55 protein-coding genes, 1 tRNA gene and 1 pseudogene (1 of these 57 cut by a window edge) are annotated in these 56602 nt (G+C 67.3%); 22 read left to right on the top strand and 35 right to left on the bottom strand.

Features of this window, described 5'->3' with window-relative positions:
- The 3 genes from BM199_RS22000 to BM199_RS33940 all read right to left on the bottom strand — a co-directional run.
- Window positions 1-1097 carry the 5' portion of an APC family permease gene (locus tag BM199_RS22000; protein ID WP_091675198.1) on the bottom strand. It extends 364 nt beyond the left edge of the window, so 1097 of the gene's 1461 nt are visible here — the first part of the coding sequence; it begins with the start codon at window positions 1095-1097; its stop codon lies off the left edge, out of view.
- Window positions 1098-1132: 35 nt separating this feature from the next.
- Entirely contained in the window at window positions 1133-2281 is a 1149-nt protein-coding gene (locus tag BM199_RS21995) for a DmpA family aminopeptidase (RefSeq protein ID WP_091675197.1), read from the bottom strand.
- Between the two features lie 914 nt (window positions 2282-3195).
- A tRNA-OTHER gene (locus BM199_RS33940) sits at window positions 3196-3277 on the bottom strand.
- Between the two features lie 369 nt (window positions 3278-3646).
- On the opposite strand from BM199_RS33940, the gene BM199_RS21990 reads away from it, so the two are divergent.
- The 3 genes from BM199_RS21990 to BM199_RS35105 all read left to right on the top strand — a co-directional run bounded on the left by BM199_RS21990 (window position 3647) and on the right by BM199_RS35105 (window position 6283).
- On the top strand, window positions 3647-4447 hold the full coding sequence (locus BM199_RS21990; RefSeq protein WP_091675196.1) for a hypothetical protein: 801 nt from the start codon (window positions 3647-3649) through the stop codon (window positions 4445-4447).
- Between the two features lie 901 nt (window positions 4448-5348).
- On the top strand, window positions 5349-5708 hold the full coding sequence (locus tag BM199_RS21980) for a helix-turn-helix domain containing protein (protein WP_091675194.1): 360 nt from the start codon (window positions 5349-5351) through the stop codon (window positions 5706-5708).
- Window positions 5705-6283 (top strand): hypothetical protein, encoded by a 579-nt coding sequence (locus BM199_RS35105; protein WP_342741724.1) that lies wholly within the window; start codon window positions 5705-5707, stop codon window positions 6281-6283. Before BM199_RS21980 ends, BM199_RS35105 begins: the two co-directional genes overlap by 4 nt.
- Window positions 6284-6368: 85 nt before the next feature.
- On the opposite strand, the gene BM199_RS21970 is transcribed toward BM199_RS35105, so the two are convergent.
- The 4 genes from BM199_RS21970 to BM199_RS21955 all read right to left on the bottom strand — a co-directional run bounded on the left by BM199_RS21970 (window position 6369) and on the right by BM199_RS21955 (window position 14186).
- Window positions 6369-7325: a Wadjet anti-phage system protein JetD domain-containing protein gene (locus BM199_RS21970; protein WP_143101888.1), complete on the bottom strand. Its 957-nt coding sequence runs from the start codon at window positions 7323-7325 to the stop codon at window positions 6369-6371.
- A 105-nt stretch (window positions 7326-7430) separates the two neighbouring features.
- Window positions 7431-11873 (bottom strand): coiled-coil domain-containing protein, encoded by a 4443-nt coding sequence (locus BM199_RS21965; RefSeq protein WP_091675192.1) that lies wholly within the window; start codon window positions 11871-11873, stop codon window positions 7431-7433.
- Window positions 11866-12672, bottom strand: coding sequence for a hypothetical protein (locus tag BM199_RS21960; RefSeq protein ID WP_091675191.1), 807 nt, complete (start codon window positions 12670-12672; stop codon window positions 11866-11868). Before BM199_RS21960 ends, BM199_RS21965 begins: the two co-directional genes overlap by 8 nt.
- On the bottom strand, window positions 12669-14186 hold the full coding sequence (locus BM199_RS21955) for a hypothetical protein (protein WP_245788534.1): 1518 nt from the start codon (window positions 14184-14186) through the stop codon (window positions 12669-12671). Before BM199_RS21955 ends, BM199_RS21960 begins: the two co-directional genes overlap by 4 nt.
- A 413-nt stretch (window positions 14187-14599) precedes the next feature.
- Between BM199_RS21955 and BM199_RS33390 the strand changes: the two genes are divergently transcribed.
- Together BM199_RS33390 and BM199_RS21950 are read left to right on the top strand one after the other, a co-directional pair.
- On the top strand, window positions 14600-14872 hold the full coding sequence (locus tag BM199_RS33390) for a hypothetical protein (RefSeq protein ID WP_143101887.1): 273 nt from the start codon (window positions 14600-14602) through the stop codon (window positions 14870-14872).
- A 104-nt stretch (window positions 14873-14976) separates the two neighbouring features.
- Window positions 14977-15426: a helix-turn-helix domain-containing protein gene (locus BM199_RS21950; protein ID WP_091675190.1), complete on the top strand. Its 450-nt coding sequence runs from the start codon at window positions 14977-14979 to the stop codon at window positions 15424-15426.
- Between the two features lie 658 nt (window positions 15427-16084).
- Here BM199_RS21950 and BM199_RS21940 read toward each other — a convergent pair.
- From BM199_RS21940 to BM199_RS21925, 4 genes are all read right to left on the bottom strand, one after another.
- On the bottom strand, window positions 16085-16912 hold the full coding sequence (locus BM199_RS21940) for a hypothetical protein (RefSeq protein ID WP_143101886.1): 828 nt from the start codon (window positions 16910-16912) through the stop codon (window positions 16085-16087).
- Window positions 16913-16922: 10 nt separating this feature from the next.
- Window positions 16923-17144, bottom strand: a complete 222-nt coding sequence (locus BM199_RS21935; RefSeq protein WP_091675187.1) for a hypothetical protein — start codon at window positions 17142-17144, stop codon at window positions 16923-16925.
- 848 nt (window positions 17145-17992) lie between these two features.
- Entirely contained in the window at window positions 17993-18409 is a 417-nt protein-coding gene (locus BM199_RS21930; protein ID WP_091675186.1) for a hypothetical protein, read from the bottom strand.
- A 33-nt stretch (window positions 18410-18442) separates the two neighbouring features.
- Entirely contained in the window at window positions 18443-19147 is a 705-nt protein-coding gene (locus BM199_RS21925) for a toll/interleukin-1 receptor domain-containing protein (RefSeq protein WP_245788532.1), read from the bottom strand.
- A 708-nt stretch (window positions 19148-19855) separates the two neighbouring features.
- On the opposite strand from BM199_RS21925, the gene BM199_RS21920 reads away from it, so the two are divergent.
- A complete protein-coding gene (locus tag BM199_RS21920; RefSeq protein ID WP_143101885.1) occupies window positions 19856-21193 on the top strand; it encodes a hypothetical protein in 1338 nt (445 codons plus the stop codon).
- Window positions 21194-21469: 276 nt separating this feature from the next.
- Window positions 21470-22432, top strand: coding sequence for a hypothetical protein (locus BM199_RS34630; protein WP_233520188.1), 963 nt, complete (start codon window positions 21470-21472; stop codon window positions 22430-22432).
- Window positions 22433-22520: 88 nt separating this feature from the next.
- Here the strand turns inward: BM199_RS34630 and BM199_RS21910 are convergent, their stop codons facing one another.
- The 13 genes from BM199_RS21910 to BM199_RS21850 all read right to left on the bottom strand — a co-directional run bounded on the left by BM199_RS21910 (window position 22521) and on the right by BM199_RS21850 (window position 30988).
- Window positions 22521-22868: a hypothetical protein gene (locus BM199_RS21910; RefSeq protein ID WP_091675183.1), complete on the bottom strand. Its 348-nt coding sequence runs from the start codon at window positions 22866-22868 to the stop codon at window positions 22521-22523.
- Between the two features lie 593 nt (window positions 22869-23461).
- Window positions 23462-23914 carry a hypothetical protein gene (locus BM199_RS21905; protein ID WP_091675182.1) on the bottom strand — a complete coding sequence of 151 codons (453 nt, stop codon included), beginning with the start codon at window positions 23912-23914 and terminating at the stop codon, window positions 23462-23464.
- Window positions 23915-23919: 5 nt separating this feature from the next.
- Complete coding sequence (locus tag BM199_RS21900) at window positions 23920-24267, bottom strand: helix-turn-helix transcriptional regulator (RefSeq protein WP_091675181.1); 348 nt, start codon at window positions 24265-24267, stop codon at window positions 23920-23922.
- A gap of 32 nt (window positions 24268-24299) precedes the next feature.
- Complete coding sequence (locus BM199_RS21895; protein ID WP_113642918.1) at window positions 24300-25292, bottom strand: aminoglycoside phosphotransferase family protein; 993 nt, start codon at window positions 25290-25292, stop codon at window positions 24300-24302.
- Window positions 25289-26116 (bottom strand): inositol monophosphatase family protein, encoded by an 828-nt coding sequence (locus tag BM199_RS21890; protein WP_091675180.1) that lies wholly within the window; start codon window positions 26114-26116, stop codon window positions 25289-25291. Before BM199_RS21890 ends, BM199_RS21895 begins: the two co-directional genes overlap by 4 nt.
- Before the next feature lie 82 nt (window positions 26117-26198).
- Window positions 26199-26540, bottom strand: coding sequence for a hypothetical protein (locus BM199_RS21885; RefSeq protein WP_091675179.1), 342 nt, complete (start codon window positions 26538-26540; stop codon window positions 26199-26201).
- A gap of 64 nt (window positions 26541-26604) precedes the next feature.
- The gene (locus BM199_RS21880; protein WP_091675326.1) at window positions 26605-27039 is read right to left on the bottom strand and encodes an NUDIX domain-containing protein; all 435 of its coding nucleotides are present in this window, start codon (window positions 27037-27039) and stop codon (window positions 26605-26607) included.
- 85 nt (window positions 27040-27124) lie between these two features.
- Window positions 27125-27847 carry a 7-carboxy-7-deazaguanine synthase QueE gene (locus BM199_RS21875; protein WP_091675178.1) on the bottom strand — a complete coding sequence of 241 codons (723 nt, stop codon included), beginning with the start codon at window positions 27845-27847 and terminating at the stop codon, window positions 27125-27127.
- Entirely contained in the window at window positions 27844-28407 is a 564-nt protein-coding gene (locus BM199_RS21870; protein ID WP_091675177.1) for a 6-pyruvoyl trahydropterin synthase family protein, read from the bottom strand. Before BM199_RS21870 ends, BM199_RS21875 begins: the two co-directional genes overlap by 4 nt.
- A 293-nt stretch (window positions 28408-28700) precedes the next feature.
- Window positions 28701-29108 carry an RNA polymerase-binding protein RbpA gene (locus BM199_RS21865; protein WP_091675176.1) on the bottom strand — a complete coding sequence of 136 codons (408 nt, stop codon included), beginning with the start codon at window positions 29106-29108 and terminating at the stop codon, window positions 28701-28703.
- Window positions 29109-29363, bottom strand: a complete 255-nt coding sequence (locus BM199_RS34625) for a helix-turn-helix domain-containing protein (RefSeq protein WP_233520192.1) — start codon at window positions 29361-29363, stop codon at window positions 29109-29111. It abuts the gene before it with no gap.
- A gap of 27 nt (window positions 29364-29390) precedes the next feature.
- Window positions 29391-29639 (bottom strand): hypothetical protein, encoded by a 249-nt coding sequence (locus BM199_RS21855; RefSeq protein WP_091675174.1) that lies wholly within the window; start codon window positions 29637-29639, stop codon window positions 29391-29393.
- 2 nt (window positions 29640-29641) lie between these two features.
- The gene (locus tag BM199_RS21850; RefSeq protein ID WP_091675173.1) at window positions 29642-30988 is read right to left on the bottom strand and encodes a hypothetical protein; all 1347 of its coding nucleotides are present in this window, start codon (window positions 30986-30988) and stop codon (window positions 29642-29644) included.
- A gap of 361 nt (window positions 30989-31349) precedes the next feature.
- Between BM199_RS21850 and BM199_RS34620 the strand changes: the two are divergent.
- Together BM199_RS34620 and BM199_RS21845 are read left to right on the top strand one after the other, a co-directional pair.
- A pseudogene (locus BM199_RS34620) lies at window positions 31350-31535 on the top strand (helix-turn-helix transcriptional regulator); the annotation flags it as partial.
- A gap of 135 nt (window positions 31536-31670) precedes the next feature.
- A complete protein-coding gene (locus BM199_RS21845; RefSeq protein ID WP_245788562.1) occupies window positions 31671-32648 on the top strand; it encodes a hypothetical protein in 978 nt (325 codons plus the stop codon).
- A gap of 11 nt (window positions 32649-32659) precedes the next feature.
- On the opposite strand, the gene BM199_RS21840 is transcribed toward BM199_RS21845, so the two are convergent.
- Complete coding sequence (locus BM199_RS21840; RefSeq protein WP_091675171.1) at window positions 32660-33304, bottom strand: HAD family hydrolase; 645 nt, start codon at window positions 33302-33304, stop codon at window positions 32660-32662.
- 171 nt (window positions 33305-33475) lie between these two features.
- On the opposite strand from BM199_RS21840, the gene BM199_RS21835 reads away from it, so the two are divergent.
- Window positions 33476-34090, top strand: a complete 615-nt coding sequence (locus tag BM199_RS21835; RefSeq protein WP_218160399.1) for an NYN domain-containing protein — start codon at window positions 33476-33478, stop codon at window positions 34088-34090.
- Here BM199_RS21835 and BM199_RS21830 read toward each other — a convergent pair.
- The gene (locus BM199_RS21830) at window positions 34071-34730 is read right to left on the bottom strand and encodes a TetR/AcrR family transcriptional regulator (RefSeq protein ID WP_091675170.1); all 660 of its coding nucleotides are present in this window, start codon (window positions 34728-34730) and stop codon (window positions 34071-34073) included. The genes BM199_RS21835 and BM199_RS21830 overlap by 20 nt on opposite strands.
- Before the next feature lie 89 nt (window positions 34731-34819).
- On the opposite strand from BM199_RS21830, the gene BM199_RS21825 reads away from it, so the two are divergent.
- The 3 genes from BM199_RS21825 to BM199_RS21815 all read left to right on the top strand — a co-directional run bounded on the left by BM199_RS21825 (window position 34820) and on the right by BM199_RS21815 (window position 37466).
- A complete protein-coding gene (locus tag BM199_RS21825) occupies window positions 34820-35995 on the top strand; it encodes a cytochrome P450 (RefSeq protein ID WP_091675324.1) in 1176 nt (391 codons plus the stop codon).
- A 108-nt stretch (window positions 35996-36103) separates the two neighbouring features.
- Complete coding sequence (locus BM199_RS21820; RefSeq protein ID WP_091675169.1) at window positions 36104-36835, top strand: TetR/AcrR family transcriptional regulator; 732 nt, start codon at window positions 36104-36106, stop codon at window positions 36833-36835.
- On the top strand, window positions 36828-37466 hold the full coding sequence (locus BM199_RS21815; RefSeq protein WP_091675168.1) for a class I SAM-dependent methyltransferase: 639 nt from the start codon (window positions 36828-36830) through the stop codon (window positions 37464-37466). Before BM199_RS21820 ends, BM199_RS21815 begins: the two co-directional genes overlap by 8 nt.
- Here the strand turns inward: BM199_RS21815 and BM199_RS21810 are convergent.
- Both BM199_RS21810 and BM199_RS21805 read right to left on the bottom strand, forming a co-directional pair.
- Window positions 37463-37711 carry a hypothetical protein gene (locus BM199_RS21810; RefSeq protein WP_091675167.1) on the bottom strand — a complete coding sequence of 83 codons (249 nt, stop codon included), beginning with the start codon at window positions 37709-37711 and terminating at the stop codon, window positions 37463-37465. The genes BM199_RS21815 and BM199_RS21810 overlap by 4 nt on opposite strands.
- A gap of 58 nt (window positions 37712-37769) precedes the next feature.
- Complete coding sequence (locus BM199_RS21805; RefSeq protein ID WP_091675166.1) at window positions 37770-38423, bottom strand: ArsR/SmtB family transcription factor; 654 nt, start codon at window positions 38421-38423, stop codon at window positions 37770-37772.
- A gap of 82 nt (window positions 38424-38505) precedes the next feature.
- Here BM199_RS21805 and BM199_RS21800 point away from each other — a divergent pair, with 82 nt between their 5' ends.
- From BM199_RS21800 to BM199_RS21785, 4 genes are read left to right on the top strand one after another with little or no spacing between them, the layout of a single operon-like run.
- Window positions 38506-39864, top strand: a complete 1359-nt coding sequence (locus BM199_RS21800) for an MBL fold metallo-hydrolase (protein WP_091675165.1) — start codon at window positions 38506-38508, stop codon at window positions 39862-39864.
- Complete coding sequence (locus BM199_RS21795) at window positions 39861-41165, top strand: MFS transporter (RefSeq protein ID WP_091675164.1); 1305 nt, start codon at window positions 39861-39863, stop codon at window positions 41163-41165. Before BM199_RS21800 ends, BM199_RS21795 begins: the two co-directional genes overlap by 4 nt.
- Window positions 41162-42325 carry a cysteine desulfurase family protein gene (locus tag BM199_RS21790; RefSeq protein WP_091675163.1) on the top strand — a complete coding sequence of 388 codons (1164 nt, stop codon included), beginning with the start codon at window positions 41162-41164 and terminating at the stop codon, window positions 42323-42325. Before BM199_RS21795 ends, BM199_RS21790 begins: the two co-directional genes overlap by 4 nt.
- Window positions 42325-43542 (top strand): trans-sulfuration enzyme family protein, encoded by a 1218-nt coding sequence (locus BM199_RS21785; protein WP_199542956.1) that lies wholly within the window; start codon window positions 42325-42327, stop codon window positions 43540-43542. The genes BM199_RS21790 and BM199_RS21785 overlap by 1 nt, the downstream gene beginning before the upstream one ends.
- Before the next feature lie 182 nt (window positions 43543-43724).
- On the opposite strand, the gene BM199_RS21780 is transcribed toward BM199_RS21785, so the two are convergent.
- The 5 genes from BM199_RS21780 to BM199_RS21765 are packed head-to-tail and all read right to left on the bottom strand — an operon-like array spanning window position 43725 to window position 50727.
- A complete protein-coding gene (locus BM199_RS21780; RefSeq protein WP_091675162.1) occupies window positions 43725-46043 on the bottom strand; it encodes a tyrosine-type recombinase/integrase in 2319 nt (772 codons plus the stop codon).
- Between the two features lie 46 nt (window positions 46044-46089).
- Entirely contained in the window at window positions 46090-47349 is a 1260-nt protein-coding gene (locus BM199_RS21775) for a hypothetical protein (protein ID WP_091675161.1), read from the bottom strand.
- Window positions 47346-49124, bottom strand: a complete 1779-nt coding sequence (locus BM199_RS21770) for a hypothetical protein (RefSeq protein ID WP_143101884.1) — start codon at window positions 49122-49124, stop codon at window positions 47346-47348. Before BM199_RS21770 ends, BM199_RS21775 begins: the two co-directional genes overlap by 4 nt.
- Window positions 49125-49132: 8 nt before the next feature.
- Window positions 49133-49453, bottom strand: a complete 321-nt coding sequence (locus BM199_RS34260; RefSeq protein WP_218160398.1) for a hypothetical protein — start codon at window positions 49451-49453, stop codon at window positions 49133-49135.
- Complete coding sequence (locus BM199_RS21765; protein ID WP_218160397.1) at window positions 49438-50727, bottom strand: site-specific integrase; 1290 nt, start codon at window positions 50725-50727, stop codon at window positions 49438-49440. The genes BM199_RS34260 and BM199_RS21765 overlap by 16 nt, the downstream gene beginning before the upstream one ends.
- Window positions 50728-50801: 74 nt before the next feature.
- Between BM199_RS21765 and BM199_RS21760 the strand changes: the two genes are divergently transcribed.
- A complete protein-coding gene (locus BM199_RS21760; protein ID WP_091675159.1) occupies window positions 50802-51398 on the top strand; it encodes a hypothetical protein in 597 nt (198 codons plus the stop codon).
- Window positions 51399-51474: 76 nt separating this feature from the next.
- Here BM199_RS21760 and BM199_RS21755 read toward each other — a convergent pair whose 3' ends face one another.
- Window positions 51475-52338 (bottom strand): hypothetical protein, encoded by an 864-nt coding sequence (locus BM199_RS21755; RefSeq protein ID WP_091675158.1) that lies wholly within the window; start codon window positions 52336-52338, stop codon window positions 51475-51477.
- Between the two features lie 172 nt (window positions 52339-52510).
- Between BM199_RS21755 and BM199_RS21750 the strand changes: the two genes are divergently transcribed.
- Window positions 52511-53155 carry an HAD family hydrolase gene (locus BM199_RS21750; RefSeq protein ID WP_091675157.1) on the top strand — a complete coding sequence of 215 codons (645 nt, stop codon included), beginning with the start codon at window positions 52511-52513 and terminating at the stop codon, window positions 53153-53155.
- 15 nt (window positions 53156-53170) lie between these two features.
- Here the strand turns inward: BM199_RS21750 and BM199_RS34615 are convergent, their stop codons facing one another.
- Window positions 53171-54451 carry a helix-turn-helix domain-containing protein gene (locus BM199_RS34615; RefSeq protein ID WP_091675156.1) on the bottom strand — a complete coding sequence of 427 codons (1281 nt, stop codon included), beginning with the start codon at window positions 54449-54451 and terminating at the stop codon, window positions 53171-53173.
- A 440-nt stretch (window positions 54452-54891) separates the two neighbouring features.
- Between BM199_RS34615 and BM199_RS21740 the strand changes: the two genes are divergently transcribed.
- From BM199_RS21740 to BM199_RS21730, 3 genes are all read left to right on the top strand, one after another.
- A complete protein-coding gene (locus BM199_RS21740) occupies window positions 54892-55377 on the top strand; it encodes a 6-pyruvoyl trahydropterin synthase family protein (RefSeq protein ID WP_091675155.1) in 486 nt (161 codons plus the stop codon).
- Window positions 55378-55467: 90 nt separating this feature from the next.
- Window positions 55468-55914, top strand: coding sequence for an NUDIX domain-containing protein (locus BM199_RS21735; protein ID WP_091675154.1), 447 nt, complete (start codon window positions 55468-55470; stop codon window positions 55912-55914).
- Window positions 55915-55976: 62 nt separating this feature from the next.
- Window positions 55977-56555, top strand: coding sequence for an inositol monophosphatase family protein (locus BM199_RS21730; protein ID WP_091675153.1), 579 nt, complete (start codon window positions 55977-55979; stop codon window positions 56553-56555).
- Window positions 56556-56602 lie beyond the last annotated feature (47 nt).

Below are 56602 nucleotides of genomic sequence, written 5' to 3'. Positions count from 1 at the left end.
GTCACCGTCTGCACCAGCGACGAGATCGACGGCGAGTCGTGACGGGCGTGCACTCGTCCGATCGACTCAGGCAACAAGCCCTTCCGAGCCAGGACGTACTTGTAGCGGGCGATCACGTTGTGGAATGACAACACGCAAGCGAAGAGGCTGGTCAGCAGCAGAATGTTGACGACATCCCGGCCCACCCGGCCGAGGTACTCGTCCGCCAGGCCGAGGAGCATGTTGCTCTCCCCTGCAAGCGTCGCCTCCGCGACGCCGACGACGTCGTCAACGCCGAAGCCGAGCACCATCGCCCAGCACGTGATCGCGTAGAACGATCCGATGACCGCGACCGCGATGTAGGTCGCCCGCGGGATCGTTCGAGCGGGGTCCCGTGCCTCGTCGCGGAAGACAGCGGTGGCCTCGAAGCCGATGAACCCGGTGAGCGCGAACAGGATCGGCACTCCGATTGATCCCGAAGTGATCGTCGAGCTGGTGAACGACTCAACGTTGATGCCCTCAGCTCCGCCGGAGCCGAAGATCAAGGCGTCCATGATGACGACGATGCCGACCTCACAGATGAGGGCCACGCCGAGCACCTTCGCGCTCAGTTCGATGTGGCGGTACCCAAGGACGGCAACGATGACCAGGGCGGCGAACGCGTACACCGGCCACGGGACGTCCGGCCCACCGTAGAACTGGACCGTGTCATTGACCGCCCAGCCGAGGTAGCCGTAGATACCGACCTGGATGGCGGTGTAGGCGATCAGCGCGACGAAGGCGATTCCCATGCCAGCGCGCTTGCCGATGCCTTCGGTCACATAGGAGAAGAAGGCGCCGGCCTCGCGCACGTGCGGAGTCATTGCGACGAACCCGATCGAGAACAGCAGGAGAACCGCTGCGGCGATGAGGAAGGCCACGGGAGCGCCCGCGCCGTTTCCGATTCCGATGGCGAGCGGAACGTTGCCGCCGATGACGGTCAACGGCGCAGCGGCGGCCATCACCATGAAGACGATGGCCCCGGTGCCCAGGTTTCCGGAAAGGGTCGAACCTGCGGCAACTGCCCTGGGATCGGCGACTGTTGGGTCGGCGTCCCGTGAGTTGGTGTTCGCACTCATCGCATCTCGCTTCCAATGTGGATCATTCTGGTCGGTCATGCCGGATCCGAGAACGCGCTTTCCATCAGTTCGGGTAGCCGATCGGTTGGGAATCCCGGACTTCGGTGGCCATCTCGACCGATCATCGTGGTGCTGGCCGCCAGGACGTTGGCGATTGACTCTTCAACCGCCTGCACGAGTGCCTCGTAGAGCGCGTCCATCGAACCCCACGACAGGAACTCCAGATTCCGAATGTCGCCCTGCGTGGCCGTGTCGAGAGAGCTGTCCAACATGCCGACGTTTGCCGTGGAGAACGCCAGGAACAGGTCACCCGAGAAGTGGCTTCCGGTCGTGCCTGTCCGCGCGAGGCCGAGTGGCACGCGCCTGGCCAGGGCCTTGCATTGCCCCGGGAGCAGCGGAGCGTCGGTGGCCACGATCGTGATGCACGAACCTGCGCCTGCGGGTGCTAGCCACGACGGGTCCGCGATCGGATTGTCGTCTGCGAGCAATTTCCCCAGCGGGCGTCCGGTCAGCATCAGTTCACGACGAGCACCGAAGTTGGCTTGCATGAGAACCGCCATGGTGTACTGACGGGAACCGACAGTCACGACCCGGGAACTTGTGCCGGTCCCGCCCTTGAACTCGTAGCAGTTCATGCCGGTTCCGCCGCCGACCGACCCCTCTTGCACTGATCCCCCCGAGGCGTTGTCGAGCGCCGACCAGGTCAGTTCGGGGGTAATGTGCCGCCCGTAGATGTCGTTGAGGTATCCGTCCCAGGTCTCCCCCACTACCGGCAGGAGCCAGCGGCGCTTGAGCTCAGGGTTCTGCTTGGCAGACCACTCGATGATTCCGCGGTGTACGGCGCCTACTGCATGGGTGTTGGTGATACCGATAGGAAGCGAGATCGCTCCTACCTCGTCGACCCATGCGGTTCCCGTTAGCTCGCCGTTTCCATTCAGGGAGAACCAGCCTGCCGGACAGGATCGGCCGACACCGTCGCGGCCCAACGGCAGGATTGCGGTGACACCGGTCCGTACTGGACCCTCGCCTGATACAAGCGCACCGTCTTCGGAGACAAGCGTCTCGTAACCGACTTCCACGCCAGGAACGTCGGTTATCGCGTTGTAAGGGCCCGGTACTCCTGAGAAACGCAATCCCAAGTCTCGCCCCCGCGGTCGCCCTCCTGAGCTGTCGTTGTTTGTCATCGGTGATCCTCTCAGGGATGTCGCCACCACTCGCGGTTGTGCATGCGGTGCAGCCAGGAAGCCGACCCGGCCCGCAGATCACACCTGAGCCGGCTGTCTGCATGGCTGGCCTACTGAAAGAGCTGCTGCCCAGATGAGCGGTGGGCGGAGGTTGTCCCGGTGGGTTGGGCGAACCTCGTTGCCTCCACACGTCCAGGGGGTGTCTGGACGACGTCGAGCGTATGACTGGAGAGAGGCACCACACAATAGGCAGTTTGTAGTGTTACAAAAAGTAGTTTGGCACCTGTTATGGCCAGATTGCGGTCCCGCTTCGACTAGATCCTCGATGGTTCGGCAGGCATAGCTAAGAAATCCGCGGGACATGAAGTCCTTGAACGCCGACCGTCCTCGTTCTCGCCAGGTGTCGTCGCCGTGGCCCAGTAGGGACGTCACGTTCGCCTCGGCCAGCAGCCGTGTTACGCGCATGACGATGGGGGCGGAATCTTGCCGCGATGCTCGTCGCTGCGGTATTGCAGATATGCACTTGAGCTTGCCTGATCACATCAAGCTACCAATCGCTTACTGGCACAAGATTGGTTCAGGCGAGGAGGGACTCGCAACCCCGTCCACCGGCTCCACCCCATTAAACCCGGCCTGACCTTCCACGACCCGCCACAGCCACAAAACCTGGCTCATCGCCGCCACCAACCGCGTACGGGGGCACGCCCGAAATGCCTCGACAGGACCATCCGTCCGACCGACCGTGCTGGAGCAGTTCTGGTGACCCCATTTCGCCCGGAATCCCACACTGCTCCAGTTTTGCTCCACCTACTGAACAGTAACTGAAGCGGAATACACAATGGACGAACTTTCGGTGCACCTAAAAATAGCGCCCGTCCTGCATCAACACGCAGGCCGGGCAATCATGAAAGCTGTGGAGCTAAGGGGGCTCGAACCCCTGACCCCCTCACTGTCAGTGAGGACCGGGCCACTCTTAGTTCGCAGGTCAACGATAGCAAGACGAGAATCCAGTAATCAAACGCTGCCCTTTACTGCACTTGAGCGCTGTTTCCCCCGGTTCAACACGCCCCTGTGCTCCACGATTGCTCCAGACATAACCGTGTGAAGCCCCGGCGTCGATTGTCGGAAAACACGACAATGTGGGCCGGATGGCGTTCGTGCATGATTCCGGTGCGGGCGAGGTTAGAGCATGCTCCTGTCCATATCCGATCACCGCCTCGTCCTCACCAACTCAACGCCTCACGATGGGATCACCGCAACCAGCCCGACGGCTCTAGGTTCACGGAGGACGCTGGCAGCAGGAGCTGCCATCCGCGAAGACCAGCTCGCCCCCTTCTAGGGCGCCACGACTGGAATCATGAACGCATGCCCGAGGATTCGAACCCGCTGTCAGCGTTATGGCCGCCCGCACTGACCGAGACCACCGACTGGTTGCGGGAGATGTGCGGCGACGGCCTGACCGGATTCATGCCACCAGCGATGCCGGACGCGGCCTGGGTCCTCAACGCCATGTACGAGCACGAGCGCGGCCCAAGCGAGACGTCCTACCACGATCACCACCAAACCCGGCTGGCAGATGGAAGCGCCCAGCCCTTCATCGTCGGCGACATCGACCTCGACGCCGTGAGCGTGACCACAGGAGGCGGACTGGGGCGCGCCGAACACCCCGGTCCAGGGTGGCAACGGCTACGCTGGGCGGAACTCGCCCAACGCACGGGCGACCCCATCGTTCCCGACGGGCTCCTGCCCTGCTACCGATGCTTCCCCTCCGCCACAAAGAAGGGCAGTTGGCCGCTCGGCATCATCCCACCCACCGAGGGAAGCCTGGACCGCGAAACCTGGACCCGGCTGATCAACATCCTCACCGAACAGAGTCCTACAGGCCCGAACACCCCCTGCCTGGCCTACTACAACCCGCTCACACTCGGGGCCACCGACCTCGACAACTTCCACGTACGTGCGGGACACCTCGGCGACGCCGAGATCCTGTACGACGCTCCCGAGCCCGACTTCAGCCCTTCCAACCTCTGGGCCGAGGACCACTCATGGTGCCTGTGCACCGACTACGACCTGTGGGCCACCAAAGTTGCCGGTCCCCCAGCCCTGATCGAAGCACTGCTGCACGACTTCGAGATCGAAGCGGTACAGCTTTCCTGGGCCCACTGACGCTGACCGCACCGGCTCCACATGCCAGCACACCTACGTGGCGCGTCCGCGCACGCAAGCTCGAACCACTCAACCAGCGACAATGGCCCCACCAGGGAGAGGATCAAGCGTGCGCGGAGACCGACATCTTCTGACGGTGCCGCGCAAGCCAGGTCAGCACCCACTTCTTGAGCAGCTACAAGAACGATCGACCGGGGACGCACATCCCACTCGACGAGCAGAGCACACACCTACATCACCGACCCCCAACCCACTACACCCGACCACTTGCCCCGGTTGTCCCACTTTTCGCCGGCACGGGACACCACCGACCAGCACCACACCGTCCAGCGCCAGCAAAGAACCGGGCTGAATCAGGGACGTGTAGCCGTGTCTGCTGCACGAGTAGGTGGCAGTGGTTGACTGGTCAGCCTAGCTGTCAGAGGAGATCGACCGTGGATACCGCTGAGCCTGCTGACGCGTTGCCGACGAACGAGTCTTCGCGGCCTGAGGCGCCGCGCGCGCCGTACCGGCACGATGCGGCACACATTCCCGCGCTGGCGCGCCTGGCCGACGCGGCATGCGAGGACGTGGACGATCCACCCGAGGCGGGTGTGCGGGTCGAGCAGCTCGCGGAGCAGATGGCTCCTGCTGCCGAGCGCCCCGACGCTCGGGCGGTGGCGCTTGCGTTCTCCTATAACCTGCGCCGCCGCGAGATCCCACGGGGCGGCGGAGCTGGGCCCGCTGGATGGCCCGTCGATATATCCGACGGCGATGCGCGAAAGAGTCAAAACCGCAGGTCAACGGCAACTAGAACCCTTATGTGGAGCTTGGGGGACTTTACTCGGACATAAAAGACCAGGTCAGAGCACTGGAAGAACTCCGTGAGAAGCTTCCCAGCCCCGATACCACCGAGCCGAGCTTGATCAAGGCCGACCGACCGCGCCGGGCCCGACAACTCGACACCGATCAAATCCAGCAACTGATCGCCGACTACCACTCCGGCGCGACAGTTTACGAACTCGGCGATCGGTTCGGCATCGAACGGCGGACGGTCAGCAACATCCTCCACCGGCACGGCGTGCCGATGCGCCGCCGCGGACTCTCTCCCGAGCAGGTCGACGACGCCATCCACCTCTACAACCTCGGCTGGTCCCTCGCACGAGTCGGCGACCACCTGGGCGTCAACCACACCACCGTGCTCAACAAGCTGCGCGAACGCGGCATCCCCACCCGCGACACCCACGGCCGCCCGCGCGTCGAAGCAGGTGGTACTCGATGAGCCGGGCTGCAGCTATGCCGATTCGATCAGGTTCGGACGGGGCCGGCGTCGCGCAGGCCGTCACCGTGATCATGGGTGTCGTCGTCGGCCTCACTTTCATGTTCGGCTTCGGCAACATCCTCAACCTCGCACTCCGACTCGACGTACCCGCCTGGGTCGCGCCCCTGATCGCACCCGCTGTCGATCTGTCAATCCTCGGGCTGTTGCTCGGCAGTCGACACTTGGCCTTTAGTGGGGTGCCGTCGGCACAACTGCGGCCCGCACGGCGCCATCTGCCGATGAACCGACCGTCATCGGAAAAGACGGCACCGGAGTCGTCCAACGAAGAGGTGAAGCGTGCCGGCACTTCGGCAGATATCGGAGCCCCTCGCAGGCCGTTACAGAAGTTTGCTGCCACCATCACGGCGACTCAACACAGGACTATGATTGTGGCCACAAAGGACAAAAAGTGGCTCGGTGGCGCGCCGGCACTGAACGTGACGTGCGAGTCACGGCGGCGGGCATCGGACGGTCCCGATTGCGAGCAGCCGCAACGACCTTGCTCCATCGCGTCTGTGCGTGAACGTCACGGCTAACGCGACCGCGTTGAGCGGTGAGTCCGTGCCATACGGAAATTGACGACGAGTCCTGTCGCGGGAACGGCGACGCAGCTGACCAAGTTCATTCGAGGTCGGAGCGCCACCGGCGGTCAGCAATCAGCTCGGTGATTCCGACCTCTTCCTGGGCGAGACGCGTGCCGCGCATCAGGTGCTCGGCTGCCCGGTTCTGCAGATACGGAGGCAGCCAGGCGGCTATCGGGTGCGCGGTGGTCGCGGCGAGGCGTGATTGGCCTGGTTGGGGTCGTGCGTAGCGGAACATCGCCTCGTAGAGGCCGATTGCGGGCTTGACGGTCGGGAGGTGCCCGCGCGCTGCGACGGCCGCAGCATTGGCCGGGATTTGCAATCCCTTGGCATCGAGGTCGCCGAAGTACCGCACGTCGCGGACGGCAGGGGTTAGCCGGCCGATCGACAGCACTGACTGCTCGAAGGCACCGCCTGCTCCCCAGCCGACCAAGCCGACGTTCCCAGGCTCCCGCCGGAGCGCGGACACGAGGGAGTCGAACGTGTCGCTGTTCTCGACTATCAGGAGTAACGGTCCATGACCGAGGGACTCGACGATGAAGTTTGGGGCAACCCGCCGGGCCCGCAGGATGTCTAAGCTGAGCCGGCCGTCACCGAACAAGGCCGTACCCATCAGTTTGTCCAGGACCTTCTCATTGCCGAATATCTTGACTGACCGCTCTCGATGCGGAATGACGGGCAGGTCTTCGTGGTCGTGTTCGTGGAACCACGTGTTGAGGGACTCCAAATGCGTCCGCTGGGCCGGGCTGGGCCGGGCTTCCTCAACCCAGGCAAGCCGGTGGTGCCACACCATGCGGGCGGCCGGTTTCGGCGGCTCGGATGCCGGCAGGCTGACGAAGCGCGGCAAATGGGGTTTCTGACTACGATCCCAGGACCGCACTCCGGCGGGTCTCACCAACCCGGCGTGATCAAGTTCGGCGATCACGTCGGCGAGCACCGACCGCCGGCCGGGGGTCGAGCGGCCGGCTGGGTCCGCTGCGTCGAGCAGTTGCCACAACTCCTCGAGCTGAACTCGTTGTCGTGGCCACTCGGCGAGTAGGTCCGCCACTCGGCGGGCTCGCAGGCTGATGGTAGGACCGGTTGCGTCGACGTCTGCTGCCACTCAGCCTGCCTCCTCGATGTTCGCTGGCCTGCGGAAGAACCGTGCTGCGGTGATCTGCCCGTGCTCGGGGTCCCCGTCCGTCGGCAGCCCGGCCCGGATCTCGTCCTCGACAGTCAGGTAGGCCATGCCGCTGCGCAGATCGCGGTCGTTGCGCAGCCGGATGATCAGCGGAAACAGCGACAGTGCGTTGATGTCGAAGAGCCCGGTGGTGTAGATCAGCTGGACACCGAGGGCGTCGGCCACGCCGAGCTGGAGGTCCAGCAGGTAACCCGCCGAGGCGCGGCCGATCGGATTGTCCAGGAAGAGGACACCGGCGTGTGGGCGTCGGAGCTGGCCTCGCTCGTTCGAGCGTAACGCGGCCATCGTGCAGTAGAGGATGATCGCCGCGGTCAGCAGCTGACCACCCGAGAAGATCTCCCCGACCGACGAGACCCGGACCCGCTCGGCGCGCAGCGCGGCATCGGGCTTGAGGATGTCGACCCGCACGCCTTTCGGTATCGCAGCTCGGACACCTTTGAGGAGGAACGTCAGGCCGTCGCGTTTGCCGCTCGCCGCCTTCGAGCTGCCTGTGGCGGCTTCGTCCACCACCTCGCCGAGCCGCTCGTCGAGCACCGGGGGGTCGAGTTCGGTGAACCGGATGTGCAGGAAGCGCAGGCCCGACCAGTCACCGAGCGTGTCCGGCAGGGCGCTGACCTTTTCCGCGGTGCGCAGGGTCTTGAGCGCGATCTCCACCATGCCGCGCAGCCGGACCACGATCTCGGTGCGGTGGCGCTCGATGTGGGCCAGATCGTCGGTGAGACTGCGCAGCCGCGGCTTGAGCGCGTGCTCCCAATCCGCGGCGTACTCGGCAAGCCGCTCTCGATCGACCGCGATCATCTGCTGCCTGACCGGGCTGTCGACCTTCTCGAAGGCTTGGCCCACGGCGTACTGGCCGAGCGCCGAGGAGAGGCGGCGAACCTCTCCCTGGGCGTTGTCCAGCAGGTTCTCGGCTGCGGACACCGAAGTCCGGATCCTGGTCCGCCGGTCGCGGGCGGCGGCGACGTCGCCGGTGAACGGCGACACCTCGTCGTCGCCACCGGCGACCGCCAGTGCGCTGATCGAGTCGTAGAGCGACTCGAAGTCAGCGGCTGTCTTCGTCGTCGTCACGATCTGCTTGTCGAGATCCTCAAGGTGGCGCTGCGCCTCTTCGTCGGCTTGGCGGGCTCGCTGGTAGTCGCTGGAGGCAACAGCCAGCAACTCGTTCGCGTGCGCGAGGTCGCGAGGATGGCCGTAGGGCTCCATCGAGACTTCCTGCGGTTGAAGGGCTTCATAGGCCTCCTGGCGCCGGCCGGCCTGCCCTTGGGCGGCGCCGGCCTGGCTCGTCAGGCTGTCGACCGCTCGTTCGGTCCGGGACGTGGCGGCCGATCTGGACGCCGCGTCCGCTCCGTCTGGGCCGCTCAGTAGTTCGGTCGCTCGCGCCCGGACGGCCTCCGGCACTTTCTCCAGCACGGCCCGCGCCTGCGCTTCGGCGTTGAGCTTCACCTCCAGCTCAGCCCGCAGATCAGCGCCGACCTCGACCTGCTCGTACGCTTCCTTCGCTGCCTGATAAGTCGCTCGCAACGTTTCGGCGGACTCCACAGGTGGCGTCGCCGTTCGATCCGCCGATCCGCCACCGGGAATCCGGCCGACCTCGTCGCGGGTGGTGGCGATGGTCCGTTCCTGGTCATCGGTCTCGCGGTGGAGTTCGGATTTGTCCTCGCGCCGCGCTTCGGCTCGGTTGTGGGCGTCATCGGCCCCAAGTTGAGCGGCCGTTGCCGCTGCCTGCGCTTCCTTCAGCTCGTGTGACCATGCCGGCTCCTGTGCGATGACCTGAGCAAGTGCGGCAAGCTCGTTCGAGCGATTCCGCGCTGTCCGGGCCACCGCACGCAGATCGGGCAGGGAGATGGTGATGACTTCTTCGGCCTCGTTGATCCTGGCGAGCCGGGCAAGCAAACCTTCCGCGTGGCTCTCAGCCTTCTCCAGCTCCTCCAGCGCCGCGTCGCGTTCCGCGGTCAACTGCTCGATGGTGCCGGGCGGCCACGACCTCTCCCACTCCTTCAAACGCCTGACCAATGCCTGGTCGTGTTCGAGCTGCGCGGACAGCGCATCCATCTGTGTCCGTCGTTCCCGCGCGGCCTCCAGCAGCCGTTGCCGTTCGGCCGCGGCCAGATCGACGTCATACATCGCCGGATTCGGCGGGACCACGTACTCCGTTTCCGACGCCTCGACTCGCGCCGTGCTGCTGAGGGTCTCGGTGGTGCCGACCACGACGATCGATCGAGGCAGCAAACGCGCAGCCGCCAAGACCTCTTCTGCGCGATCGAGATGCTGGGGATTATTGAGGACGACGCCGTCGACCAGCTGAGGGTGAGCTGCCATGAGGTGATCACGTCGGTCTTCCGGCACTTTGGCGAGATACTCCCAACCGGCGTAGGCCCGGATGCCGGCTTCGTCGAGGGTCTGGAGCGCGGAGGTGATTTCCGAACGGGGTGGGAGAAGCTCCCCGGTCTGCAGCGCTTCCAGCACCCTCCGGTCGGCGGCGTACGCGAGTTGCCAGGTGACCAGTTCAGCGCCGTTCTCGGCGATGATCTCGTCCAACCGGATAAGCAAGGGCAGGTAGTCGTTCTCCAGCGTGATCGAAGCAGTCCCGAGCACCGCTGCCAGCCGTTCCTCCCCGGCCAGTACGGTGGTCGCGGTCAATGCTTCTTGCAGGGCACGGTTCTTGTCGGCTAGGTCTGATCGGCGGCTTTCTGCTTTCCGTTCTGCAGCGCGTGCGGTCGGATCGAGCAGCCTGCGCTGATCGCTGAGCTGGCTGAGCTCGATCTCGGCTGCGGAGACGGCAGTCTCTGCCTCGCTGGCAGTCGCCTCGGCTTCCTCGGCCGCGTCGACTGGAGCGCGCCCGTCGTCCAGGAGACCGCTGGCCACCGCTTGTGCCACTTGCTCCCGAGCCGTGCGTATCTTCTCCCGAGCCGCCTGGGCACGGCCTTTTTCTTGCCCGATGGCCTCCCGTTGGGCGTTTTCTTCCTCCGCCAGCTCGGCTATCTCCTGGTCGAGGATCTTCGCCTGAGCTGTCAGGCGCTGGACCTCCGCCTCGGCCCGGTCGATCAGGGCGAGCAAGCCTTGGACGAGTCGGCGCGCGGCAGCATCCCGTGCCCGCAGTGGTCCTGCGGCCTCCGCCTCCTTGGCTGCCACCAGGTCCCGGACGGCCTGCGCTGCTCCCTGCGCGCGTTGGAACGCGAGGAGGATGTCTGTCGCCTTCCAGGCAGCCAGGTCCGCTTGCTGTGCGGTCAGTCGATCTGTCAGCTCCTTGAGCGAGGCTTCGGCGAGCTGCCACTCGATGCGGGCTCGGTCCCGGCGGAGCTCGAGCACAATGCGATTCATCCGGCGGTTTTCCCGCTCGGTGGTCTCGGCCTGCTCGGCAGCAGTGTCCCGGCGCACGCCCAGCAGCTCGAGTCGGCCGGTCTCCTCGGCCCATCGAGCCTTGATGGCCCGGATGAACTGCGCCGCTTCCCGTGCGACGTCGGCGGAGACCTCGGCAGCTGCTTCTGCTTCTTTTGCCGCAGTCGCGAGCGGGCCGAGCAGCTCAAGGGCGCCGTCGACGAAGTCCCGCTCGGCGACCATCGAGGCGCGATCAGCGAGCTGGCCGGCGTAGCCGTCGATGAGTTCGGCCAGCAGTCGCGGCTCCTCTTCGTCGGTCACGGCACGAAGCAGCCAGTCGACGAACGCCTCATCGCTCTTGAAGGAAAAGGCATCGGCTGCCTCGCCCTCGCCGGCGTTCATCCTCCGCTGGTATCCGAAGAGCTTCGAATCGAGATCCAGTGTTCCCAGGTGCTCGGTCCAAGCCCCCGGTGACGTCAGCCATTCGAACTGCAGATGGGGCTCCTGCCGATGGGCTTCGGTCAGCCGGTCCTTGAACCCGCTCAGCTCGACTTGCCGGCCCTGCTGCGTCAGCGGCAACGTGTCCAGATCCAGCTGGTTGGTCGGCCGGAGAGACCACCATCCTTCGAGCAGCTTGTTCGGGTCGCTGGACACGACATGACCGCGCCAGGCCGACGTCTTGCCCGTGATCACCCGTTGCCCGGTTCGGGTGTGCTGCCATTCCAGGATCACGTGCGCGACGTCATCGGCGAGCACGAAGTCATCCAGCGTTCTCGTGCTCGTGGTACCGACGATCTGCCGGCGTCCGGGAAGCATCACCGAGAAGATCAGCTTGATCAGGACGGACTTGCCGTTGCCGTTCTCCGCGAACAGCACCGACGCCGGCGAGGGCCGTCGCAACACACCAGCGGCTCCGGTATCGAACAATGCCCGCTGCGCCGGGGCAGGAACCGGCGGTCCGACATGGCGCAGGTCGAGAACGACGTCCTGGTAACGGGCACCCTTGGGCCCGACCGAATGCAGCCGGACCCGGGACAGTTCATACATCGGCGCCGCCTGACCCGGGTTCGCTCGTCACGGTGAGACTGCCGGACGGGCCCGTGATGGAAATGACGCCGAGATCCAGCAGTTCCCGGAACGCCGCGCTCGCGGCTACTTCGCGAACCTGTTCCTGGTAACGCGGAGTCGTGCGATAGGAGCCGCCGTCGTCGGTATTGCGGAAGACCAGGAAGCCCTGGTCGGCCAGAAACCGGACGGCCTTGGCGATGATCGCGCGGGTGGTGTCCGGGGCCAGCCGGCCGTCCTTGGTCGACGCCGCGGCCGGGCGGCGCGTGTACGCACGCCAAGCCCGCTCCAGGTCGGGGGTCGTGTCGAGCGGATCCTCGTTCTCTTCCGCTTCGACGGCGCGCTGTTCCAGCACCCGGCAGGCCTCGCGCACCACCGCATCGACCTCGGCCACAGCGACGTATCCCACATAGGCCGGGTTGGCGAGATCGTCTGGACGCGGGAAGGCGAGCGCGGCGACCGCGAGGTGCGCCAGACCGTGCAGCATCTTGTCGACTCCGCGGTTGCCCAGCGCGGTGCGCTTGGCGTATTCGTCGATTTTCAGCTCGAAGGGTGATTCTTCCCGGGGGACCGGGACTGCGCCGGATTGCTGGGTCACCGCCAGCACGGTCATCCCGAGGCCTTCGGCGAACGCCTTGACGAGCTCGGCGAACTCATCGTCCTCGTGGTAACGCCGCACCAGGTCCGCGTACACGGCGTCCCGCGCGGGAAGATGCTTGGGCCGCATTCCGAGCGCGAGCAGCCGGCCAGCGTCGGTGGCATCCTCGGTCGGCGAGCTCATGCGACCACCTCTCCCCGGTTCTCGCCGGACGCGACCCGATCAGCGGAATGACGCCCGATTTCCAGCGATACCAGGCCGACCAGGAGGTCGGCGCCTCCGAACTCGTCGTCGGCCAGCTCTGTTCCGTCGTCGGTCGCCAGCAGAATGGATTCGTCGCCTTGGCGCAATGCCGTGGTCACTCCCGGATCGAGCAGGTGAAGGACCCGGAGCCCGATCAGGTGCGGTAGGTCGGGGTCGAGGGCGCGCGCCTCGGCCAGCAGCCCCGACAGCCGGCGCGGGACGGATCCGAGCGCGAGCAGCCGATCGGCCGCCGTCCACTGCTCGTCGTCGAACACCGCCGGATCGGCGGCGGGCACCAGATCGGGTTCCGGAACCGGATCGCCGAGATCGACCCGGTCCGCAGGAGGCGCGAGCAGCTTGTACACGACGTCGACCAGCCTCGGGACGCCCTTCACCGACAGGCCCGTGCTCTTGGCGAAGAACGCCGTTGTCACCCCGGTCGCTTCGGCAATGCTCAGGCCGAGCGTCGGCGTCAACAACTGGCCGAACAAATCGATGCTGGCCCGCCTTGCGGGTTCCGAAAACTCCTGCCGATCCTGCTCGGAACGGAACGTCTTTCCGGCAAGAATCAGCCTGGCCTGGAGTTGCCCGTGCCGCTGCATGCAGTCACGGACGATCGTGATCAGGGTCGCTGCCTGCCGCTTGCGGGCTGGAGACTCCGATTCGTCCCGGGCCTGCGTGATGTTCGTGAGGATCGCGGTTTCGGCGCGGTGCCGGGCCGCGATGTGGTCCAGCGCCTCCTTGATCAGGCTCGGCACCTCGTCCAGCCAGTCGACTGCGCGGACGTCGCGGCGGGTCGCATCGAGCAGCCGGCGGAGCTGGTCGGCGTACTGGACCGTGCGCCAACGTGCGGCTTCGGCCGCCAGTTGCGCGTCGGAGAGCCGGCCGCGCCGGACCAGGTTGGCCAGTTTCGTCTCCGCCGCCTCCTGGGCGGACTCGACATCGGTGTCAAGCGCGCCGACCAGGACGTTGATCGCTTCGTCAGTCGAACGGAGGTAGACCTCACCGTCCGCTGAGAACGACTCGACCAGCAGCTTGAAAGGCCAGGTACGCCGCTCGTATCGCCCCTCCGCATCGAAGGTGCCATAAGTGGCGGAGAAACCGCGGTCCTGGGTGCCGACGTTGATCAGATTGTCCAGGACCCATCGGGCGATTTTCCGGTGCTCGTCCCGGGGCCGGTCCGGCGCCTGGGCAGCCACGAAGGGCAACGTCCGGCGCAGGACCTCTTCGTGATCGGCCCCGCGGTCGAAGTCCATCCGGATGGTGACCTGGTCGATGATCGTCAGGGCGATTTCCGACATCTGGTAGACATCGGCTTCGGCCCAGTCGAGCCGCCCTTTCCGCGCATCCAAGTCGTGCACCGGGGCGGTGCAGGCCAGCGCCTTCAACCGCCGCGCCAAGGCCGCGTCCACCACCGGCCCGTCCGGATCGGCGAGCTCTGTCTCCTCCACCATTCTCAGACCATAACCACGAGGTACGACAGTTTCGACCGACCAAGCGAGTGCCGCTCCCCGATCACTGGCTCCGGCATTCGCACGTCGGATCCGTCGAGTAGCGGGTCCCTCGTGTTACGGCCGACCCGGTGCGCCCTTCTGCCCGCAAGAGGAGCTTGTGCGAGTCCTGGAGTGATGGTGAAGACTCCGGCGATCGCGGCACCTGCTCATCCCGGTGAAGTCGGTGTGACGTCGCCGTCGGCAGTGCCCGGCGCGTCGGTGACCAGATAGGGGTCGAGGTCTCCCGAGGATGAGGGTTCCTACACGCGTCGTCCGGAAGGCCTCGACGAGCCAGGGACGCGTCCGAACCCGCTTCAGGACAACGAAGGGAATCACGACCGCAGCGACGTGCCTTCAGCGGTCCAAGATGGATCATGGGTGCAAAGAAACAGCAAAAACGCCGGGTATGCCGATCCGACTCATTCTCCTTGACCGTGCGCGACGAACGACGCAACTCACCAAACGCCACCAAGATCGCCAAAGTCCTCATCGACATCGCCCGGAACCCCGACATCCGCACCAACGAAACTGAGATCGACCAGACGGAATCAGCAGAGGGACGCTTCCAGGCCGCCAGACCGCCTGAGCAAACCCTGAGCACGCCGGTAGCTCACAGTCACGAAACCCGGACACCTAAGCGTGACTAGAACCCATCGAAACCGTTTCTGACCTGCAGACTTACCGAAGCTCGCATTAAGATCAACAATACTGACCGTTAAAACCGCAGGCCGGAGCGACTAGAACCCTTTAGGTGGACCTTGGGGGAACTTACTACAACACAAAACCCCAGGTAGAAGCCCTGGAGAACCTGCTCCAGAAGCTCCCCGACCCGTCCGCGCCCGCTCCGCAGCCCGTCGACCGGCCTAAGCCAGGTCGGGCACGGCAACTCGATACTGTCCAGACCCAAGCGCTGATCCAGGGCTATCTGGACGGTGCCACGACCTACGAGCTAGGTGCCCTGTTCGGCATTGATCGGCGAACGGTCAGCAACATACTCCACCGGAACGGTGTGCAGATGCGCCGACGGGGACTGTCCCCTGACGAAGTCGATGACGCCATCCACCTTTACAAGCTTGGCTGGTCTCTGGCACGGGTCGGCGAACACCTGAACGTCGACCACACCACTGTCTTGACCAAGCTGCGGGAGCGCGGTGTCCCGACCCGCGACTCCCACGGGCGGCCCCGATCTTTGAGTGGGTGAGTCAGTTGCCGCGCCGTCGCCTCCCTCGGCGTCGCGGCCCGGCCGTAGCCGTTCTTCCGGTCGGCGGCAGCCGCGTCGGACGGGTGTACCCGAACGTGGACAACCCGACCGGCGCGCGGCGGGTGCCACGTGGCAACTGACCGCCAGCACGGCCGCCCGCAACGATGGGCGAACGGGCCGGACCCCGCTCAGAAGCCGGATCCGGCTGCGGTGGTTACCGCGTGGAACGCCAGGGCCGGTCCCGGTTTTGCATTCTCCCCAGAAGTTGGGCGTAGTAGCTGTCGTCACGAGCTTGTGCGTATCCGCCTTGGGCTGCCGAGCGGTTGCCCAGAAGCGACCACGCTGCGCTCGCCGCGTCGCGAACACCGGGGTCGCCACCGTGGCCCTGTGAGATGTCGGAAAGAAGGGCGAGGAGCGCTTCGGTCTCGTCGCCGCTGAGCAGCGTGTCGGCATCCAATGGTCCGCGGCTGGGCATTTTCGCCTTCCTGGAGCTGTGGCCTCAAGATCAAGACCAGGCGGTTCATCGAAACCGTCCCCGCCTCCGGATCGTCGGCAGGAGGTTCACCGACTGCGGTGACCGGGTGTGCCGTCATCGGTGCTGGGCAGGGACCGCACCCTCTGCCTCCGTACTCTGTTGTGCCTGGTCACCGGCCCGATCTTAGATCAAGAGCGCCACCCCGACGATGACGACGAGCACGATCAGAGCAATGACTCCGATCGTCGCGGCGGACATGGTCAGCTGGATCGTGCGGGGTACTCGTCGAGCCGAAATGCGAAGCGGGTTCTGCTCCTGGTCCCGCGAAGCAGCCGGCAGGGTCACGAGCTGCGGGCGGCCGAACCGAGGACGAGGTCGGAACGAGTCCCACGCCCAGAGGTAGTGCTCGACATCTTCGACGGGCCGCCCAGCCCGATCACACAACACCAACAGCAAGGTGCGCAGGTGCTCCTTCTTGTCCAGCGGCGGCAGCTTCTTCCCCGCGACGTACGGCTCGAGCCCGGATTTGCTCCAAGTGTGCTTGCGGTCAAGGTCCCACATCGCCGCCGCGATCGCCCGCAGGCTCATATCTGCCTTCGCGGTCAGCGCCGCCATGGCGGCCATGAAGTCCGCCTCGCTGACGATGGCGGCGATGTCGCGCGGCGGAGAGACGCGCTGCCACAAATGCTGAGCGAGCCGTTCATGTGCTGCCTGGCAGACCTCGCGGTCGTGATCACCAGGCTGCAACAGGTACAGAAGTTGCTCGTAGACCGACCAGGCAGCGAGTTCCGGCTTCGCGGCACGGTCGCGTTGGCGGCCAGGATCGAGGGCGAGTTCCACCTCGGTGATCGGCAGGCCCGTTTCAAAGGCCAGGAGCGTCGGCGGCCAGATCGCACCGGAGACGGGCCGCTCGCGTAGCCGCGCCAAGGTCGATCGCAGCAGCTCCGCGTCGAGGCGCCACTCCGCGCTGCTTCCGTTGGCCGACTTGCCCTGTGTGGGAGGGATGCTCATCGTCGTCACATCAGATCTCGTTCCGTCGCTTGTTCCGCCTCGTGGCCGGGGCCGGGGCCGTCACCGTGACCAGCCATCCCGCGACACCGGCAGCGACGGTGAGCGGTTGGCCCAGCACCACCATCACGACGACGAAGACGGCCAGGACGCCGAGGGTGATGATCTGAGCGCGGGGTGCGGCACCACACGTGGTGCGAGGCGGCATCGGCACCGAAAGCGAGAATGCGGACATCAGGTGGTCACTCCAGTTGGGTGTCAGCGGTTGAGGGCTGTCGACGTGCCGGGTGCGAGAGCAACGCTGGTGGTGGCCTGCCACCGCTCTCGCCGGGGCTTTTCCATCATGGAGGACCGTGGCGGGAGATGGGCAACGCGCGCTGTCCGGGCAGGACCCCTCTCGGATGTGAGTTGCGCCACCGATTTTGAGTGGATCTCGCCCATCGGGGCCGGGATTGCTCAAACCCCTCCTTACCTGCGGAAACACTCGTTCCGGCACCGGTCGCGGCCGTTTCCGCTGATCAGGGACGTCTCCGTCGCGACGCCTCGGGCACGCATCGCCGGAACGCGTCATTCCAGGTCAGAGGCCGTGCCGTCGGCATCGGCCGCGCCGACAGTAGCCTCTGACCAGCACAAACAGGTTTGACGAAGAATTCCGGATAAACCGGACACCATCGGCCCTTCGCGGTGCCGGAGCAGCCGCGAGATGAAGTGCAGCCCCTTTCTCGGAGGTCAAAACTGTCCGGAACTGCTGATCAGAGGCCATCCGCACGGGACGTCCGCAATCCATAGTCCCTGCTCGCCGTGTCCCGTACGTCCACAAAGGAGGACCATGGTCGCTGTTGTGCCAGCTCACGCCACTGTGCGTACACCGGAGCTCTGTGAATGACCTGGTAGTCGCCTTGCTGTGCCGCCGACATCGCCTTACCGTCTCCCGCGGCTCGGCAGAGCGCGACTTCCTGACATGAAAGCCCTGTTCAGCGAGGTACAGGTTGCCTTCGCCAGCCGCCGTGGACGAGGTCGCCACTTCGATGGCGCGTCTTCTCGCAGCACCGGGGCGCGAGCTTGCCGAGCGGCACTTCTGTCTCAAACCGTTCTCGAGGCCGGAGTGTGAAACGTCCTGGTCAGAAGGGTTACGCGGTCGTCGGTGAGAACGACGAGCAGCTTCGCGGCCATGGCGGGCGTCGACTGGAGCTGCCCAGCCAGCGGCGCGTCGCTGCGGAGGATCCCGGAGCACGCGGTTTGCGAACGGACGACGTCGCCGTCGGCTTGCCGGCCGAGTTGCACCAGGTCGTCGAACGACCCGACCTCGGACCACACCCGCGAGTGATTGTCCGATGGACACTGAACAGCGTCTGCCCACCGTCCAGGGATCGCCCGCGCCCGCAGCGCGGTGTTCAGCACCGCACGCGCCTTCTTGCGGACCCGCGCCTCCTTCTCCAACCGCAGCACCGCCCTATCCACCGTCTGCAGGTCGGCGAGGGTCAGCGCTTCTCGCGGCAACGGGCTCGCCTGCTCGTGCAGGCTCGGCTGACCTCAGTCCGCGAGCGCAGCGGCAGCGGCAGCGACTTTGGCTGCGACAACGTCGAGCGACGACTCCGTGGTGCTCAGCCCAGCGTGCGAGGCCAACATCGGGCTGACGTCGTTGAGGTCGTTGAAGCCCACCCCGTGTAAGACGGGAATGACGCGCCGGGTGGAGAGCAACACGGCGAGTTCCTTCTCCGCTACGCCCTCGTCGTTGATGCTCTTGAGCAGCGCAGGCGTGACCAGCACGATGCCAACGCGGGAGTTCCGTAGTCCCTTGTCGATCTCGCGGATCATGAGCGAGCCGAGGGGCAGGTCTTCCTCGCTGAACCACACCGACGCACCGTTCGACTTCAGGTGGGCGTGCAGCTCCTTCGCGCTGCCTTCTCGGTCAGGCCAAGCGTGGCACAAGAAGAGGTCGCGGCGTTCCGGGTGCGCCTGAGCCTGCTCACTGGCCTTCTCGGTGAAAGGCTCGACGGTGCGCCACTCCGTCGGCGTGTACGACACCGACCTGCCGGTCCTGGTCCGACGGGAGCCTGCGCTACCGCCCGACGAGCTGCCGTAGCTCGACCCGCCGCCACCGCCGTAGGACGGCCGGGGCGACGTGTAGGAGTAGGCCGAGCGGTAGGACGACCTTCCCCGGCTGCTGCACGCTGGGCAGTTCGCAGCCCCGCTCGCGGTGCGGTGGCCTCGGGACGGTGCTGTGCATTGCGCCATATGTCCATGGTAGAGGCGCCCTCCGACATACTTACGTCACTGCGCAGCCTTGCCGCCTGACGTTTTCCGTTTTCCGTGATGGAATTCGACGCCAAATGGGACATCCATGGGACACCTCCCCAAGGGGCGGCCGGGCGGATGAATCGGGCGGTTTCGGTCGCCACAACCCCGGCCTGTCCCGCGAGCTTGTTGGCGATCTCGGGCGCTGAGCGCCTCGAAGGGGCGGATTGACCCTGCTGCTCCTGACCAAGCGCCTGTTCGGCGTAGCTCGACTGTCCGGAGAGCCTCGGCCCTCACTATGCGCAGCTCACGCCAGCGGTGTGGTCATCCACTCGTCGCGGGAGCGTCGCGCTTCCTCCAGCGGCGCTACGCCTTGCTCGCCTTAGTTGTTGCTCCGTGGCGGAACTCGACGAGGTCCCGTTCACCTCGCCCCCTGACGAAGATCGACTTATCGCGTCGAACCCGCTGGTCAGGGTAGGCAGACGAGCCAGACCATGGGTGGGCCAGCATCGAGGGGGAAAGGCTGGCCCACCCGTCAACTCCATCGCTGCCGACCGGTGCGGCATTACCGAGCCGCTGGATCGCCGACCGGGATGACAGCGTGTGGCGCAGCCATTCTCCCTGTTCAGAGACGTCTCGTTCGATCTGGTGAGCGGTTGGCCCGGCTGATCGGCCTGGCGCCCGGCGATGTCGTGGGAGGCTCCGTTGATGCCGCTGCTAAACGACATGCCGCTCGAGCGAACGAACCAGATCTTCCGCCACCCGATTCACCAGGACGGGGTCGGCGCCCTCGTGCGGCTGATCACCGCGTTGCGGCAATGTCGGAGTGCCGAGGACTTCTACGACTTCCAGCAGGACCTGCTCGCGCGAGTGCTTGAGGTCCAGGAACATCGGGCAGGGTGTCGGCGCGTCGCGAAGCTGCTCCGGCAGGGCAAGGCTGTGCCGGCCGACGCCCCCGAGTTGAGGTCTACCGACTCGGCGACCAGCCCCGAGACCTGGGATCTGGAGGCGGATGTTTGTGAGCGGGTCGACCGTCAACTGCGGTCGGTCGCTGATGGTCTGGCCTGGCGAGTATTCAGCTACGACCGGCGAGTCATCATCGCCCTCTCTCGGAACCAACATCCCGGCCCGATGGTCGGCAAGAAGGGCTTGGCCGCCGAACGCGAGTTCGTGACTGACTGGTGGCACGACGAGCGTCGGTTCGTCCTGCTTCACGACCTCACCTCGTGCCTGACCATCGGCGACGCCACCTCCTTCAAGGAGATCGGCAACGACTACGAGGCGTACCTGCACGAGATCAAATCCGATCCCAACCGCACCGTGTCGCGGCAACTACGGCGCCAGCGGATGGCCGAGGAAGCGATCCGATCCGGTGGACCGTTGCCCGGTGATCTGCCCGGCCGACTGGTGCCGCTCGACATCGCATACAAGACCCACCTCGACCTGCTGAGTACAGCCTTCGACCTCGCCCACGACCGTGGTGTCCAAGGGATGAAGGTTCCCGGCGGCCGGGCACTGGTGGCGACCGACATCGTGCGCGGCTACGAACTGTGGTCGGAACGTGAACTCATCGACCGGACGGCCGTCGAACACCTTCAGACCGTCAAACGGGCTCGCATCCTGGATGTCGGGCACCTGGTCTACGCGCGCAGCGATGACCTCGTGGCGCGCTCGCCAACGATGCCTCCATGGTCGATCTATCCGCTGTCGCCCGCGTTGTGCGCGCGGCTGATCACCGACTACGCCATGTACTTCGTCACGATGTCCAGCGAACCGCTGCTGGCCGCGCTGGACGATGTCGGTCTCGCCGCGGAGTGGGTACTCCCTCGCGATCAGGAAACCGTCCGGCCAGACGAGGTCGTGCTCCGCGCCCACCGCGGCACTCGAACGATCGAGCTGCGCTGGGCTGAGATGCAGCGGCGACTACTACTCGAGATGGCAGACCTTCCGATGTGGGCTGAAGGCGCCGCGCAGTTGATGGACCGCAACGATTCCGGACGGCATCCGTGGCAGTCATTCACCGAGGAGTGGAAGGTGTGGGCGTAGCAGGCCCTGACGCGTTCCCGGCGTTCGTGTGAGACCGGCAAGTCTGCCTGGCCATGGCGGCGACAGCGTGAACTCAAAGAATTCGCTTGCTGCCGAGTGGCGGCGGGCAGTAGCAGCGACCTCGTCCGAAATCGGGAGCCCACGCCCCCGCGGTCGTATCCACCGGGGCGAGCCGTTGCCAGTGGTCGGCCGTAGCGTGACACGCGCGTTGTCAATGGTTCCGCGAGAAGGGACCTGGTCATACCGTTTGGTCCTGGAACAACCCCGAGGAGTTCGATGTCCGCCGCCACGAAGTCGTATCTGGCGTTCGTGCCCCAGCACGCGCCGGACGCCCACGGGGTATTGGCCATAGTCGACGGCGGTGACGGTCCCGAAGCCGAGGCCCTGGTCAGCTTGCCCGATGCCCCGTCGGCCACCGTGCTGGCGTCGGCGCTCAACGGCGTCCTGCTGCACCAGGTCACCGCCGAGCGGCACTTGGAGGCGGTGCTGGGAGGCGCATCCGCCTCGACACGGAAGACGATCTCCGCGTTGCTGCCTATCCTGGCCACTGCCACCGAGGATCCGGCGGCCTCACGTGTGGCCCGGCAACTCCCGACGGCCGGCGACGGCGGCTTTCTGCTGTTCCCGACGACCAACTGCCCCGGCCGGTGCGAGATCTGCGGGACGTGTCGCAACGATTGCGTCGAATGCCCAGAATGCGCGGACGGCGGGTGCGAGATCTGCCTCCCAGCGACGCTGACGCCGCGCACGGCCGCAGTGCTCGGTCACGCGCTGGCCATCCTCGCCGACGAGGCATACGACTACGTCTATCGGACGAGGATGAGCCGCGACGGAGCGCCCGGCCCGTTGGGTGCGGTGCTGCCCTGTGTCACTGATCAGGACGACTGGTTCCTGCGCCGCTACGCCCGCACCTTCGACGACCTCAGCTCGGATCTCCAGGTCGGGCGGTATCCCACACCGACGTGCACGGCCGAGGAGATCGCCCTCGACCTGGCAATCCAGGATGCCGAGCGGCTCTACCACGACGAACACGAACTCGTCGCAGACCTGGAGTCTGATCTCCCGGCCTCGCGATCTGACTACGACTGGGACACCCTGCAGGACGTCCTGTTCCAGGACAAGGACTACGAAGGTCTGCTCAGCCACCGGATGCCGCTCGCACGGGACGAGGCCGAGGGGTGGTTCGAGGAGTTCGGCAACGTCCCGCCGCGCGACCGCTATCGCGGGTTCCGCCGATAGCAGCTGCCTGAGAGGTCGACCGCCCAGCCTCTTTGTGAATGGCGCCATCACGTACTCGTGGGGCTGGCCAGCGATGGCTGGCGCGGGCTCACATCCGCTGTAGGCCATCCAGGACCCGCTGGAGGAACGCGAGATTTGGCTCGCTGCTGTGCCGAATCGCCCGAGTCGCCGCGGCTCTCTCGATAGCGAGATCGCCGTCGCGGGCTTCGTATGCTGGCTCGGCGTCGAGCCTCCCAACGCGCGGTAGGTACGCGGTGGCCGCGCTGGGTAAGTCGTCCTTAAGTGGGAACAGGAATTCTGGTGGCATGGTCGGGTTGTCATCGCCGAGAATGAACCGGTGTTGCCCGACATACTCCTCCGGAGGATCGCGGATGAGCGGGGCTCCGGTGTCGGCATGGCGGCGAACGCGCGCGCCATGTATGGCGTCGGCGGCCACGAGATCATTTCCGGTGCCTCACCCATCGGAACGGGTGAATACCGGCCTCATCGTTGGGAAATGTCATGGTTGCGGCAACGCCCTCCGGGCGTCGCCGCCCCGCTGTCAGTCGCGTCAGATCAACTTGCTGTCAAGGCAGTGAAACGTTCATGCGCATGAGGCTCCAGAGCGCCGATGCGGCGGGCGTGAGGCGCCAATGCGGCGACGAGTGCTTTGACCTGCGGGCTATCCGTGTGGCGGGCGGAAACGGCGACCGATACTGCGGGCGGCATGGGGCGTGTGCAAGCCGCCCGGACCTCCTCCTGTGCGAAACGGCCAGGGTCTGCCTCGTACCCGCAACGCTTGCCAGTTCACGGGTCTGATGTAGTCCGGGTGATCGGCGGGGATGATCAGCGTCGCTTCGGGATCGTCGCTGAGCCGTTTTTCATTCGCCCATCGGACTTGTGCGGGCGAGAGGTCCGGTGGTCGCAAGTAGACTTGCCGATTGGCTCGCCATGCTCGTACCTGCGCGATGGCCAAGAACGCCAGCAGCGCGGCGAGTAGTGCACCAAGCGTGTAGCCACCCACAATCCACGCGACCGCCATCGCCGGCGTTAGTTCTCCGCCGGGCGCGGCGTGTGGGCGGAACCACGGTCCTGCCGTTCGATCAACGACATTGCCAACTGCCAGTCCGGGCGGCCGTGCGCGGCGCTGGCCAGCATGTCGTAGAGGTGGGGCTCGAGCCATCCCTGTTCCTGCCCGCGCATCAGCAGGGTGCCGCACACGGCGGCCTTCATCTCACCGGCCGTGCACACCGCTTCCTCGACCAGGCGCACGCTCAGGTCGTAGTAGGGGCTGGGCGGTCGCACGCCACTGGCCAGTTCCAGGCGGAACAACATCATGGACACCAGTTCGCCTTGCGTACCGAAATAGAGACCGGCCGCGATGATCTTGTCTGCGGCGCGGATTACCGGCTCGATTTCTCCGCCTTTCGCCGCTTGTTCCAATGCGGTGGCGAGCGCGTCGCCGAGAGCTACTGCTTGGGGATCGATCTGAGGCAGGTGCATGTGGACTACCTCGCGGACGTGCCCGACGTGGCGACCTGGACAGCGGGCTGTGGCGTCCAGGTCAGCCAGCGGCGTAGGAGTACCAGCGGGCCGGTCGCCTCGACCGCCATCGTTGGTGCAGCGCCGATGCCGAGGTCCGCGAGCTGGTAGTAGCGGCGGCGTGGCCGGCGGGGGTCGGTTGGATCAGCGTCTTCCCAGCGAGAGCGCACCAACCCGGCGTGCTGCAAGCGGACGAGGATCGGGTAGGTCGTTCCGGGCATTAGCCCCGTTCGTTCGTAAATCTCCAGGCCGTACAGTTCTTTGTCCGGCTCGGCAAGGAGTGCGCTCAAGACAGCTTGTGTTTTCCTCGTCATCAGGACACCTCTGTGTGGGCTGGAATGGTGGGCTATTCGTGGTCGCCTGCGATCAGGCTTCGGGTGCGATGCAACTGCTGCTCGAAGGCGGATACGTTGGTGTCGCGTCGTTTCCAGCGGACGGCCAGCCAGCGGAGGGCGGCGGTGCGGCGCGCGGCGGCGAAACGGCGGCGCGCCTGGCCGTCGTCGACCCCGAGTTCGGGAAGGAGCGCGAGCCACAGGTCGTCCTCGACCGCTCGTGCGCTGGGATGCTCGATGAGTTCCGCCGCGTCATAGGCGGCGTCGGAGTGCCCGGCGAACTCCCAGTCCAGGGCGTAGATGGTGCTGATGAAGTCGTGCCAGTGCCAGTTGTCGAGGTTGCCGTCCCCGTGGGAAAGCACACGCGGCGCCGGTTCCGCGAGCACGGTGGCGTCGCCGCGGTCGTGCCATCTCGCGATCATCCTGCTCATGTCGCGGCTGAGCGGTTCGTCGGGGTACTCGTGGAGTTGTTCGGGCCACGTAGTGGTGATGCGTCGGATGAAGTCGCTCGCCGAGTCCAGTCGGCCCAGGCTGGCGAACGGCCCGAGCGGAACCTGGCGGATCTGGCCGAGGGCGGTCACCATCGCCTGAAGAGCGGCATGTGGCGTGTCCAGCGCGGTGATGGGCCGTCCGGGCACGAGCCTCAAACCGACGGCGGGCAGTTCGGGATGCGGGTCGTGCCACAACGCCGTGCACGCGACGGTGACGCCGTGGTCAGCGAGGTGCCGCAGGGCTGTCCATTCGCATCGGGCGCGGTCGCGTTTGTCGGTGCGGTAGAGCTTGAGGCACACCGGGCCGCGAGGGCTGCTCCAGCGGTAGACCCGGTTGTTGCGGCCACCGGTGAGCTGAGTCAGTCCGTGCTCCGGCAGGTCCGCGCCCAGAGCGTCGGGCCGTTCTCTGTGCAGCACGCGCAGCTCGGCCAGCAGGTCGTGCGGGATGGTGTGGTGGTCCATCGTCGCGTGCTCCGGATCGGTGTGCTCGGGCAGCAGGGCTCGCGCTGCGTTCACTGGGTGCCCGCCGGTCGGGGCCAGTAGTTCGTGTCGCGGGCGATGTCCATCATCGGCACGAGTACATCCGCGAGTGCAGGAGTGGTGGCCAGCGTGCAGTGGGAGCGGGTCGTATGGGGGCTGCCGTCGGCATCGAGGACAAGAGCTCCGGCTTCGCGCGCGATGATCGCTCCGGAGGCGGTGTCCCAGGTGCGGTTGCCGAACAGGATGCTGGCGTCAAGGGTGCCGTCGGCGACCCAGACCAGTTCGAGTGCGGTAGTGCCCAGACGGCGCACTCCCTGAGCTTGGCCAGTCAAACGTTGGTCGAGGTCGTTGCAGAGCCGGTCGCGGGTGCTGGCGTCGGGGCCGCTGCCGTAGTCGCACATCCCGATGAGTGCGTTGTCGAGGCTGGTGGTCGTGGAGACGGCGATAGGGTCGCCGTCTCGGTAGGCGCCTTCGCCTTTGACGGCCCAGTAGCGGTGCCCCAGGAACGGGACGGCCGTGACGCCGAGCAGTGGTTGGTCGTCTTGGACGAGGCCGAGAGCGATCGCGCACAGCGGGCTGCCGTGGGAGAAGTTGATAGTGCCATCGATCGGGTCGAGGACCCAGTAGGTGTTCTCGTCACCGGAGGATCCGTTTTCCTCACCCACGAAACCGACGGCGGGATCCCAGTCGCTCAGTCGGTGCCGGATGAGGTTTTCGACGGCCAGGTCGACGTTGGTCACGACATCGCGGTCACCTTTGGTGGTGATGTGGGTCGGTTGATGGTTCAGGGCATGGTGGACGGCGAGATCGATCGCGCGTTGCGCGGCCTTGAGAGCGTGATCAAGATTGGGGAAGGGCATCGACGGGCGTTCCTTGGGTTCTGCTGATGAGGGCTTCGCGCCGGAGAGCCACCTGGACGGTGCTCACGGCGAAGTTCGGGGGTCATGCGCTCCGCGGCAGCGGGCCGCGGGCAATGACGAGCCGGGGCGCGAGCCGGTTGCTGGGTGCGGGCAAGGCGATGAGGCCGTCGATGATCTCGGTGAGCGTGCCTTCTCTTTGCCAGGTGATACCGCCGGTGTGGTCGTTGCGGAGCCCAGCGGCGTCGGTGGTGTAACGGACACGCAGGGCGTCCGCCCACCCTTCCGGCCAGGTCCGCACGCCGTGCACCTGGACGAGTTCGCCGTCGACGACGGTGGGAAGGAACATCCAGCCCGCATCGCGAAGGTCGATGAGCCGCTGCAGCTCGGGAAACTCGGTCAGCGCGGCTGCCTGTTCTGGGGTCATGACGCGCTCACCGCGACCACGAGGCAAGCGTCGGGGCCGCAGGGCCTGCTCAGGAACGCGCTACTCATGGCGTCCACGCCCGCCACGGGCGTTCGGCCGACAGCGTGCCCGCGATCAACTCATCCCGGACCGCTTGAGGGTGGAGGGCGGAGAGGTCGTGTTCGTCGGCCCACCGATGTGGCTGTGCCGCGTCGTTAAGGAGGTCAGGGTTGGTGAGCGTCACGTCGAACAGGAAGGCCACTTCGGAGGCAGACGGCTCGCCGGCCTCGCTGGGGCCGTGCTCGACAGCGACGCAGAAGTCCAGCTCGGCGATGGTCGCGCCGAGCTGGTCGAGCAGGCTTCTACGGAGCGCTTGCTCGACGGGTTCTCCGGCGCGAACCGGGCCGCCGGGGAGTGCATCGTGGCCGGGATATCCAATGAGGAGCAGGCGGTCGTTCTGCCCGATGAGGGCGTAGACCCCGACGCGGGGACCGGGGGCCGGGGTGTTGGGTTCGCTCATCGTGGACCGCCTGTCGTTGGGAGATGTCTGAGTTGACGAGCGATGTCCCGGCGCAAGGTGGCCGGCGTACTCCGCGGTGATGAGGTCAGCGGCCACGGTCGTTCTCCCACAGCAGCGTGTGGAGCCGGGTCGACAGGTGCCAGCGGCGTGCCAGCACCGGGTCGGCCAACATCCGCATCCGTGCCAGGACGGTGGCGCTGTCCGTGCCTTCTGGCATGACCCACACGGGGTGAAGGCCGTAAGTACCAACGAGTTCCTGGATCTCGTCGAGGTCGTCAATCTCTTGGACGACGAACTTCCAGATGGCCTTCCCGCTGTCGGCGAGGTCGCGCAGAACGGCGGGGCGGATGCGTTGATGACGGCGCAGCCCCGAATGCGCGAGCTTCGGCGAGACGTTGAACCGTGTCACCGCCGACGTGATCATGTCCGTGGGCGCAATGGTGCCGGACGTCTCGATCTCGATGTCGGCGGCGAGCGCACGCTGCCGGATCGCACATACCAACCGCCCCAGAACGTGCGGCTGCAGCAACGGTTCGCCACCGGTGATCACTAGCAGGTCGGCGGGACCGGCAGCGAGCCAGGACAGGATGTCCTCGATCGAGAGGATCTGCTGTTCGGCGTTGAGGTCATAGCGGTTGGGGTCGTGGGTTTCCGGACTATCGGACCAATCGCACGACAGGTGACAGCCGAACAGCCGGATGAAGTGGGCGTAGCGACCGGTACTCGGTCCCTCGCCTTGGAAGGTCGGACCGAAGGTCTCGTTGACCACCAGGTCACGGTCCACATCGGACACCAACGGCGGCTTCACAGTGCGTCCACCGGCCCGTAGGTCGCGGCATTGAGGTGGGTTTCGCGCACGAACACCCGGCCGACGCGGGCATCGGGAGCGCAGGGCAGCGTGGCGAGAACAGCCTGACTCACGCGTCGTAGCAACACCGCGACAGCTTCGACGGTTGGCCAGGCCAAGTCGGCAGCCAGCAGTTCCGCATCCTCGACTGTCGTATAGCGATCAGCGCCGAAGCGGAAGACCTTGCACTTCGCTACGGCAAGGTGCACAGCGAGCGGGTCGTGGATACCGAGCATGGTGCCGTGATCGAGGTAGGTGTCGATCCACTGCCGGACTCCGGCTTTGAGGGCACCGAACTCCACGACGGTGACATCGTCGCTCAGGGTTGGGGCGATCACCGGCACTGCGACCCGCCAGGAATGTCCGTGCAGGCTGGTGCACTTGCCCCCAAGGTGTGGCAGGCGGTGCGCGGTTTCAAAGGTGTGCTCGATGGTGATCTGGTGGGCTGTCGGCGCGTGATCGTCCGTCACGAGGTTCGCCAGGTAGGCGGTGGCGTGATCGGTTGTCGCCGAGCCGTGCATCGTGAGCGCCAGATCCTTTCACCACGAGCGCGTTCCCGCACGCGCGTACTCATCAACGAGGACTGGGGTGGCCTGCGGCGGAAGGCCGAGGGGGAAGGAGTGTGCCTTCCGCCGCAGTCCGGATAAGTCAACGACGGGTGATCATCGCTATCCAGAGCGTGGGTGCGGCGTCGATGAGGCGCGGATGGGGCGTCGACCGCGCTGACCAGGGAAAGCGGCACGACGTCAGCGGCGTCGCGCGGCACGTGTTCACCCGGTCAGGACCGAAAGGTAACCCGGTTGGGCGAGAACGGTCAGCCGTCGTAGCGGAACGAGTACGTCCTGTCCCCGAATTGCACGCAGCCCGGCTGCGCGCCTCCTCGTCGGCGGATCGCCGCGAGCGTGTCGGCGAGGAGAATCTCCAGCTCGGCCACGCTGCGTCGTTCGTACAGCATCGTCAGATGTGTCCGCGGGGACTTGCCTTTACCCTTGCCCGCTGCGGTGGCGGTGGCGGTGGCGCCGAGTCGAGCGCAGCCCTCGACGCCATGCAGCCGACAAGTCCAGCTCGCCGGCAGCTCCGCGTCCGATGCGAAATGCACGGTGAACTCGTGCCCACGCGTACACGCGAACCGAGCGGTCACTCGGGCGACAGGTCCGGTGTAGCGATCGGGCTCCACCGTGGTGTGGCCCCAGCGGTAGCCACGCAGCGTTCCTCTCGGCATCTACCCGGCTCCGATCTGCCGACTTGACCGAGCTGTCCGAGTGGTTTGGCCGGGCTGGCGGTGGGGTCCGCCGCCACGTGCACGCAGTTGAACGCCGGACTCGGACAGGATCCGGTGTATGAAGCCGTACGAGCGGCCGGTCAGCCTGGCCAGGGTGCGGATGCTGGCACCCTTGTCGTACTTCTTCTTCAGGTCTGCGCCCATCCGAGTCCGTGCGGGACCGGTGATCCGCTTCCCCTTCTTGACCTTCGTTATTTGTGACATGATCAGCGGCCTTCCAAGTCAGGCATTTCCGTTCGTGGTGCGGCCGAAGACGAGGCGGTCGACGGCGCGGTCCGCCGGGAATTGATAGGCCACGGCGACGAGCACGGCCGCTGGCCACACTGCCCCGGCAACGACCGTCAGCAGCACGCATCGGGCCACGTGGGAGCTGAGCTTTCCGGCAGACCAGGTGCCGCGAGTGTGGCCCCAGACAACTGCGCCGATGCCCACGGCCGCGCCGACGTACAGGATTGCCAGAATTGGGGTCATCGCTATTTCGTGTTTCCTTCCATGTTCTCGTTTTCGACGTTGCTGGTGTCCACCTGCGACTTTCGCGTCACCGGGTCTCCGAGTTCCTCGCGGAGCTTCAGCACTGCTTCGCGATCGGTTGCCGCACCCGGTCCCGCGTCGGCAAAGAGACCCAGTGCGTTGCTGTAGCAGTGCTCCGCCTCCGCGACGTTGCCGAGCTGGGCGTGCGCCCGACCCATGACGGTGGAGGCGTGACCTCGGTAGCGCGACGATCCACAGGACGCCAAGGCGTTCTCGATCCGGCGCAGGGTGAACAAGGCGGCGTCCGACTGTCGGGCCGCAACGTGGACCTCGGCAAGGTAAGTGATCACTCGGGCGTGGCCCGACTCATCGCCCAGGGCCTCCATCAATTCGGCGGCTTCACGCAGGTGCCAGGTGGCTTGGGGGAAATCGGCGATCTCGGGGTGGGCGTATGCCTGGCCGATTCGCCGATGCCGCAAGGCGATGCTGCGGCGGTCGCCGCGTTGCTCGTCGAGGAGCAGCGCGCTGCCGAGATCCTGCAGCGCGGTACGTGGTTGCCCGGCGGCGGTGAAAGCGCGAGCGCGGGTGGACAGGGCTGCCGCTTGTACCCAGCTGTCGCCGAATGCTGTTGCTCGCTCGATCGCCGTGGTGCAGGCAGTGATCGCCGCGTCGTGGTGGGAGCGGTTGGATTCGCCGAACCCCAGCCGGGCGAGGAAGACCGCTTCGAGGATGTGCTTACAGCGCTGGGCGGAGACGATGCCAAGTTGTTGCGTCTGGACTAGGTCATCGGCGAAGTAGCTGGGGCGCAATGGATTCCAGACGACCTCGGCGAGCTGGAACACCAGCCCGTCCCAGCCCTGCTGTCCGGCGAGATATTGGGAGGCAAGCACGTTCGGCCGTTCGAGGGTGAACCAGTTCAGAGCATGTTCGACGCTGGCGAACGGCTCGGTGTCCAACTGTTCGTACACCGGGCTGAACCGCCGGGAGCGGGGGTTGATCGCGATGTCGGCGGCGGCGGTGCGTCGCAGATACCACTCGATCATGCTGCGCAGCGCGGCCCGGCGCACATTCGCGTCGTCATGTTGCTCGGCCAGTACCTGGGCGTGCTCGCGCGGCAAGTCGTGCTGACGGTAGCGGGCGGCGGCCACCGCGGTGACGAGGTGGGCATCCGCCAGCCGGGCCAGCCCGTTTTCGACCTGGGCGACCGGCAGGGCGAGGGCTGCGGCGAGCGGGGCGGCGGTGAACTCGGCGCCGGGGTGCACGGCCAGCAGCCGGTACAGCCGCGCGTTGTCGGCGTCGAGGTCGTCGTAGCTCACGCCGAGGTCGTTGCGGTGCCCAGGGTCGGTCACTGATGTGCTCCGGCTACATCGACAGCGAGGCGCGCAGGGGCCGCCCTACGGGATTGGTCTTTGCGGTACGTCCTGGTGCTGCTCATGGTGATCCCGCTTTCACCACGACGTTCTTGTTGCGCGACGTTGCCAAGGAGTGAGTCATTTCCGGGAGAACAGTTGCCGAATATGAACGGGCAGGAATCGTGGCTCCCCAGTTCCGCTGCCGTGTCGGTGTTGTCGAACGCCAGTAGATCGCCCGCTACGGTCGGCTACCAGAGCGCACGTGGGGCGACGATGAGGCGCTGATGCGGCGTTGACCCTCGTGAGCTGCACCAACCGCGCCGGGTAGCGTGACAACGGCACACCAGGGGGTGAGGAGATGGCAACCCAACCGTCAAGCCCGTTGGCCGACTGCCGCCACGCCGCTGGCTACACGCAAGAGACCTTCGCCGACAAGCTGGGCGTGGACCGAACCACCGTCGGCCGCTGGGAACGCGGTGTCCAATCTCCCCAACCGTGGCAACGTCCCGACCTTGCCACAGCGTTGAATATCAGCCTAGATCATCTCGACGACCTACTCCGGCGAACGAAACGGCGCTCGAACACATCGGTCGCGCTCGAAAGCCCCAACCACGAGCCATTCTTCACACCCGGTCCTTCATTCCTGCCTCACGCTGACCGTGAGCTCGGCCGGTCAAAGTTGGTCGACACGTTCTCCGGTGATGACGCGGTGCACGCCGCCATCCCACGGCTGCGGCGGGCGCTCGACAGCATCGATCTGCCCGAGGACGGACCGACGCGGTCCTTCGCCGAACTCGCGGCCGAGGTCGCAGGAATGATCGAGCACCGTCTGCAAGCACGCTATGTCGAGATGGCGTGGCGTCTGCCCAACCTGATCTCCGAGCTTGCACGGACACACGCCGATGGCGGTCACTGGGTGCGCGACGCCGCCACGCTGCTGACCCTCGCATTCCGAGCGGCCGATGGCGTGGCTTACAAGTTCGGCTACCTCGACCTGTCCGCCCGCATCATCGACCTGATGCGCGTGTCCGCCCTGGCGGCCGAGGACCCGCTGCTGGTGGCCGCTGTCGCCTACGTGCGCACCGAGACCTTCTTCGCCACAGGCGACCTGACGTCGGCCTCGCGGCTGTTGATGGCCGCCGCGGACGATCTGTCGGCTGACCTCGGCGCTTCGGCGTCCTCCGCCGCGGCCTACGGCGCCTTGCACATGCGAGCCGCCGTCGTCGCCGGCCGCGCTGGCAAGCCCGACGCCGCGTGGGATCACCTCGGTGAGGCTCATCGAGCCGCCCGCCAGGTGCCTGAAGGCGTCTACTTCGGCACGGCCTTCGGACCGGCGTCGGTCCGCATCCACGAACTCGCCGTCGCCGTCGAACTGGGCGACAGCCCGGCGGCGGTGGAGCGGGCGGCAGCCTGGCACCCACCCGACCGTCTCCCCGCCGAACGGCGCTCGCACTACTACATCGACCTGGCCCGCGCCCAGCTTCGCCTCGGCCACCACCAAGACGCCTACCTCGGTCTGGAAGCCGCCCGCCGGGTTGCCCCGCAACACGTCCGCGAACATCCCCAGGTTCGGCAGACGCTGTCGGCGCTGCTGCGCACCCACGGCTCCCCCGACGACCGCCTGTTGGAGCTGGCTACCTGGGCTCGCGCACGTTGACGACTATTGGGCTACCGATCAAGAAGAAGGGCGGGCAGCTCCGCGAGCGAGTCGATCACCCAATCGGCGTTCTCCCTGACCACGGGGTCGTCGGCCCAGAGATATCCCCACGGGCCACGCCGGATCAACGCGACACGAAGACCAGCCGCCTTCGCAGGCAGAACGTCGTTGTCACGGTGATCACCGACGTACACGATCTGATCAGCCCGACCGGGCGCGACGTCGACCACCCGCTCGAAGAAGGCGGGATCCGGCTTCGCCACGCCCCACTCGCCCGACGTACCGACGTAGTCCACGGGCAGGCCCAATGCCCGCAACAGCTGGGCGGCCCGCGGAGTCTGATTGCCAGCGACGCCCACCCACAAGCCTCCAGCGCGGAGAGCCGCCAGGCTCGGCCGCACGTCCGGGTACAGATCGCTCTCGTCGATCTGTTCCCCGCACCCGGCCTCCTCCCGCAACTGGCGCTCACGAGCCAGGTCAAAGCCAGGGCGGAAATACTCGAACGTCTCGGCGTTGTCTCGGCCCGCCGACGTAACAGCGCCGAGCACGGTCGAGAATGTATGCGGCGATACCCCCACCCAGTCAGCCCACGCACGCCACTCGCGTGAATCGTCCAGCAGAGTTTCACCCACGTCGAACACCACCGCGCTGACCATGCCTCCATGAGATCAGAACGGTCTCGCTCGTCGGTTGGATGCCTCACACCATCGGGGACAACCTGTTCATCCAGCGGATGATCAACGACCCGACAGAGCAAGACCCGGCAGGATGACCGCCGTGGACGACACCGCCGAACTTCCGCTCAGCGCGACGACAAGACCGATCTCATGGACCACGCCCGGCGCCGGGCGGCCGTCGTGACGACCGACGAGTCCGCCGAGCTCGCCGAGAGCGAGGCGGTGCGGATGGTGCGCGCGGCCGAAGCCCGCCGGAGTCCGTGGAGCCGGGAGATCGGCTCCCGAGGTGAGCAAGTCGCGCTCCTGATCGACTTCGAGAACCTGGTGCTCGGCGCGAGCGCGAGCCTGCCGGACCGAGCCGAGCCGGTACCGGCGAAGGCACTCACGTGGCTGTGTCGCGCATACGGCTCGACCACGATCCGTCGCGCCTATGCGGACTGGGCCGACCAGCGCTTCGGCCGCTACCAGCAGGCGCTCGAACGCGATGGCGTCGACCTTGTCCAGATCGGGCACGGTCCGTCGCGCAAGAACGGCGCCGACATCCGCATGACCGTCGACGCGATGGAGACGCTGATCATCCATCCGTCTGTCGAAGCGTTCGTGCTGGTCAGCGGTGATTCAGACTTCTCTCCGCTCGTTTCCAAGCTGCGGGAGTTCGGCAAGCACGTCATCGGCGTCGGAGCAGAGACCGCGGCGAGCGCACGGCTGGTCGCGGTGTGCTCGGAGTACAAACTCTTTCTCCGGACTAACAGTTGTCCGTGTTGACCGTTCTCTGGTCGGCGTCGCTCGTTCGTGCATAACCGGTCTGAGCGGCTTGGATCACGCCGTGGATGGCGTACTCGATGCGGTTGGCGGCGTCGTCGGGATCGGGTTGGCCGGTGTCGAGCCAGACGATGACAGCTTCGAGGGTGAGGGTGGGGATCAGTCGGGCTGCCCAGTCCTGCCAGGAGCCGTCCGGGATCGCGTCGGCGAGGTGGCGGTGGGCGATCTCGGTCGAGGCCAACCGGATCCGGTCGATCACGTCGCGGAACTCCGGCTCCCTGACCGCATGGCGGAACAGCAGCCGGAACCCGTCCGGGTCGGCCACGGCGGCACGCAGCAGCGCGGGAATGCTGCCCTCGTCGTAGTTCTCAATCCCGACGGCGGTCCCGAGCCGGGTGCAGGCGCGGTCCAGCACCGCCCGGTACAGGTCGTTCTTCGACGCGAAGTGTCGGTAGAGGATCACGTGCGTGACACCGGCCTCCGCTGCGATGTCGTCGAGGCCAGTGGCGGTGAACCCGGTGCGGGCGAACGCGCGGGTGGCCGCGTCGAGGAGTTGCTCGCGCCGCTGTGCGCGGGGCATGCGCCGGACACGCTCGGACTGACTTTCCGACGCGGGCTGCGTGGATTGTCGGGCGGCTGCCATCGCATCAACCTCCTCTTGTTAAAGGCAGACTATATAAGTACGTTGTTGAAGTCGGCTTGTACAAGTGGTGTGTAATGATGGAGGTCGCGATGAGCGCCCCGGTTCAGTTGCCGTTCGAGCAGGTAGATCCGTTGCGGGTCGCGCCCCAACTGCGGGAGTTGCAGTCCCAGGGTCCGGTTCACCGGGTTCGCACCGCGACGGGTGATGAGGCATGGCTGGTCACCGGTCATGCGCAGGTACGGCGGCTGCTGGACGACGACCGGCTGGGACGCGCCCATCCGGCACCGGAGACCGCGGCGCGAACCGGGGAGTCGGCGTTGTTCGGCGGACCGCTGGGCAACTTCGTCACCGAGAAGAGCGACCACGCCCGGATGCGGTCGCTGCTGCAGCCCCACTTCTCGCCCAAGCACCTACGTGCCCTGCGCCCCAGGGTCGAGGCCCTGACCGCACGGTTGTCGGACGAGTTGGCCGAGCAGGGGCCTCCCGCGGACCTGCACGCCGCGGTGGCGGTGCCGCTGCCGATCCTGGTGATCTGCGAACTGCTCGGCGTGCCCTACGAGGACCGTGACCAGTTCCGCGCCTGGACCAACGACGCCGCCAACATCCGCGATCGCGCCCGCTCGGAACAGGGATTGGGCGAGCTGTTCGCGTACGGCCAGAAGCTGGTCGCCCGCAAGCGGACCGATCCCGGCGACGACGTCATCTCCCGACTGTGCGCGACCGAAGGTGTCTCCGACGTCGAGGCCGCTGGCATGTCCATGGCGTTGCTGTTCGCCGGACACGAAACCACGGTGGTCCAGATCGCTCTGGGTGCACTGGCGTTACTGGCCAACCCCGACCAGTGGCAGAACCTGGTGAACGACCCGACCCTGGTTCCGAACGCGGTCGAGGAGATGCTGCGGGCACCAGGCAAGGGTGGCGGTGGGATTCCCCGCTACGCCCGGACCAACCTGGAGATCGACGGCGTGATCATCCAGGCAGGCGAGTTGGTGCTGCTGGACAACGGCGCGGCCAACCACGACCCGGCCGTCTTCGCTGACCCCGACCAGGTCGACATCACCCGCTCGTCCGCCGCGCACCTCACCTTCGGGCACGGCGCCCGCTACTGCATCGGCGCGCCACTGGCCCGCATCGAGCTACAAGCGGTGTTCACCCAACTCGCTGCACGGTTCCCGACGTTGCGGCTGGCCGTCGGCGTGGAGGAATTGACCATGCGGCGCGACGTGCTGACCGGCGGTCTGACCGCACTCCCAGTGCAGTGGTGACCGCATGACAGCACGCCATCCGACTGGACAATCTATCCAGGCCGAAGCAGCTTCGACCGATATCGATTCGAGCTTTGACTGACTGGGTCGGTCAGTTATCGTTGCCGCATGCCCAGGGTTCGGTCGGCGGAGTTCTTCCCGCGCCTGGTCTCGGCCGCGGCCGAGACGTTCATCGCGCAGGGATTCCAACGCACGCAGATGCAGGATGTCGCGGACCGGTTGGGGGTGGCGAAGGGCACCGTGTACGGGTACGTGGAGAGCAAGTCCGCGTTGCTGGCCGCCGCGGTGCGCTACGCCGACGATGTAGAACCGCTACCCGAGTTGGCCGAGTTGCCGGTGCCGACCCCGGTGGCGGGCGAAGTGGCGACGCTGGTGGCCGATCGGCTCCGCGGCGAGGTGACCGAGCTGCGGCTGGTGAAGGCGTTGGCCGGGCCTCGGCGGGTGCCGGTCGCCGAGGAACTCACCGAGATCGTCATCGATCTGTATCGGCGGCTGGCGCGGCATCGGGTGAGTATCAAGCTGGTCGACCGGTGTGCGCCGGAGTTGCCGGATCTCGGCGAGGTGTGGTTCGGGGTTGGCCGGGCGGGACAGGTCGCCGTGCTGACCGACTATCTGACGCGCCGTGCGGCCAGCCGAGCACTGCGTCTGCCGGGGCCAGCGCCTGTTGTGGCGCGGACGATCTTGGAGACCTGCGTGTTGTGGGCGGTGCACCTGCACTGGGACCCCGCCCGTGTTGATCCAGATGATCGCGAGCTACCGCCGCCGGAGGTCGTGGCCGCCACGCTGGCCGGGCTGCTCACCCACGGACTGGTATCAACGAAGGGACAAGGCGATGGGTAAGGCAATGAGCGTTGACCGGTTGCGGGAGAAGTGGGACAAGTACGCGCCGCGGTATGACCGCGATATCGGGTTCTTCGAGCGGGTGCAGTTCGGTGGCGGCCGGGAGTGGGTGTGCTCGCAGGCCCACGGCGAGGTGCTGGACGTGGCGGTGGGAACCGGCCTGAACCTGGCGTTCTACCCGGACGCGGTCCGGTTGACCGGGATCGACTTCAGCCCCGCCATGCTGAAGCTCGCCCACACTCGCGCAGCCGAACTGGGCCGCGAGATCGACCTGCGCGAGGGCGACGCGCAGGCGTTGCCGTTCCCGGACGCCTCGTTCGACACCGTGGTGTGCACTCTCGGGTTGTGCGGTTTCCCGGACGAGCGGGCGGCGATCATCGAGATGTACCGGGTCCTGCGTCCCAACGGGACGCTGCTGCTGCTCGACCACGTCGGCAGCCACCACCGGGTGATCCATTTCGGACAGTGGTTGCTGGAGAAGTTGACCGTGCGGATGCTGGGCGACTACCAAACCCGTCGCCCGCTGCCGCTGGTCGAGGAGGCCGGGTTGATCATCCAACGACAGGAGCGGCTCAAGGCCGGCATGGTGGAGCGGGTCGCGGCCGTCAAACCAGCAGCAGAGGGTAGCTAGCTGTCGAGAATGGGTTGCCGCAGCAGGGATTGCTTGATCGGGCGGGCGGTTAGTTCCAGCGCGCGGCGCTCGACGGCCTGGGCCTGCTCGAAGTGGTCGAGCTCGCGCAGCGGCTCGGCGCGGGTGGCGTGATAGCGGTGACAATGGTCTAGCGCACCATCCGATGTGGACAGTTCATTCCGTGCGGCCTCAGAACCGGCCACGTAGCGTGCAAGGGCGATGGCGCGAGGCAGCCGCCTCAACACCTCCTTGCCCAGGAGACGACCGACACGCCCGATTCGACACCGCGCCCGAAAATCTTGGTCAGGTTGCCACCGGTAGGTCAGCCAAGCGCCATTCGAGCATGCCGTCGGCCAACCGGCGAGCCGGGCGACCGGCGGCGATGAGCAGGCGGACCGCGTCGTGGGCGAACACGCAGTAGGCGCCGCGGCAGTAGGCGACGATCTCCTGATCGAGGGGAAGTTCAGCCAAGCGCTCGGCGAGGTCTTCCAGCGGAATCGACACCGCGCCGGGGATGTGCCCGGCGGCGTATTCCTCGCGCGGACGCACGTCGATCACGGTGGCGCCGCCGGAACGCACCCGTCGCAGCAGCTCCTCGCGGGTGACCTCCTCGGTCTCTGGCCCGAGATAGGTGGCGCGTGCGGCCTCCACGTCGGCGAGGTGCTCGACGGCCACGGCCTGGACGAGCGCGTACAGCGCGGCGACGTCATCCCCGGCGAGCCGGTAGTAGATCTTGGTGCCGTCACGGCGGGTCGTCACCAAGTTGGCCTGCTTGAGGGTCTGCAGGTGCGCCGAGGCCGTGGTCAGCCCGAGTTCGGCGGCCCGTGCCAGCGACTCGACCGTGCGCTCACCCTGTGCCAGCAGGTCCAGCAACTCCAGCCGTTTGCCGCTGCCCAGCGCCTTGCCCACGCGGGCGAACTGCTCGAACAACGCCGTCTTCGCGCCTCGATCACCCATGGTTCTCCAATCATCCTTGGAATAGTGTAGAACAGAACTCATGCGGGAACCCAACCCGCCCGCGAAGCCACGGAGGTGCCAGGTGAGCACAGTCGACATCGTCCCGCTCGTCGACGAGGGACTGGGCAATTCCGCCTACCTGCTCGACCTCGGCGATGGCCGGGCAATGGTGGTCGACGTCAGCCTCGACCTGCGGGAGTCTTCGCGCCTCGCCCGACGCCGCGGGTTGACGGTGGCGTTTGCCGCCGACACCCATCTGCACGCGGACTTCCTCTCCGGCGCCCGCCAGCTATCCGCGACCGAGGGCACACAGGTGCTCGCCTCGGCCGCCGGGCATCGCGAGTTCACCCACAGCGGGCTGCGCGACAGTGACGAGGTCGACCTCGGCGGGTTGCGGCTGCGTGCATTGGGCACGCCGGGCCACACTCATGAGCATCTGTCGTTCCTGCTGCTGGACGGCGACAAGCCGGTCGGGGTGTTCACCGGTGGTTCCCTGCTGGTGGGGTCGGCGGCCCGGACCGATCTGGTCTCACCCGAGCAGACCGAGGCGCTGGCCCGCGCCCAGTACGCCTCGTTGCGGCGGCTGGCCGAACTCCCGGACGACGTGGCGGTGTGGCCCACCCACGGTGCCGGGTCGTTCTGCTCCGCTCCGCCGGGCTCGGAACGCACCAGCACCATCGGCCGGGAGAAGACCACCAACCCGCTGCTGCGCGCCGCCGACGAGGACGCCTTCGTCACCGCGCTGCTCGGCTCGCTGGGCAGCTTCCCGCCCTACTTTCACCGTCTGGGCGAGATCAACCGTCGCGGCCCCGCCGTGCTCGACCAGCCACCGGCGCTCGCGCCGCTCAGCGTCGCCGAGGTGCGGGCGCTGCTGGCGCAGGGCGCGGTGGCGGTCGACGTGCGGCCGGTCGCCGACTTCGCTGCCGCCCACATACCGGGTGCGGTGTCGATCCCGCTGCGGCCGGTGTTCGCGTCCTGGCTGGGGTGGCTGGCACCGCACGACCAGCCGCTGATCATCGTGCGCCGGTCCGATCAGGACCCGGCGGAGATCGCGTGGCAGGCCACGAAGATCGGCTACGGCAACCTCGCCGGAGAACTCACCGGCGGCCTGGACGCCTGGACCGCCGCCGAGCACCCCACCACCAGCACTCGACTCGTGCGACCCGACCAGGTCGACACGTCGGTCCTCGACATCCGGCAGACCCCCGAGTTCGCCGCCGGGCACCTGCCCGGCGCCCAGCACGTCGAACTGGGCGAGCTCGCCGACCGCGCGCAGGACGTGCCCGGCGAACCGCTGGTCGTGATGTGCGGACACGGCGAACGCGCGATGGGCGCGGCCAGCCTGCTCGAACGCGCCGGCCACCGCGACCTCGCCGTGCTCACCGGCGGCCCCGACGACTGGGCCACGGCCACCGGCCACCGGCTGGAGACCGGAACATGAGCCGCGCCATCGGAAGCCCGCGGCTGGGGATCCGCGCCAACCTCGCCCAGTTCAGCTTGCTCGTCGCCGTCAACGCGCTGGTTGGCGGCGTGCTCGGGCAGGAACGCACCGTGCTGTCCCCGCTGGCCGAGCAGACCTTTCACCTGACCGGCTACACGTTCCTGCTGACCTACGTGCTGGCCTTCGGCGCCACCAAAGCCGCCACCAACTACTTCGCGGGCACCTGGTCGGACCGGTTCGGCCGCAAACCGGTGCTCGTCGCTGGATGGCTGATCGCGATCCCGGTGCCGCTCATGCTGATCTGGGCGCCCTCGTGGGGCTGGGTCGTCGCGGCGAACGTGCTGCTCGGGATCAACCAGGGACTGACCTGGTCCACCACCGTGATCATGAAGATCGACCTCGCCGGCCCGTCCCGCCGCGGCCTGGCGATGGGTCTGAACGAAGCCGCCGGATACCTCGCGGTCGCGGTTACCGCCGTGGCCACCGGCTACCTCGCCGCCCGCTACGGGTTGCGGCCCGCGCCGTTCCTGCTCGGCCTGTCCTACGTCGCGCTCGGCCTCGGGCTGTCCGTGCTCGTGGTCCGTGAGACCCGCGAGCACGCCCGCGTGGAAGCCGCCCAGCACACCACCCGCGCCGACGGCCGGCACGACCACCTGCACTCCGAACTGACCAACAAGCAGGTCTTCGCCCACACCAGCGTGCGCGAACCCGCCCTGTCCGCGGCCAGCCAGGCCGGGATGGTCAACAACCTCAACGACGGCCTCGCCTGGGGACTGCTCCCGATCCTGTTCACCGCGGCCGGGCTGTCGGTCGCCCGGATCGGGATCCTGGCCGCGCTCTACCCCGCGGTGTGGGGCCTGGGGCAACTCGTCACCGGTCCGCTGTCGGACCGGTGGGGCCGCAAACACCTCATCACCACCGGCATGCTCGTCCAAGCTGCGGCGCTCGGCCTCATCGCGCTGGCCGACACGTTCACCCTCTGGGCGGTGGCCGCGGTGCTGCTGGGCGCGGGTACCGCGATGGTCTATCCGACGTTGCTGGCCACCATCGGCGATGTCGCCCATCCGGCCTGGCGTGCCCGCGCGGTCGGGGTCTACCGGCTCTGGCGCGACGGCGGGTTCGCCGTCGGCGCCCTGCTGTCCGGGATCGTCGCCGACCTCTGGGGCATCCGCGCCGCGGTGTGGGTGGTCGCCGCGATCACCGCCGCCTCCGGCCTGATCGTCGCGGCACGCATGTACGAGACACACCCGCGCGACCAGCGCGCCGAACCCGTTCCACTACAGGAGAAAGACACGCCGTGACCATCCCTAGTGGACTAGCCGAGGACCCGATCTACCTCGACTACAACGCCACCACGCCCGTCGATCCCACAGTCGTCGAGGCGACGCTGCCGTATTTGACCGGCGAATTCGGCAACCCCTCCAGCGACCACCGCTACGGCACCACGCCCCGCGCCGCACTGGAGCACGCCCGCGACCAGGTCGCCGCCCTGATCGGCGCGCCAGGCGGACGAATCGTGTTCACCGGCTCCGGTTCCGAGGCCGACAACCTCGCCATCCGCGGTGTGGTCTTGGCCGCCGGAACCGACCGGCCGCACGTGATCACCCAGACCACCGAGCACCCCGCTGTCCTGCAAGCGTGCCAGGCGTTGCAACGCTGGCACGGCGCCGAGGTGACCTACCTGCCCGTCGACACCGACGGGCGCGTCGACCCGGCCGCGCTGGCCGCCGCATTCACCGGCCGCACCGTGCTGGTGTCGATCATGGCCGCCAACAACGAAACCGGTGCCCTGCAACCGATCGACGAACTGGCCCGCATCACCCACGAGCACGGCGCGGTGTTCCACTGCGACGCCGCCCAAACCGTCGGGAAGATCCCGCTCGACGTGACCGCCCTCGACGTGGACCTGCTCACCGTGGTCGGGCACAAAATGTATGCCCCCAAAGGCATCGCCGCCCTCTACACGCGACCCGGCCTGGCACTGGAGCCCTTGGTGTACGGCGGCGGACAGGAACACGGCCTGCGCGCCGGCACCGAAAACGTCGCCCTCGCCGTCGCACTGGGCACCGCCGCCGACCTCGCCGCCGCCGACCTTGCAGCAGGAGGCCACGAGCGCATCCAGACCCTGCGCGACCGGCTCCACGACCAGCTCGCCGCGCGACTGCCCGGCCGGGTGGAACTCAACGGGCCCGCGGCGGCGCGGCTGCCGAACACGCTCAACATCAGCATCCTCGGGGTGACCGGGCACAGCCTGCTCGCCGCGACACCGGGGATCGCCGCGTCGACCGGCTCCGCGTGCCACGCCGGTGACCACCAGCCCTCACCTGTACTGACCGCGATGGGCCTCGACGCCGAACGGAGCCTGTCCGCGTTGCGGCTGTCCCTCGGTCGCTGGAGCACCCCCGCCGACATCGACCGCGCCACCGAGCTGATCACAACCACGACAGGAAGCAGGGATTGATGAGCGACCCGAAGGTGAACACCACGCCCGAACAGCGACCCGGCTTGTCCACCCGGTGTGTGCACGCCGGAGACGTCCGCGACCCGCAAGGCGCCATCCACCCGCCGCTCTACGGGCACTCCACCTTTGCCTTCGACTCCACCGCCGACCTGCTCGACGTCGTCGAAGGCCGACGCGAGGGCAACCTCTACACCCGCTACGGCCTCAACCCCACCATCCGCTCCCTGGAACGCAAACTCGCCGACCTCGAAGACACCCAGTCCGCGCTCGCGTTCGGATCCGGCATGGCCGCCGAAGCCGCGACCTTCCTGTCCCACATCAAGACCGGCGAGCACATCGTGTGCCTGGGCGACGTCTACGGCGGCACCTTCGAACTACTCGGCGAGAACCTGCCCCGGCTCGGAATCGAGACCACCTTCCTCACCGCCGGCGAAGCCAATCAGCTACCCGACGTGCTCACCGACCGCACCCGGATCGTGTTCTTCGAAACCCCGTCCAACCCCAACCTCGACATCTTCGACATCGCCGCGATCACCGCCCAGGCGCACAAAGCCGGGGCCCTGGTCGTGGTGGACAACACCTTTGCCACCCCGGTCAACCAGAACCCGCTGCACCACGGCGCCGACCTGGTCATCCACTCCGCGACCAAATACCTCGGCGGCCACAGCGACCTCACCGCCGGAGCCGTCGCTGGCCCCGCCGAACTGCTCGCCCCGATCGCCGCGTGGCGCAAGAACCTCGGCCAAGTCATCGCCCCCGAGATCGCATCACTGCTCGCCCGCAGCATCCGCACCCTCGTCGTCCGGGTCCGTGCCCAGAACACCGCCGCCACCGCCGTCGCCGAATACCTGGCCGAGCATCCCCGCGTGACCAAGGTCAACTACCCCGGCCTGGCCACCGGCGACCAAGCGACCATCGTCAAAACCCAGATGCGCGGCCACGGCGGCATGCTCAGCTTCCTCGTCGACGGCGACGCCAACGCCACCGCGGCTGTAGTCGACCGGCTCCGAGTGTTCAGCATCGCCGCCAGCCTCGGCGGCGCGGAAAGCCTTGTCACGCAACCCATCACCACCACCCACCACGGCCTCGACCCCGCCGACCGAGCCCGTCGCGGCATCGCCGACAGTATGGTCCGCCTCTCCATCGGGCTCGAAGACGCCGACGACCTCATCGCGGATCTGGACCAAGCGCTGACGCTCCCGACCCGCACAGTCTGATCGAGGCCGTCCCATCGTTGGTCGGTCGGCCAGTCCTGACCAATGTGGCCGCTGCGGTGGTCATTGGTTTCGGCACTGCCTCGGGCCACCGACTCGCCGATGCCCTTGCGTGGCGCGTTCAACGAGGTTGTCGTCGCCGGTAGCGCTCGTACATCACGCGCGCTACCGGCCGAGCAGCACGGTCAGCAAGGTATGCCGATCACCGGCATCCCCAAACCGACGGTGTCCTTGCCGTGTCCGGCGCGGTTGCGTTCGAGCCTGCGGTCAAGGCTGACGAGCTTCTTCGTCGCCTCGGCGAGGCTGACCTGAAGTCCCTGGGCTTCGCCCAGCCACCGATTCATCGTGGCTTCGGCGATGCGCTCTTTGAGGTTATGAATTATCTCGACGAGCCTGCCGCGTTGTCTGGGGTCGACCCGAAGCATCGGGCAGCGAATACAAGAATGCTCGTGCTGACAGCTGCTTCCATACGGGCGTCCACATTCACCAAGCTCTAGTTTACGCAGTTGGAAGTGTCGCTGGAATTCTGTCCATTCCTCGTCCGTCGGCTCCCTGTATTCTTCGTGGGGTCGGAGCGCTCGCCTGTTGGCCAGGAAGCTGCGATAGGTCTTGACGAGTTCTTCCTGGAAGACGGCGAGATATGCTTGGGTCGTGTTGATGTTTTTGTGCCCCAATAGGCGTGCCACGATATGGACGGGAAGGCCGCCGGTGACGGCGTCAGTGGTGAACAATCTCCGGAAATCATGTGGGCTGAAGTTCATCGACTGTCCGGCGGCGTCGCAGATCCCGCTTCGGGTAAGCGTGTCCGCGAGCAACTTGTAGACCGTGCCGGTGCTGATGACTTTCGACTTCCCGGCGAGGGTGCGCTGGAACAAGTGTGGCAATGGTGGACCGATGGTCCGTTCGTGCGGGTCGTATCGGGCCACCAGCGGTATGGTGTTGCCATTATGCGCGCGGAGCCTGGTCACGATCGTAGCCAGAACGCTGGCGAGTTCGGGGCTGACCAACAGTAGTCTTTCCTCGTTGGACTTCGAGGGGACGATCTGAAGCAGAGGTACGACTTCGCCGGTGTCCGGAAGCCGGTACGACACCAACGCCAGGTGTGTCACCTCCAGCAACTCTTCCAGCCGAACTCCGGTATGGCGCAATGTTTCGATGATTCCCCACGCCCAGAACGCTTCGTCCTCGCCGCGCAGCACGTCGATTCGTTCGCCCGTGGCGGTATTCTCCACCGGCAACGTCGATGATCCGACGTCGCTATTCGTGGGGCTCGTCGTCTTGTAGGCGACCCGGCGGTAACGAACCCCGTTGCGGACGAACGTCTCGCCCACCGGGGTCGCCCGCGCTACATCCAGCAGGTCTGCTTGGTCCTTGTGGTGGCGTTCGGCGTAGTCGACCAGCATCGGCAGTTGAGGGAGTCGTTCCCGCACACGCTGGTGCATCGCGGCCGTCGTTTTCTTCTGGGCCTTGCCCATGCCTTTGAGGTCGCTCGCGCGGACCGGGCTGGGCGCGGCCCAAGCGGCCCAAGCCGCGGGGTCCTCGGTCGCCCATTCCTGGATGTCGAGGTAGAGCGTCCGGACTCGGGTCATGACGCCCAGGTGGTCCCGGCGAGGTCGTTGATGGCCACGGCGTGTGACGCAGAAACGCACTCGGCCGCGCCAGGCTTCGGCCACCTCCGGCGGCAAGCGCAGCGTGTCGATACCGGGATGATGCTGCTCGACGTCCGCCCAGAAGACAGCGGCGAGGTAGTAGGACAAGGTGATCAAGCTCTTGTGGTCCAGGCCGGCGCTGCGCTCGTCCAGGTACCGCACGAGGACATCTCGGACCGGGCGGCACGCAATCGGGTAGCGGTCGACGAGCTCGGCCGGGCTGCGTTGGCCCGTGCGGAGGGTGTCCCGCAGGGACAAGTCCGTGCGCAGGATATCGAGGGCACGCAACAGGTCCCATGCCTCGTGAGTGCCGCCGGCAAAACGACCGGTGTTTCGCATGAACCAGGCGCGGTACTCGAAGACGTCGTCGGCGCCGAGTTGGTCCAGATCGCGGCCGGTGTGCAGCACGATCTTGCACAGCACCCTCAGCCCCGCGACCAACCGTCGACCGGTCAGATGAGGGTAGGTAGTGGTGCTCTTCCGGGCCTGCGCGAACAGGTCGGGTCGGCGGATCTCCTGCACACGGTCCAACAGCGTCTGGCTGTGATACTGGGCCAGGAACCGGTAGCTGGGCAGGATCGCCCGGCTCAGCAGCAGCCAGTTCACGCCGCGAGTGACCTCGTTGCGCGCGGTCAGCGGTGCCCTGTGGTCGGCGGCGACCAGGGTGTCGAACCACTCTGTTCCGGCGTCGGCGTTCGCGGCCAGCCATCGATCCTGCCAGCCGTCTCCGGGATAGGTCAGCAACCACTGAAGCACCCGGCTGGTTCCGCGTTGGCGGGCGGCCTGCTCCTTGGCGCTCGCGTCGGACCAGCCCGGCACGCCCGACAGGGTGGCCACCACGCGGTCGGCGGGCACGGCGTCGATCGGTCCGACCCCGTGGGCGCAGCGCGCGACGAGATCGTCATGACGCGCAAGAAAATGCCCTTTCGTCGATGGCGTTCTTGTACTCGTGCGTCCGGATCAAGTGCCTGCCGGCGTTCCCGTCGGCGTTGTTCCTGTCCGCGTTCTTGTCCGTGACGGGTTCTGGGTCGGGGCAGCAACCGGTTCTCATGCCCAGAACCTCACCGGTGCGCATCCCTGTCAAGTAGGCGCAGACGATGAAGGCCGCTGTGCCGAGGTGCCGCATCAGCACTGGTGTCTCGGCGAAGTCCAGAGCCTGCCGCCACGGCAACCCGGCGATCCGGCCGGTTATCGGGACGTCCAACGGGCACGGCCCTGGCCGCTGCGCGGCGACGGCCGCGAGGCCCTCGCGCTGGTTCAGCTTGTCGATCTGGGCGCGTGAGGCTCCGGTGATGCCGCTGAGGTAGGTCGCGGCGAGACAAACCTCGCCCCGGATCCGGCTGGCTGGCAACGGCGATCCGGCGGCCAGCAGCGGGGCGAGGAACGCCTCCAACGCGGCTTTCCCGTGCGGTGTCCCGGTCGTGGTGCGGGCGACCTCAGTCAGCCGCTGCGTCTCGACCCAGGCGGCGAGGATGTCCTCGGCCAGGTCGTCGATCATGCGCATCGCCCAGATCAGCAGCGGGCCTATCGTTTGTTCGGCCAATGGCTCGGTCTCGTTCTCCCCACCGGTGATCGTGGCGGCGGGGAGGTAGTCATCAGCTCCGCGTTCGTCCCACGGAGGCCGCCCGATCCCGGCAGGCCGGGCGCACAGCTGATCGAACGCCCACAGCCGGGTCACTGCGCCCAACGTCTTGTGCGTGTGGTTGCGGTTGGTGTGGCAGCTCAGGAGATGTTGCCCGTAGGAGTGCAGGACACTGGTGGTGCAGTCGGCGAGACGCCGGATGCCGTGAGCCTCTAGCCAGTTCGCCAGGCGTATCCAGGCCGAGATCGTCTCGTGTATCTGTGCGGCGCTGAGGCGGGAACGCAGCCGGGCGCCGCGAGCCCGCAGGAACGTGGGCCGCAAGCGGCCGTTGATCATCGTCCAAGAGGCCAGCCGCAGTTCGTCGGCGAACACCGCCGGACAGTTGCGCCAGTAGATCACCCTCCGGTACGCGCTGGGGTTGGCCGTCAGCGGGCCAAGCGGCCAGGCGGCGTCGGCATAGCGGGCGTTGAGATGGGCGTGCATCGCCACGACGAACGGCGGCAGGACCACCGCAGTGCCAGGTTCCGGCAGCGGCAGGAGATAACGGTAGTGGCGGCTGAGGTCCAGGGCGGCGGTCACGTGTCGAGGTCTCCGGTCAGCATGAGGTCGATCAGTTCCCGGTCAGTGTCGGTGACCTGGGCTTTCGCTCGTGTCCACACGGTGGCGCCGAGCTTGGTCTTCAGGTCGTCCAAACGGGCGTGGGTCTCGCCCCAGTCCGCGTCCCACACCGTCGGCGCCTGCACGGAGCGCAGGTGGCTCACCGCGTGGTGCAAGTGGGCGAGCCGACCGTGGTGGCCGGGATGGATCCGGGCGTTCACGCAACCCAGGCACATCAGGAACGACGCCCCACATCGATCACCAGAACCACCACCAGAACCACCGCCAGCTGCCGGGTAGGGGCTGTGCTCGATGTTGGCGCAGTCCGCCGTCGCGGTCTCTACATCGCCGGGGTCCGGCGCGTCCCGGAGTTCAGCCACCAGCACCGCTCGACGCGCGTGCGCGGTCGCCTCGTCCGCACCGGCCGCGATGATCGCGACAGCCTCGGACTGCACCCGCTTGTCGACCAGCACGTAGTGCCGGTCGTGCGTGTCCTGGCTGTTCTGGCCCGGCTCGCGGCGATTGAGCGCGTTCACCGTCTGCCGTCCCCGCTGAAACGGCGACCCGCGCAACCCCACCGTGCGTGCCCACCGTGCACCGGCGTCGCGATGAACCCCGAAATGGAACGGACCGACCGGTGGCTGCCGGTCCCCGTCGGCGCGTTCCCGGCCGACGACGTGCGTGCGCCAGACGACCAGCAGATCGACATCCGGGGCGCGGTCCGCGACGACGGCACGAGCAAACCGAGTAGCCGCCAGCGCCTGCGTGATCAGCCGGCCCGGCGAGGCGGCACCATCATCGGTGACGTTGCGGGTCTCGTAGAAGCGGCCCGCACCACGGCGCCGTTTCTCGATCGGGATGCGGTACGTCGGCCGGCCATCCTCGCCAGGGTCGGGTAACGCTCGGGGTATCGCGGCTCGGTCGATCACCGAGAGGTTCCAACCGAACTCCGCCAGCAGCAGCACCCCGAGCGCGGTGGCCTCCATACGGGACAGAAACAGCCGCTGCCACGTCACCGCCGCGGCCATGCCCCCGAACGCCTTCCGGTACTTGTAGACGATGCCCCGCCCGCCTCTCGCGCGGCGGCCGGGATAGTGGATGAGGTCGCCGGTGCGGGCGAGGACGTCCAAGGCTTCGCCGAGCACCCAGTCGCGGCTGCCCTCGGTGAACTCGCCCGCCTGCCAGCGCTGCAGGTGGGCGGCGTTGTGCTCGATCCGCAGCAACGCCGCACGGAACATGCGCCGAGCGGCGAGCTTGACCCGGTCGAACTCGGCCTCGCTGTAGGACTGGATCCCACTGCGGGGTCGCTGGGCGCGCCGGGCCAGCGTGTCCGCGATCGGCCCGGTCTGCAGCCGGGGGTCGCCGCGCAGCAGGCTGGTGACCGCAGTGAACGTGGTGTAGCCACCCGCAGTGGCCAGCACGCTCTCCCGCCAGCGTTCGATCAGACTCGCGGTCAGCTCGTCCACGTCACGCGGTGGCCGCGCCTGCTGAGACAGGAAGATCGTGAACGTCTCCAGCTGCCGCCAATACATCGTGGAACTGGCGTGCACAGTCCAATGGTGCGGTGTGCAGCGGGCAGCGAACAGCGCGGCCAGCGAGCGCTGCAGCGGCTCGGCGACCGGCAGTGCAGCGAAGTCGTACTCCTGGACCCGGCCAGCGCTGTTGTAGTGGTGCACGACCAGCCCATCCGCCGCGACATACTCCGGGCGGGCATGGCCGGCCGACGGCAGGGACGCCCGGCGCCCTCGACGACTCATGCTGTGACTCACGCGATCCCACCGCCCGCAGGCCGCATACAGTCATCAAGGTCCTGGATGCCCTCCGATTCCCGCGCGATCCGCGCGAACACCACGTCCAGTTCGGGCATCGGTGCCGCCGCCGACTCAGCCGCGCCGGCCAGCATCGACCGCAACTGCAGGTCCGCCACGGGCGCCAGATACCGGTCCACAGTGGTCTCCCGCGAGGAATGCCCCAACAAGCACTGCACCATGAACCACGGATCCCCGTACAGCTGCCGGAAATCCCGCCGCTCCTCCGGACTCAACCCGTACTTCAGATCCATCAGGGTGTTCAACACCACCAACATGAACAGCGCGAACGAGTGCCGCGCCGAGTGCGGCGTCGCGTACGGAGCGAACACCTGATGCGGATCGAGGCCCATCCGGTTCGGCGGGGACAGCACCCGCTCGCAGCGCCCGTTCGCGGCGGTGAACACCCCTCCCAGGAATGCACCTGAAACGGCAGGCCCTGCTCATTGAGCCACAACCACAACGGCTCCAACCCCCGCGGCCCCTCAGCGAACAGCGTCATCCGCTCCCGCACCGTCAGATCATCCAACCCTCGCTCACCAGTGACGCCGGCCTCGTCACGCCAGCGCACCGTCGGCTTGCGGCCCCTGGTCACCTCGACAACCACCCGCCTGCCCGGCAGCCGGTCGTAGCGCCCCTTCTTCTGCGCTCGGCGCACCGCCCACGCCCGCGAAGACTCCACATACGCCTCGATCTCCCCGACCGCGTCTGCGGCGACGTAGAACGTGCGCGCCTTCTTCGACCGCGTCACCTCGGCAGCGACCTTGCCGCGGTAATAGCGGGCACCCTCCACCTGCCGCGCTGGCACCTCAAACGTCAGCAACGACCCGCCCTCCGCCCGCCGCAGCCCCGAGGTGACCAATAGCCGCACGAACGCCACGTTGCGGTCTTCCAGCCGACCCACCCAGCCATGTTCCGGAACTCCGTCACGGGAATGCCCACGCAGCCCGACCTCGATCCACCGCCGCCACGTCCGCGGCGTCAGCCAGTGCACATTGCTCGGCCGCGCGTCCTTCGCCCTGGCCGCCGGCACCGTCAACACCGCACCCTCACGACCCACCACCTGCTTCATCGCCAGCGGGCTGCGCCGCACGTGACGGTTGTTGACCGCCCACCGGTACAAGCTCGCGAACGCCGCCAACTCGCGATCCCACTTCGAACCCCCGACCCGCGCAGGATTCCGCTCCGCGAACCGGCGCCAATGCTCGTAATCCTCCACATCCCTCTCGCTCGCCGCAGTCCACACCCGACCGCGAACGGACAAGAACGTCAGAAACAAGCCGATGTCCGTGGCGTAGTTCCGCCGCGTCTCCGTCGTGTACTCGCGGAACCGCTTCGACCGCCCGTACAAACTCAACAGCGGATCCACGCGATACTCCGGCGACAAGAAGATCGGATCCCCCGCCCGTACGCCCGCCTCGTCTTCGCGCGCCGCCAGATCCGCCCAGCCCGCCAGCGCCTGTCGTCGCACCCCGCCACGCAGCGCATCCTGCGGCACCCAGAACACCCGCCAGCCCGCCACGCCACCGTCCCTCTCGAAGTGGATCAACACCCACATTCAATAGGGAACTGCGATGGCGCGGCCAGGGACGCAGCGTCGCCTTCACCTACACCGATGGCCGCCTGGTGTCCGATTCGCTCTACCTGTGCGGCTTCGTGTACCTGGTCGGTGACGGTGAGGGCGAACTCAGCGGCTCGATCACCGCCGACGAGCTGGTGTCGCTCCACTGGGACCGCGATCAGGCCGTGGACCCCGAAGCGCTGCGCGGGGTGCTCGACCAGCCGCGTGTCACGGCCTGGTCCGGGACCACGATCGGCAGGAACGAGTCGCATGACGGGATCTGGCTCCGCCTGACCGTGACCGACCCGCGCGTGTGCCGGATCAAGGTCCACGCCGACGTCCCGCCCGAGGTGTGCGATCCGGTCGCAGGGTGGTGGCGCATGGCGCTGGTCGAGGGCGACACGCTGGTGTACCTCACCGCCCGCCGCCTGGAATCCGACGACGAGGTGCGGTGGGAGTTGGGCGCGATCGGTCACGGCCCGGCCGCCGACGAGCTGACCGAGTACCTCTGCGACGAGATCCGATCCTGGGCGCCCGAGCGGAACCAGCACACGCCATCGCTCATCGTCTACCCGGCTGGTACCCCGGACAGCGAACTGGCGGGCCCTGCCATCGACAAGACCCACAGCAGGTTCGTCCTCACCTACGACCCGGCCGGATGATCTCGTCGCCGGTCTGCGACCTCGGTGTCAGGCAGAGGCGCGGCCTGACCGTTGCCGTGGAGCGCGGCGAGGTGGGTCATCCGGGGAGTGGAAGTCCCGCCGTCCTCCAGGCGCTGGCCAACAGCGCGCTGGTGTCGGAGTCGAGTCGTCCGGCGAACGCCTGCGAGATCGCCGCGCCCCATAGTGCGTTGACGACCGCCGTGTCTGTGGGTGACTCGCCGACGGCGTCCTCGGCGGCTGGAACGGTCTCCCAGTACAGCGAGCGCGCCCGGAGCGGGAACCCCCACGCGATCGACGCCTCGGTGACCGTGTCACACGCTGCTTGCCAGCGTTGCTCGTCGATTTCCGCGCACACTCGACCCATCCGGCGCACAACCCCTGCCGGCGTGGCTTCGGCATGGCGCAGGACTCGCAGCGCGGCTTGGGTGTGCGGGCCGTAGGCGTCAGTCGCGGTGTGTCGCGAGGGCAGACAGGTCTGCCGCCACGGAGCGATGAGCAATTCGTAGTCGGCGCTTCCCGTGTCGTCGTGGCCTGCCGCTGCGATCGCCAGTCCGGCGTCGAACACGGGCAGGACCACCTTGTGCCAGCCGGAGTGGTCCGGTGAAGCCTGCCGGGCCAGCAGGTAGGGGTGCTGCAGCACGGCGATCGGGTCGTCGAGTTCGGCGGGCATCGGCAGGCCGAAGGTGTCCTTCCATCGGATCCACCGTGAGGCAAGCCGTCCGGCCAGCTCGGGGTCGGAGATCCGGTTGATGATCCTGTCCCGAACGGCCTGGCGATCGGAGGCGCGCTCCTCGCCGAGCGAGCCCATGCGAGTGATCTGCTCGAAGGTCAGGTTGGCGATGGTCACGTCGAGCTGTCGCCATTGCTCGCCACGAGGGTGCTGGGCCAACAGCGCGCGTCCCAAGTCGTCACGACCGCGGCCCGGACCGGAGGTGCTCATCGGTTCAGGATGGCAGCCCCGATCTGCCCACGTCGGTGCAGGCTGCGTGGCCGGTGTGGCGGCAGACCACGCGGCGCCTCGACCGGCTTCCGCGGCGGCGAGGTCAGCGGGGCGGTGCGGGCCGCAAGACCCTCTGTGGCGGGGTGATCGTGGGTGACGTAGGAGTAGGAGCATGGTGACCGCGGTGGTGTTCGACGTGGGCGAGACGTTGCTGGACGACTCGCGCGAGTGGGGTGCGTGGGCCGACTGGATCGGCGTGCCACGTCATACCTTCTCGACCGTGCTGGGTGCGGTCACCGCTGCCGGCCGGGACAACGCCGAGACGTTCCAGTACTTCAAGCCGGGATTCGACCTTGCCCGCGAACGGCGGCTACGGGAAGAGGCCGGACTGGGTGAGCACATCGAGGACAACGACCTTTACCCCGACGTCCGGCCCGGCTTGGCGCGGCTGCGGGAGCTCGGCTTGTGGGTGGGGGTGGCCGGGAACCAGACCTCCCGCGCTGCCGAGCTGCTGCGTGCGCTGGGCCTGCCGGTGGACCAGATCGCGACGTCGGGCGAGTGGGGTGTCGCCAAGCCCTCGCTCGAGTTCTTCGCGCGCGTCGCGGAGATGGTGCCCGACGGACCCGGCGAGACGGTGTACGTGGGTGACCACCGGGACAACGACGTGGTGGCGGCGAAGGCGGCGGGGTTCCGCACGGCGTTGATCAGGCGTGGCCCGTGGGGCTACCTCTGGGCTGACGACCCGGTGGTGCGTCGCGACGCCGATTGGGTGATCGACTCCCTGCACGACCTGCCCAATCTGCTGGCGCCGCACTAAACGTCCGGCCGGGCATCAACGAGCACGAGCCCAGGCGGCGAGGTCGAGCAGTCCCGTGCTCGGGGCGCTGTGAGTACGCAGCAAGGTCGACAGCGAATGGCGGACCTGGGGATGGGTGCGGGTGTGCTCGGGCGCGGCCTGGCGGGCGGCTTGCAGGCACAGGTAGGCGTCCTCGTGACGGCCGAGCGTGAGCTGGGCGCGGGCGAGGTCGATGAAGTAGTGGGAGCGACGTTCGGCGGGCAGGTTGTCGGGCGGGTGCCACGCCGCCGCCCGTTCGATGCCCAGAGGATCGCGCAGTTCGACGGCGACGGCGAGTTCGTGGATGCATAGGGAGGCCGGCCCGAACGCGGTGCCCTGGTAGACGCCTTCGGGGACGGCGGTTGCGGCGCGGCGGGCTTCGCGCAGGTGGTCGGCGGCGCGATCGGGCTTGCCAGCCCGGCCCGCGACGACCGCGGCGCGCATGTGCAGGGCGCCGAAGGCGGCCGAGGCCGAGGCGGTGTCGAGGTCGGGTACGTGGTCGGCGGCGAGTTCGAGGGCTCGGGCGGCGGTGTCCAGGTCGCCGTTGGCGAAGAAGGTCTCGGTGCGCACGTACGCCACCGTGGCCAGCAGCAGTGGGTCCTCGGCGAGCTGGGCGGCCGAGCGCATCAGGTCGATCAGCCGCGCGGACAGGTCCAGGTAGCCGAACTTGAAGGCCACCCCGTCGGCGGCACGCAGCGCCAGGGTGAGCAGGGCTGCGGCGTGGCGGCGACCGGCGACGTCGCCGAGCTGGCCGGCGCGGGCGAGTTCGGCGATGAGGTCGGGCAGGCGACGGGCGAGGTTGCCGTAGCGGGACTGCAGCCGGTCGTCGCTGGCGCGGGAGATGTCGCCGTGTAGGCCAGCCGGGGTCCTGGTGTACCCGTCGTCGGGCAGGTCCAGTCGGTCGAGGGCGCGGCGCAGGCGTGGGATCGCGGCGTGGATGACGTCGACCTCGGCGACGGGTTCGCGCTGGTGGCTGTCGCTGGTCGGTGGTGCCGGCGGGACCAGCTCGACGCCGATCGGTGCCGAGGCCAGGACCGCAGCTGAGGTGGGCTTGTTGGAGCGTCGGGCGGTGCGGCGCAGCAGGTCGTCCAACTCTTCGAGAGAGACCTGCAGGGCGCGCGCGAGGCCGGGCCGCTGCCACGGCTGGGGCGACTGGACGCCGCGTTCCCATCGGCCGATGGTGGTGCGCTCGACCTTCAGCGTGACGGCGAGGCTTTCCTGGGTGTAGCTGGCGGCTTCGCGAGCAGCGGCCAGCGGAGTGAGTGGCCGTGCCGCCATCGCGCGTCCCCTTCTTCCGGTCCCTCCATAGCGCACAGTACTCGCCCGTTTCCGCAGCGTACGGCCGGTGTCGCCCCATGAGTGCCTCACCGTCGCCCGGCCTCCGACCACCAACCACAGACGGCCGGACGCCGAACACCCGCTCCCCGCACTCGTTTGGGTGACACAGCCGATCTCCCGCCAGGAAAAACCCTGATCGGGCCGGGTGCCGCCCCGTGGACGCCTCGCAGCCGCCGCACGATCGCTCTGGTGATCGCGGTGGGCGACGCCGTTGACTGGCCTCGGGCCTGCGGTGGCCGACCCCCGACCGGTCACCGCAGGCCGTACTCGATCCCGGTCGCCTGACTTCGCGGAAGTGAGCTTGGTTCAGTGCAGATGCACGAGGTGATGCTGCCGCACTCGCCCCTGTCGATCGACCGGCCGAGCACGCTGGTCCGCTGATGCCGCACAAGATCACCGTCGAGCATTCGTTCGAGTCCGGACACAGACTGCCGCACCTGGGCGGCAAGTGCGTGAGCCTGCACGGCCACTCCTGGTCGGTCGCAGTGACGGTGAGCGCCCCGGAACTGAGTCCCGAGGTGACCGTGGTGGAGTTCGGCGCGCTCAAGGTCGGGCTTCGGCGGTGGATCGACGAACACCTCGACCACGCGACGATGCTCGGCGCGCGCGACCGACTGATCGAGCCGCTGATCGCGGAGGGCAGCCGGGTGTTCTGCTTCGGGGTCGAGCGCCCGGCGGACGTTGCCGAGCAGTTCGGCCACGGGCTGGCGTGGCCCACCGTGGAGGCCGTCGCGGTTTTGCTGGGTCGGGTCGCCGAGAGCGTTTTGGCCGGGCTTCCTCGCGCCGACGGCGCGAGGGTCGAGCGGGTCCTGGTTCACGAGACCCGGCTCAACACCGCCGCCTACGAGCCCTCGGTGCCGCGATGAGCACTCCAGGCACTGGCCGCCGAGCACGGGCAGGCCCGACCCTGACGTGCCCCTTCGATATTGCCCCGTCCGTCGATCGTGAGAAGCACCATGACTACCACCTCGCCCGCCCTCGGCCCGCTCGTCGCGGTGTACGGCCTTGTCGGACACGACGAGCGACTTCTAGTCGTCCGCGACTCGGACGCGATCACGTACCGGCTGCCGGGCGGCTTCGTACGAGCCGGTGAAGCTGTCGAGGACGCCCTGCGGCGCATCCTTCGGGAACAGGTCGACGCCCACGCGGCCCACCTGGACTTCTGCGCCGCCGTGGAACTGCGCAACCAGCACCCAGGCACGCAACCCACCGTCTTCGAGCTGGCCCTGCTGTTCGACGTGACTCTCATCGACCCCAGTGCGGTCCGGGTTGACCACGGCGAGGCGCGCTGGGCCACCGATACCGAACTCGACCACCTGGACCTGCGGCCGACGGCCCTCGCGGATCGGTTGCGCAACGGCGGACCGACCCGCGAGCAGCCGTGGTGGCCTGCCCGGTCCTAACCGGAGGTCCACCGCTCGTTCATGCGGCGCCATGCCCGCCAAGAAGCAACCCCGAAGGAACCATGTCGTCGGCACTTGACCTCACCGCCGCCCTGCCGGCGGCCCACGCCGCGATCGACCTCGCGGTCGAGCACGTGCTCAGCCACCCTCCACGCAACATCCGGTACAAGGGAGACCGCAATCCGGTCTCCGAAGTGGACGAGACCGTCGAACACCTTGTGCGGCAACGACTGAGCGCCTGCGGCCATGCCGAGACCGGGTTCGTGGGGGAAGAGACCGGAGCGGTCGGCAACTCGGACACGTACTGGGTGCTCGACCCTATTGACGGCACGATCAACCACCAGCACGGCAACCCGCTGTGCGCTATCGCGCTCGGCTTGGTCCACCGCGACCAGCCGGTCCTCGGCGTCACCGCGCTGCCTTTCCTCGGCCACCGCTACTGGGCGGCCCACGGCCACGGCGCCTACCGCGACGGCGACCCGATCAGCGCCTCCACCACCGACGGCCTCAACAAGGCCCTGGTCGGGTTCAGCGACTACGGCAGCGGTGCCGACGAAGGTTTGCGCGACGTGTTGTGCGCCGCTGTAGACCGCTGTCAACGCCGCTCGAAAACTGACCACCCTGTTCCGGGTGAAAACTGACCACCTCCCGTGGTTGATGGATCTTGGTTAGTCGCTGGTTTTGGCTG

Origin of the sequence: Amycolatopsis marina, assembly GCF_900111885.1 — a bacterium.
Taxonomy (GTDB): Bacteria; Actinomycetota; Actinomycetes; order Mycobacteriales; family Pseudonocardiaceae; genus Amycolatopsis; species Amycolatopsis marina.
This window is presented reverse-complemented; position numbering and strand designations above follow the sequence as displayed.

What these genes read in the sequence shown, in the direction of transcription:
- BM199_RS21995 (WP_091675197.1), bottom strand. Translation starts at nt 2,281, where the DNA reads ATGACAAACAACGACAGCTCAGGAGGGCGACCGCGGGGGCGAGACTTG.
- BM199_RS21990 (WP_091675196.1), top strand. Translation starts at nt 3,647, where the DNA reads ATGCCCGAGGATTCGAACCCGCTGTCAGCGTTATGGCCGCCCGCACTG.
- BM199_RS35105 (WP_342741724.1), top strand. Translation starts at nt 5,705, where the DNA reads ATGAGCCGGGCTGCAGCTATGCCGATTCGATCAGGTTCGGACGGGGCC.
- BM199_RS21965 (WP_091675192.1), bottom strand. Translation starts at nt 11,873, where the DNA reads ATGTATGAACTGTCCCGGGTCCGGCTGCATTCGGTCGGGCCCAAGGGT.
- BM199_RS21960 (WP_091675191.1), bottom strand. Translation starts at nt 12,672, where the DNA reads ATGAGCTCGCCGACCGAGGATGCCACCGACGCTGGCCGGCTGCTCGCG.
- BM199_RS21955 (WP_245788534.1), bottom strand. Translation starts at nt 14,186, where the DNA reads ATGGTGGAGGAGACAGAGCTCGCCGATCCGGACGGGCCGGTGGTGGAC.
- BM199_RS33390 (WP_143101887.1), top strand. Translation starts at nt 14,600, where the DNA reads ATGGGTGCAAAGAAACAGCAAAAACGCCGGGTATGCCGATCCGACTCA.
- BM199_RS21940 (WP_143101886.1), bottom strand. Translation starts at nt 16,912, where the DNA reads ATGAGCATCCCTCCCACACAGGGCAAGTCGGCCAACGGAAGCAGCGCG.
- BM199_RS21935 (WP_091675187.1), bottom strand. Translation starts at nt 17,144, where the DNA reads ATGTCCGCATTCTCGCTTTCGGTGCCGATGCCGCCTCGCACCACGTGT.
- BM199_RS21925 (WP_245788532.1), bottom strand. Translation starts at nt 19,147, where the DNA reads ATGGCGCAATGCACAGCACCGTCCCGAGGCCACCGCACCGCGAGCGGG.
- BM199_RS21920 (WP_143101885.1), top strand. Translation starts at nt 19,856, where the DNA reads ATGCCGCTGCTAAACGACATGCCGCTCGAGCGAACGAACCAGATCTTC.
- BM199_RS34630 (WP_233520188.1), top strand. Translation starts at nt 21,470, where the DNA reads ATGTCCGCCGCCACGAAGTCGTATCTGGCGTTCGTGCCCCAGCACGCG.
- BM199_RS21905 (WP_091675182.1), bottom strand. Translation starts at nt 23,914, where the DNA reads ATGCACCTGCCTCAGATCGATCCCCAAGCAGTAGCTCTCGGCGACGCG.
- BM199_RS21900 (WP_091675181.1), bottom strand. Translation starts at nt 24,267, where the DNA reads ATGACGAGGAAAACACAAGCTGTCTTGAGCGCACTCCTTGCCGAGCCG.
- BM199_RS21890 (WP_091675180.1), bottom strand. Translation starts at nt 26,116, where the DNA reads ATGCCCTTCCCCAATCTTGATCACGCTCTCAAGGCCGCGCAACGCGCG.
- BM199_RS21885 (WP_091675179.1), bottom strand. Translation starts at nt 26,540, where the DNA reads ATGACCCCAGAACAGGCAGCCGCGCTGACCGAGTTTCCCGAGCTGCAG.
- BM199_RS21880 (WP_091675326.1), bottom strand. Translation starts at nt 27,039, where the DNA reads ATGAGCGAACCCAACACCCCGGCCCCCGGTCCCCGCGTCGGGGTCTAC.
- BM199_RS21870 (WP_091675177.1), bottom strand. Translation starts at nt 28,407, where the DNA reads ATGCACGGCTCGGCGACAACCGATCACGCCACCGCCTACCTGGCGAAC.
- BM199_RS21865 (WP_091675176.1), bottom strand. Translation starts at nt 29,108, where the DNA reads ATGCCGAGAGGAACGCTGCGTGGCTACCGCTGGGGCCACACCACGGTG.
- BM199_RS21855 (WP_091675174.1), bottom strand. Translation starts at nt 29,639, where the DNA reads ATGACCCCAATTCTGGCAATCCTGTACGTCGGCGCGGCCGTGGGCATC.
- BM199_RS21840 (WP_091675171.1), bottom strand. Translation starts at nt 33,304, where the DNA reads ATGGTCAGCGCGGTGGTGTTCGACGTGGGTGAAACTCTGCTGGACGAT.
- BM199_RS21835 (WP_218160399.1), top strand. Translation starts at nt 33,476, where the DNA reads ATGGACCACGCCCGGCGCCGGGCGGCCGTCGTGACGACCGACGAGTCC.
- BM199_RS21830 (WP_091675170.1), bottom strand. Translation starts at nt 34,730, where the DNA reads ATGGCAGCCGCCCGACAATCCACGCAGCCCGCGTCGGAAAGTCAGTCC.
- BM199_RS21825 (WP_091675324.1), top strand. Translation starts at nt 34,820, where the DNA reads ATGAGCGCCCCGGTTCAGTTGCCGTTCGAGCAGGTAGATCCGTTGCGG.
- BM199_RS21820 (WP_091675169.1), top strand. Translation starts at nt 36,104, where the DNA reads ATGCCCAGGGTTCGGTCGGCGGAGTTCTTCCCGCGCCTGGTCTCGGCC.
- BM199_RS21815 (WP_091675168.1), top strand. Translation starts at nt 36,828, where the DNA reads ATGGGTAAGGCAATGAGCGTTGACCGGTTGCGGGAGAAGTGGGACAAG.
- BM199_RS21805 (WP_091675166.1), bottom strand. Translation starts at nt 38,423, where the DNA reads ATGGGTGATCGAGGCGCGAAGACGGCGTTGTTCGAGCAGTTCGCCCGC.
- BM199_RS21795 (WP_091675164.1), top strand. Translation starts at nt 39,861, where the DNA reads ATGAGCCGCGCCATCGGAAGCCCGCGGCTGGGGATCCGCGCCAACCTC.
- BM199_RS21785 (WP_199542956.1), top strand. Translation starts at nt 42,325, where the DNA reads ATGAGCGACCCGAAGGTGAACACCACGCCCGAACAGCGACCCGGCTTG.
- BM199_RS21770 (WP_143101884.1), bottom strand. Translation starts at nt 49,124, where the DNA reads ATGAGTCGTCGAGGGCGCCGGGCGTCCCTGCCGTCGGCCGGCCATGCC.
- BM199_RS34260 (WP_218160398.1), bottom strand. Translation starts at nt 49,453, where the DNA reads ATGTTGGTGGTGTTGAACACCCTGATGGATCTGAAGTACGGGTTGAGT.
- BM199_RS21755 (WP_091675158.1), bottom strand. Translation starts at nt 52,338, where the DNA reads ATGAGCACCTCCGGTCCGGGCCGCGGTCGTGACGACTTGGGACGCGCG.
- BM199_RS21750 (WP_091675157.1), top strand. Translation starts at nt 52,511, where the DNA reads ATGGTGACCGCGGTGGTGTTCGACGTGGGCGAGACGTTGCTGGACGAC.
- BM199_RS34615 (WP_091675156.1), bottom strand. Translation starts at nt 54,451, where the DNA reads ATGGCGGCACGGCCACTCACTCCGCTGGCCGCTGCTCGCGAAGCCGCC.
- BM199_RS21740 (WP_091675155.1), top strand. Translation starts at nt 54,892, where the DNA reads ATGCCGCACAAGATCACCGTCGAGCATTCGTTCGAGTCCGGACACAGA.
- BM199_RS21735 (WP_091675154.1), top strand. Translation starts at nt 55,468, where the DNA reads ATGACTACCACCTCGCCCGCCCTCGGCCCGCTCGTCGCGGTGTACGGC.
- BM199_RS21730 (WP_091675153.1), top strand. Translation starts at nt 55,977, where the DNA reads ATGTCGTCGGCACTTGACCTCACCGCCGCCCTGCCGGCGGCCCACGCC.